General features: G+C 68.5%; 47 protein-coding genes (1 of these 47 running past the window's edge). 21 read left to right on the top strand and 26 right to left on the bottom strand.

The features are described 5' to 3' along the window. From AWC18_RS17180 to AWC18_RS17160, 5 genes are all read right to left on the bottom strand, one after another. Nucleotides 1–64, bottom strand: the 5' end (the start) of a protein-coding gene (locus AWC18_RS17180) for an Rrf2 family transcriptional regulator (RefSeq protein WP_085139515.1). 413 nt of this gene lie to the left of the window's left edge; the window shows 64 of its 477 coding nt (coding positions 1–64); the start codon lies at nt 62–64; its stop codon lies beyond the left edge, outside the window. Between the two features lie 25 nt (nt 65–89). Further along, nucleotides 90–818, bottom strand: a complete 729-nt coding sequence (locus AWC18_RS17175) for a 3'(2'),5'-bisphosphate nucleotidase CysQ (RefSeq protein WP_085139514.1) — start codon at nt 816–818, stop codon at nt 90–92. After that, nucleotides 815–2,668, bottom strand: a complete 1,854-nt coding sequence (gene cysN, locus AWC18_RS17170; RefSeq protein WP_085139513.1) for a sulfate adenylyltransferase subunit CysN — start codon at nt 2,666–2,668, stop codon at nt 815–817. The genes AWC18_RS17175 and cysN overlap by 4 nt, the downstream gene beginning before the upstream one ends. After that, nucleotides 2,668–3,606: a sulfate adenylyltransferase subunit CysD gene (cysD, locus tag AWC18_RS17165; RefSeq protein WP_085139512.1), complete on the bottom strand. Its 939-nt coding sequence runs from the start codon at nt 3,604–3,606 to the stop codon at nt 2,668–2,670. The genes cysN and cysD overlap by 1 nt, the downstream gene beginning before the upstream one ends. 205 nt (nt 3,607–3,811) lie before the next feature. Continuing rightward, entirely contained in the window at nt 3,812–4,303 is a 492-nt protein-coding gene (locus AWC18_RS17160; RefSeq protein ID WP_085139511.1) for a beta-class carbonic anhydrase, read from the bottom strand. A gap of 184 nt (nt 4,304–4,487) precedes the next feature. Between AWC18_RS17160 and oppB the strand changes: the two genes are divergently transcribed. The 4 genes from oppB to oppA are packed head-to-tail and all read left to right on the top strand — an operon-like array spanning nt 4,488 to nt 9,881. After that, nucleotides 4,488–5,465, top strand: coding sequence for an oligopeptide ABC transporter permease OppB (gene oppB / locus AWC18_RS17155; RefSeq protein ID WP_085139510.1), 978 nt, complete (start codon nt 4,488–4,490; stop codon nt 5,463–5,465). Next, nucleotides 5,462–6,340 carry an oligopeptide ABC transporter permease OppC gene (gene oppC / locus AWC18_RS17150; protein WP_085139509.1) on the top strand — a complete coding sequence of 293 codons (879 nt, stop codon included), beginning with the start codon at nt 5,462–5,464 and terminating at the stop codon, nt 6,338–6,340. Before oppB ends, oppC begins: the two co-directional genes overlap by 4 nt. Then, a complete protein-coding gene (gene oppD, locus AWC18_RS17145) occupies nt 6,337–8,169 on the top strand; it encodes an oligopeptide ABC transporter ATP-binding protein OppD (RefSeq protein WP_085139508.1) in 1,833 nt (610 codons plus the stop codon). The genes oppC and oppD overlap by 4 nt, the downstream gene beginning before the upstream one ends. Further along, nucleotides 8,166–9,881: an oligopeptide ABC transporter substrate-binding protein OppA gene (gene oppA / locus AWC18_RS17140; RefSeq protein WP_234806568.1), complete on the top strand. Its 1,716-nt coding sequence runs from the start codon at nt 8,166–8,168 to the stop codon at nt 9,879–9,881. Before oppD ends, oppA begins: the two co-directional genes overlap by 4 nt. Nucleotides 9,882–9,925: 44 nt before the next feature. Here the strand turns inward: oppA and AWC18_RS17135 are convergent, their stop codons facing one another. Together AWC18_RS17135 and AWC18_RS17130 are read right to left on the bottom strand one after the other, a co-directional pair. After that, nucleotides 9,926–12,541: an AAA family ATPase gene (locus tag AWC18_RS17135; protein ID WP_085139507.1), complete on the bottom strand. Its 2,616-nt coding sequence runs from the start codon at nt 12,539–12,541 to the stop codon at nt 9,926–9,928. Continuing rightward, nucleotides 12,538–13,683: a metallophosphoesterase family protein gene (locus AWC18_RS17130; RefSeq protein WP_085139506.1), complete on the bottom strand. Its 1,146-nt coding sequence runs from the start codon at nt 13,681–13,683 to the stop codon at nt 12,538–12,540. Before AWC18_RS17130 ends, AWC18_RS17135 begins: the two co-directional genes overlap by 4 nt. A gap of 174 nt (nt 13,684–13,857) precedes the next feature. Between AWC18_RS17130 and AWC18_RS17125 the strand changes: the two genes are divergently transcribed. Beyond that, nucleotides 13,858–14,358 (top strand): SixA phosphatase family protein, encoded by a 501-nt coding sequence (locus tag AWC18_RS17125; RefSeq protein ID WP_085139505.1) that lies wholly within the window; start codon nt 13,858–13,860, stop codon nt 14,356–14,358. A 19-nt stretch (nt 14,359–14,377) separates the two neighbouring features. Here the strand turns inward: AWC18_RS17125 and AWC18_RS17120 are convergent, their stop codons facing one another. After that, nucleotides 14,378–15,553 carry an acyl-CoA dehydrogenase family protein gene (locus tag AWC18_RS17120; RefSeq protein ID WP_085139525.1) on the bottom strand — a complete coding sequence of 392 codons (1,176 nt, stop codon included), beginning with the start codon at nt 15,551–15,553 and terminating at the stop codon, nt 14,378–14,380. A gap of 140 nt (nt 15,554–15,693) precedes the next feature. Here AWC18_RS17120 and AWC18_RS17115 point away from each other — a divergent pair, with 140 nt between their 5' ends. Further along, nucleotides 15,694–16,197: a TetR/AcrR family transcriptional regulator gene (locus AWC18_RS17115; protein WP_085139504.1), complete on the top strand. Its 504-nt coding sequence runs from the start codon at nt 15,694–15,696 to the stop codon at nt 16,195–16,197. Between the two features lie 15 nt (nt 16,198–16,212). On the opposite strand, the gene AWC18_RS17110 is transcribed toward AWC18_RS17115, so the two are convergent. Both AWC18_RS17110 and AWC18_RS17105 read right to left on the bottom strand, forming a co-directional pair. Beyond that, complete coding sequence (locus tag AWC18_RS17110) at nt 16,213–16,758, bottom strand: DUF3558 domain-containing protein (RefSeq protein ID WP_064997725.1); 546 nt, start codon at nt 16,756–16,758, stop codon at nt 16,213–16,215. After that, nucleotides 16,755–17,255, bottom strand: coding sequence for a DUF3558 domain-containing protein (locus tag AWC18_RS17105; protein ID WP_064997734.1), 501 nt, complete (start codon nt 17,253–17,255; stop codon nt 16,755–16,757). Before AWC18_RS17105 ends, AWC18_RS17110 begins: the two co-directional genes overlap by 4 nt. 171 nt (nt 17,256–17,426) lie before the next feature. Here AWC18_RS17105 and AWC18_RS17100 point away from each other — a divergent pair, with 171 nt between their 5' ends. Together AWC18_RS17100 and AWC18_RS17095 are read left to right on the top strand one after the other, a co-directional pair. Further along, the gene (locus AWC18_RS17100; RefSeq protein WP_085139503.1) at nt 17,427–19,175 is read left to right on the top strand and encodes an ABC transporter ATP-binding protein; all 1,749 of its coding nucleotides are present in this window, start codon (nt 17,427–17,429) and stop codon (nt 19,173–19,175) included. Then, nucleotides 19,172–21,067, top strand: coding sequence for an ABC transporter ATP-binding protein (locus AWC18_RS17095; protein WP_234806567.1), 1,896 nt, complete (start codon nt 19,172–19,174; stop codon nt 21,065–21,067). The genes AWC18_RS17100 and AWC18_RS17095 overlap by 4 nt, the downstream gene beginning before the upstream one ends. 314 nt (nt 21,068–21,381) lie before the next feature. Here the strand turns inward: AWC18_RS17095 and AWC18_RS17090 are convergent, their stop codons facing one another. Together AWC18_RS17090 and AWC18_RS17085 are read right to left on the bottom strand one after the other, a co-directional pair. Next, complete coding sequence (locus AWC18_RS17090) at nt 21,382–22,359, bottom strand: Acg family FMN-binding oxidoreductase (RefSeq protein WP_085139502.1); 978 nt, start codon at nt 22,357–22,359, stop codon at nt 21,382–21,384. 98 nt (nt 22,360–22,457) lie between these two features. Next, nucleotides 22,458–23,570: an adenylate/guanylate cyclase domain-containing protein gene (locus AWC18_RS17085; protein WP_085139501.1), complete on the bottom strand. Its 1,113-nt coding sequence runs from the start codon at nt 23,568–23,570 to the stop codon at nt 22,458–22,460. Between the two features lie 32 nt (nt 23,571–23,602). On the opposite strand from AWC18_RS17085, the gene AWC18_RS17080 reads away from it, so the two are divergent. The 4 genes from AWC18_RS17080 (at nt 23,603) to AWC18_RS21505 (ending at nt 29,339) form a co-directional block, all read left to right on the top strand. Continuing rightward, nucleotides 23,603–24,754: a MalY/PatB family protein gene (locus AWC18_RS17080; protein WP_085139500.1), complete on the top strand. Its 1,152-nt coding sequence runs from the start codon at nt 23,603–23,605 to the stop codon at nt 24,752–24,754. Nucleotides 24,755–24,772: 18 nt separating this feature from the next. Then, entirely contained in the window at nt 24,773–25,198 is a 426-nt protein-coding gene (locus AWC18_RS17075) for an HIT family protein (protein WP_085139499.1), read from the top strand. Nucleotides 25,199–25,215: 17 nt separating this feature from the next. Continuing rightward, complete coding sequence (locus tag AWC18_RS17070) at nt 25,216–25,671, top strand: nitroreductase family deazaflavin-dependent oxidoreductase (protein ID WP_085139498.1); 456 nt, start codon at nt 25,216–25,218, stop codon at nt 25,669–25,671. 71 nt (nt 25,672–25,742) lie between these two features. Next, nucleotides 25,743–29,339, top strand: a complete 3,597-nt coding sequence (locus AWC18_RS21505) for a PecA family PE domain-processing aspartic protease (RefSeq protein ID WP_133055006.1) — start codon at nt 25,743–25,745, stop codon at nt 29,337–29,339. A 1-nt stretch (nt 29,340) separates the two neighbouring features. On the opposite strand, the gene AWC18_RS17055 is transcribed toward AWC18_RS21505, so the two are convergent. Together AWC18_RS17055 and AWC18_RS17050 are read right to left on the bottom strand one after the other, a co-directional pair. Next, on the bottom strand, nt 29,341–30,372 hold the full coding sequence (locus AWC18_RS17055) for an LLM class flavin-dependent oxidoreductase (RefSeq protein ID WP_085139497.1): 1,032 nt from the start codon (nt 30,370–30,372) through the stop codon (nt 29,341–29,343). A gap of 177 nt (nt 30,373–30,549) precedes the next feature. Further along, a complete protein-coding gene (locus AWC18_RS17050) occupies nt 30,550–31,377 on the bottom strand; it encodes a uracil-DNA glycosylase (RefSeq protein WP_085139496.1) in 828 nt (275 codons plus the stop codon). Between the two features lie 88 nt (nt 31,378–31,465). Between AWC18_RS17050 and AWC18_RS17045 the strand changes: the two genes are divergently transcribed. The 4 genes from AWC18_RS17045 (at nt 31,466) to AWC18_RS17030 (ending at nt 36,117) form a co-directional block, all read left to right on the top strand. Further along, nucleotides 31,466–32,758, top strand: coding sequence for a PE-PPE domain-containing protein (locus AWC18_RS17045; protein WP_165758020.1), 1,293 nt, complete (start codon nt 31,466–31,468; stop codon nt 32,756–32,758). Between the two features lie 47 nt (nt 32,759–32,805). Further along, the gene (locus AWC18_RS17040; RefSeq protein WP_064998761.1) at nt 32,806–34,173 is read left to right on the top strand and encodes an FAD-binding oxidoreductase; all 1,368 of its coding nucleotides are present in this window, start codon (nt 32,806–32,808) and stop codon (nt 34,171–34,173) included. Nucleotides 34,174–34,303: 130 nt separating this feature from the next. Continuing rightward, the gene (locus AWC18_RS17035) at nt 34,304–35,524 is read left to right on the top strand and encodes a cytochrome P450 (RefSeq protein WP_165607245.1); all 1,221 of its coding nucleotides are present in this window, start codon (nt 34,304–34,306) and stop codon (nt 35,522–35,524) included. Next, nucleotides 35,524–36,117 (top strand): TetR/AcrR family transcriptional regulator, encoded by a 594-nt coding sequence (locus AWC18_RS17030; protein WP_064998762.1) that lies wholly within the window; start codon nt 35,524–35,526, stop codon nt 36,115–36,117. Before AWC18_RS17035 ends, AWC18_RS17030 begins: the two co-directional genes overlap by 1 nt. Here AWC18_RS17030 and AWC18_RS17025 read toward each other — a convergent pair. Further along, the gene (locus AWC18_RS17025; protein WP_064998763.1) at nt 36,098–37,237 is read right to left on the bottom strand and encodes an acyltransferase family protein; all 1,140 of its coding nucleotides are present in this window, start codon (nt 37,235–37,237) and stop codon (nt 36,098–36,100) included. The two genes, AWC18_RS17030 and AWC18_RS17025, sit on opposite strands and share 20 nt — an antisense overlap. Continuing rightward, the gene (locus AWC18_RS17020) at nt 37,234–38,985 is read right to left on the bottom strand and encodes a DEAD/DEAH box helicase (protein ID WP_085139494.1); all 1,752 of its coding nucleotides are present in this window, start codon (nt 38,983–38,985) and stop codon (nt 37,234–37,236) included. Before AWC18_RS17020 ends, AWC18_RS17025 begins: the two co-directional genes overlap by 4 nt. Before the next feature lie 106 nt (nt 38,986–39,091). On the opposite strand from AWC18_RS17020, the gene AWC18_RS17015 reads away from it, so the two are divergent. After that, nucleotides 39,092–39,658: an LppP/LprE family lipoprotein gene (locus AWC18_RS17015; protein WP_420093356.1), complete on the top strand. Its 567-nt coding sequence runs from the start codon at nt 39,092–39,094 to the stop codon at nt 39,656–39,658. Between the two features lie 6 nt (nt 39,659–39,664). Here AWC18_RS17015 and AWC18_RS17010 read toward each other — a convergent pair whose 3' ends face one another. Next, nucleotides 39,665–41,629, bottom strand: coding sequence for an MFS transporter (locus AWC18_RS17010; protein ID WP_208858388.1), 1,965 nt, complete (start codon nt 41,627–41,629; stop codon nt 39,665–39,667). Nucleotides 41,630–41,829: 200 nt separating this feature from the next. On the opposite strand from AWC18_RS17010, the gene AWC18_RS17005 reads away from it, so the two are divergent. The 3 genes from AWC18_RS17005 to AWC18_RS16995 all read left to right on the top strand — a co-directional run bounded on the left by AWC18_RS17005 (nt 41,830) and on the right by AWC18_RS16995 (nt 47,483). Then, nucleotides 41,830–42,606 (top strand): hypothetical protein, encoded by a 777-nt coding sequence (locus AWC18_RS17005; protein WP_085139492.1) that lies wholly within the window; start codon nt 41,830–41,832, stop codon nt 42,604–42,606. Nucleotides 42,607–42,744: 138 nt separating this feature from the next. After that, nucleotides 42,745–46,497: a multifunctional oxoglutarate decarboxylase/oxoglutarate dehydrogenase thiamine pyrophosphate-binding subunit/dihydrolipoyllysine-residue succinyltransferase subunit gene (locus tag AWC18_RS17000; RefSeq protein WP_085139491.1), complete on the top strand. Its 3,753-nt coding sequence runs from the start codon at nt 42,745–42,747 to the stop codon at nt 46,495–46,497. Between the two features lie 161 nt (nt 46,498–46,658). After that, complete coding sequence (locus AWC18_RS16995) at nt 46,659–47,483, top strand: SDR family NAD(P)-dependent oxidoreductase (protein ID WP_085139522.1); 825 nt, start codon at nt 46,659–46,661, stop codon at nt 47,481–47,483. A 6-nt stretch (nt 47,484–47,489) separates the two neighbouring features. Here the strand turns inward: AWC18_RS16995 and AWC18_RS16990 are convergent, their stop codons facing one another. From AWC18_RS16990 to AWC18_RS16980, 3 genes are all read right to left on the bottom strand, one after another. Further along, the gene (locus tag AWC18_RS16990; protein ID WP_085139490.1) at nt 47,490–48,347 is read right to left on the bottom strand and encodes a glycine betaine ABC transporter substrate-binding protein; all 858 of its coding nucleotides are present in this window, start codon (nt 48,345–48,347) and stop codon (nt 47,490–47,492) included. Between the two features lie 8 nt (nt 48,348–48,355). Then, entirely contained in the window at nt 48,356–49,540 is a 1,185-nt protein-coding gene (locus AWC18_RS16985) for an NAD(P)-dependent malic enzyme (protein ID WP_085139489.1), read from the bottom strand. A 70-nt stretch (nt 49,541–49,610) separates the two neighbouring features. Then, the gene (locus AWC18_RS16980; protein WP_064998768.1) at nt 49,611–50,600 is read right to left on the bottom strand and encodes a malate dehydrogenase; all 990 of its coding nucleotides are present in this window, start codon (nt 50,598–50,600) and stop codon (nt 49,611–49,613) included. 173 nt (nt 50,601–50,773) lie between these two features. On the opposite strand from AWC18_RS16980, the gene corA reads away from it, so the two are divergent. Further along, nucleotides 50,774–51,808 carry a magnesium/cobalt transporter CorA gene (gene corA / locus AWC18_RS16975; RefSeq protein ID WP_064998769.1) on the top strand — a complete coding sequence of 345 codons (1,035 nt, stop codon included), beginning with the start codon at nt 50,774–50,776 and terminating at the stop codon, nt 51,806–51,808. 120 nt (nt 51,809–51,928) lie between these two features. Here the strand turns inward: corA and AWC18_RS16970 are convergent, their stop codons facing one another. The 6 genes from AWC18_RS16970 to AWC18_RS16945 form a co-directional block, all read right to left on the bottom strand. Continuing rightward, on the bottom strand, nt 51,929–52,531 hold the full coding sequence (locus AWC18_RS16970; RefSeq protein ID WP_085139488.1) for a suppressor of fused domain protein: 603 nt from the start codon (nt 52,529–52,531) through the stop codon (nt 51,929–51,931). A gap of 7 nt (nt 52,532–52,538) precedes the next feature. Further along, nucleotides 52,539–53,684 (bottom strand): ABC transporter ATP-binding protein, encoded by a 1,146-nt coding sequence (locus tag AWC18_RS16965; protein WP_064998771.1) that lies wholly within the window; start codon nt 53,682–53,684, stop codon nt 52,539–52,541. 4 nt (nt 53,685–53,688) lie between these two features. Continuing rightward, nucleotides 53,689–54,516 carry a carbohydrate ABC transporter permease gene (locus tag AWC18_RS16960; protein WP_085139487.1) on the bottom strand — a complete coding sequence of 276 codons (828 nt, stop codon included), beginning with the start codon at nt 54,514–54,516 and terminating at the stop codon, nt 53,689–53,691. Continuing rightward, nucleotides 54,513–55,394 carry a carbohydrate ABC transporter permease gene (locus AWC18_RS16955; RefSeq protein ID WP_064998773.1) on the bottom strand — a complete coding sequence of 294 codons (882 nt, stop codon included), beginning with the start codon at nt 55,392–55,394 and terminating at the stop codon, nt 54,513–54,515. Before AWC18_RS16955 ends, AWC18_RS16960 begins: the two co-directional genes overlap by 4 nt. Next, entirely contained in the window at nt 55,391–56,812 is a 1,422-nt protein-coding gene (locus AWC18_RS16950) for an ABC transporter substrate-binding protein (RefSeq protein WP_085139486.1), read from the bottom strand. The genes AWC18_RS16955 and AWC18_RS16950 overlap by 4 nt, the downstream gene beginning before the upstream one ends. Nucleotides 56,813–56,885: 73 nt before the next feature. After that, entirely contained in the window at nt 56,886–57,413 is a 528-nt protein-coding gene (locus AWC18_RS16945) for a YflT domain-containing protein (protein ID WP_064998774.1), read from the bottom strand. Nucleotides 57,414–57,671 lie beyond the last annotated feature (258 nt).

The raw sequence follows: 57,671 nt of genomic DNA, 5'->3' as shown, positions 1-57,671 counted from the left end.
GTTCGGCGGTGGCCAGGTGGACCATCGCTCGCACCGCGTATTCCGCCTTGGCCGACATGCGCATTACGAGAATTCTTCCATCTGGCGGCTCAACCGATCGCTGCGAGGACGGCTTGCGCGTACTCGGGGCGACACACCACAAGATCGGGCAGCAGCGGGTCCGCCCGGTTGTAGACCAGTGGCGACCCGTCGATGCGCGAGGTGTGCAGGCCTGCGGCCCGGGCCACTGCCACCGGGGCGGCCGAGTCCCACTCGTACTGCCCGCCTGCGTGCACGTAGACATCGGTGGTGCCCGCCACCACCGAGGCCACCTTCACCCCGGCCGAGCCCATCGGTACCAGCACGCCGTCCAACCGCTCGCGAACCGTTTCGGCGATCGCCGGCGGGCGGCTGCGCGACACCGCGATGCGGGGCGCGCCGGCGTAGGCGGGCGGTGCGGAAACCGTCGGGGTCACCAGCGTGGTGTTCCTCGCGGGCAGGGCCACTGCCCCGGCGGACAATTCGCCGGATTCCCACAGCGCTACGTGCACGGCCCAATCGTCACGGCCGAGTTCGCTGAATTCCCGGGTGCCGTCGAGCGGATCGACGATCCACACGCGCTCGGCACTGAGCCGCACCGGGTTGTCGGCACCCTCCTCCGACAGCACCGCGTCGCCGGGCCGCTCACTTGCCAAGGCCGCCATCAGGAACTCGTGCGAACGCTGGTCGCCGGCGGCTTTGCGCTCCTTTGGGTCGGCATCGGCCAGTTCCTCGCGGACCCGCAACAGCAGCCGGCCCGCCTCGGCGGCGAGGTGGCCGGCCAGCTGGTGATCGTTCACGCGCGGGCGTCGATCGCCGCGATGACCTGGCGGGCCTGCTCGTCGATGCTGTGCTGCGAGGTCAACCGCACGTCGGGGTTCCGCGGCCGTTGATACGGGCTGTCGATACCGGTGAAGTGCGTGATCAGGCCGGCGCGCGCCTTCGCGTACAGCCCCTTGGGGTCACGCTGCTCGCATTCCTCGAGCGAGGTGTCGCAGAACACCTCGATGAAGTCGAACCCGGCATCGGAGTGCACCTGACGGGCCAGCTGGCGCTGCTCGATCAGCGGGCTGATCGCCGGCACCAGCACGATCTGACCGGAGTCGGCCAGCAGGGTGGCCACGTGCGCCAGGCGGCGCAGGTTCTCGGAACGGTCAGCCATCGAGAAGCCCAGGTCGGCGTTGAGGCCGTGCCGCAGATTGTCGCCGTCGAGAACGTATGCGGGCGTTCCCCTTTCGAGCAGCAACTGCTCGACGCGCATCGCCACCGACGACTTGCCCGCACCCGACAGGCCGGTCAACCACACGGTGCGGCCCTTCGACAACCGGTCTGTCGCGGTGACCAGCGACTGGTGCCGCACGATGTTGGGGTTCGCCGCCCGCGGCGACACCTCGCGCAGCACCATGCCCGCGGCCACCGTGCCGTTGGTGGCCTGGTCGATCAGGATGAACGAGCCGGTGGCGTCGTTGCGGGTGAACTCATCGAGCATCAACGGCACCTGCGAGCGCAGCGACACACGGCCGAGCTCGTTGAGCTTCAGGGTGTTCGCGTCTTTGTCGCGGTGCAGGGTGTTGACGTCGAGGCGGTAATCCAGTGCCATCACCTTCACCCGGGTGGTCCGGGTGGTGTGCTTGATGATGTAGTCGTTGCCCGGCTGCAGCGTGGCACCGTCGGCCATCCAACACACGGTGGCGTCGAAGTCCTGGACCACGCGCGGCTGATTGTTGGTGCGGGCGATCATGTCGCCGCGGGAGATGTCGATGTCGTCGGTGAGGCTGACCGAGACGGCCATCGGCGGAAACGCTTCGGCCACTGCCCCGTTGGGGCCCTCGATCGCCGCTATTCGGCTCGGCTTGCCCGAGGGCAGCACCACGATGTCGTCGCCGGGACGCAGCACACCGCTGGCCACCGTGCCGGCGTAGCTGCGGTGATCGGCATGCTCGTGGGTCTGCGGGCGGATCACGTACTGCACGGGGAACCGCACGTCGACCAGGTTGCGGTCACCGGCGATGTAGACCTCTTCGAGGTGCGACAGCAGTGCCGGACCGTCGTAGTAGGGCGTCTTGTCGGACTTGGTCACCACGTTGTCGCCGTGCAGCGCCGAGATCGGGATGGTCGTCACGTCGTGCACATCCAGGCGAGTGGCGAACGAATGGAAGTCGTCCCGGATCGCCTCGAATTTCTCGGCGTCCCAGTCGATCAGGTCCATCTTGTTGACGGCCAGCACGATGTGGTGGATCCCCAGCAGCGACGCCAGGAAGGTGTGCCGGCGCGACTGCTCCTGTAGCCCGTGACGGGCGTCCACCAGCACGATCGCCAGTTGGGCGGTCGAGGCGCCGGTCACCATGTTGCGGGTGTACTGGATGTGCCCCGGGGTGTCGGCGATGATGAATTTCCGTTTGGGCGTTGCGAAATAGCGGTAGGCGACATCGATGGTGATGCCCTGCTCGCGTTCGGCGCGCAGACCGTCGGTCACCAGGGCCAGGTCGGTGTAGTCGTTGCCGCGCTCCCGGGACGTGCGCTCGACCGAGGCCAGCTGGTCCTCCATGACGGCCTTGGAGTCGAACAGCAGGCGGCCGATCAGCGTGGACTTGCCGTCGTCGACCGACCCGGCCGTGGCGATTCGAAGCAGCGTGGTTGCCGCGCCCATCAGAAATACCCCTGCCTCTTGCGGTCTTCCATGCCTGCTTCGGAGATCCGGTCGTCGGCGCGAGTCGCCCCCCGCTCGGTCAGCCGGGACACCGCAGTTTCGTCGATCACCTCTTGGACGGTGGCCGCCGTGGACTCCACGCAACCGGTGCAGGTGACGTCTCCGACGGTGCGGAATCGGACCGAGGTCTCAAACACCTCTTCACCGTCGACGGGACGCAGGAACTCGTGGTCGGCCAGCAGCATCCCGTCGCGCCGGAACACCTTGCGCTGATGCGCAAAATAGATGGACGGCAAGGTGATTTCCTCGGCGCCGATGTAGGACCAGATGTCGAACTCGGTCCAATTGGACAGCGGGAACGCCCGGATGTGCTCGCCCGCCCGATGCCGGCCGTTGTAGAGGTTCCACAGCTCGGGCCGCTGGGCCTTGGGGTCCCACTGGCCGAACTCGTCACGGAAGCTGAACACCCGCTCCTTGGCGCGGGCCTTCTCCTCGTCACGACGAGCACCGCCGAACGCGGCGTCGAACTTGTTCTCGCGAATCGCCCGCAGCAGGGTGACGGTCTGCAGCGGGTTGCGCGACGGCCCGTCGTCGACCACCCGTCCGGCGTCGATGTCGTCTTGCACCGACGCGACCACCAGCCGGACCCCGGTCGCCGCGACCAGCTCGTCGCGCGCGGCGATGACCTCTTCGAAGTTGTGACCGGTGTCGACATGCATCACCGGGAACGGCAGCCGGCCCGGCGCGAACGCCTTGACGGCCAGATGCAGCATGACGATCGAGTCCTTACCGCCGGAGAACAGCAGTACCGGACGCTCGAACTCCGCCGCCACCTCCCGGATGATGTGGATGGCCTCGGCCTCCAGCGTGCGCAGATGCGTGAGCTGATACTGCCCGGCCGTGGCGGCCTCGGGGGCCGCGGTGACGTTACTGGTCATGACTTCCTTGCCAGGGATACCCGATAATCTTGGTGAGACTTACCATAATTTATTGGTATTGCTGGCCATGCAACCAGCCGCACGGTGTCGCTGTCAAAGTGGCTCCGGAGCGCCCCCCGGTACGCACACGGGCCCCTGCCGCGCAGCAGGGGCCCGTGTGGCCGGATGGCACGTCACCCACCCGAGGCGGGGCGGGTGGCGCCGGTTACAGCGTGACTTCGTTGAGCTTGCCGGTGGCCACGTCGAAGACGAACCCCCGCAGCGAGGTGGTCGCCGTGATGAACGGGCTGGCCTGGACCCGCCGCAGCGACTGCCGGACGTCCTCGACCTCGTCCGGGAACGCCTCAGCCGACCAGGTCGGGCGGATGCCGGTCTCTTCGAGGATGGAACGCTTGAAGTCGTCGTCGGTGAAGGTCAGCATTCCGCAGTCGGTGTGGTGGATCAGGATGATCTCGCGGGTGCCCAACAGCCGCTGGCTGATCGCCAGGGAGCGGATCGCGTCGTCTGAAACGACACCACCTGCGTTGCGGATGGTGTGTGCCTCGCCTTCGTTGAGGCCCAGCAGACGGTAGACGTCCAGGCGAGCGTCCATGCAGGCCACGATCGCGACGTGCTTGCTCGGCGGCATGGGCAACGGACCATTGAACGTCTTCGCGTATTCCGCGTTGTTCGCCAAGTAGTCGTCGGTGACGGTCACTAGTTCTCTCTTTCGTTGTGGAGTAGAGCTGTCGGAGTCGAGCGGAGCTTAATGAAGGACTCCGAAGTTTTCACGGGTAAAAATCAGCGGGGATTCTTTCGCCGGTGTGTCACCCACCGACACGCACGCTCACCGGCACGACGCATCCGGCGCGGGCAGGCGGTAGACCTCTACCCTGTGGGCCATGACGCGGTTTCTGGCCGGGCGGGCGCTGAACTACCTGGTGCTGCTGGGCCTGGCCTCGTTTCTGACGTTCTGCCTGACCTCGTTGGCCTTCGCGCCGCTGGACAGCCTCATGCAGCGCAACCCGAGGCCGCCGCAGGCCGTGATCGACGCCAAAGCCGCCGAACTGGGCTTGGATAAGCCCATTCCGCTGCGTTACGCGCACTGGGCCTCCCACGCGGTGCGCGGCGATTTCGGCGTCACGGTCACCGGCCAGCCGGTTTCGGGAGAACTGGGCCGCCGCGTCGGCGTCAGCCTGCGCCTGCTGGTGGTCGGCTCGCTGGCTGGCACCGTGATCGGCGTGGTGGCCGGCGCCTGGGGTGCGGTACGCCAATACCGGCTCTCGGACCGGGTGATCACCATGGCGGCGCTGCTGGTGCTGTCGGTGCCGACCTTCGTGCTGGCCAATCTGGTGATCCTCAGCGCCCTGCGGGTGAACTGGGCGCTGGGCGCCCAGCTGTTCGACTACACCGGCGAGACCTCCCCCGGGCTGGTCACCGGCTTCTGGCCCGGGTTGGCCGATCGGCTGCAACACCTGGTCTTGCCGTCACTGACGCTGGCACTGGGCGCGGCCGCCAGCTTCAGCCGCTACCAGCGCAACGCGATGCTCGACGTGCTCGGCCAGGACTTCATCCGCACCGCTCGGGCCAAGGGGCTGACGCGACGTCGTGCACTGTTCAAGCACGGTCTGCGCACCGCGCTGATTCCGATGGCGACACTGTTCGCCTACGGGGTGGCCGGCCTGGTCACCGGGGCGGTGTTCGTCGAGAAGATCTTCGGCTGGCACGGCATGGGCGAATGGGTGGTGCAGGGTGTGGCCACCCAGGACACCAATATCGTCGCGGCCATCACGGTGTTCTCCGGCGCGGTGGTACTGCTGGCCGGACTGCTCTCCGACGTCATCTACGCGTTGCTCGACCCGCGGGTGCGGGTGTCATGACCGAGATCGAGTTCGCCTCGCGGCGCACCCTGGTGCTGCGCCGGTTCCTGCGCAGCCGTAGCGCGGTCGCCGCATTGGGACTGCTGGCGGTGATGTTCATCGGCTGCTACACGCTGCCGGGCCTGCTGCCCTACTCCTACACCGATTTGGACTACGACGCGCTGCTGGTTCCGCCGGGCGCTCGACATTGGCTGGGCACTAACGGGTTGGGTCAAGATCTGCTGGCCCAGATCCTGCGCGGCATGCAGAAGTCGATGCTGATCGGGGTGTGCGTGGCGCTGATCTCCACCGTGATCGCCGCGACGGTGGGAGCCATCTCGGGGTATTTCGGCGGATGGCGCGACCGGGTGCTGATGTGGCTGGTCGACCTGCTGCTGGTGGTGCCGGCCTTCATCCTGATCGCGATCATCACTCCGCGCACCAAGAACAGCGGCAACATCGCGCTGCTGGTGCTGCTGCTGGCCGGGTTCAGCTGGATGATCAGCGCCCGCATGGTGCGCGGGCTGACTATGAGCCTGCGAGAGCGTGAATTCATCCGAGCCGCACGGTATATGGGCGTCTCCAGCCGACGCATCATCATCGACCACGTGGTGCCCAACGTGGCGTCCATTCTGATCATCGACACCGCACTCAACGTCGCAATGGCGATCCTCGCTGAAACCGGCTTGAGCTACCTGGGTTTCGGCATCCAACCGCCCGACGTCTCGCTGGGCACCCTGATCGCCGACGGGACCGCGTCAGCCATCACCTTCCCGTGGGTCTTCTTGTTCCCGGCCGGGGTGCTGATCACCATTCTGGTCTGCGCGAACCTCGCCGGGGACGGCCTGCGCGACGCCCTGGACCCCGATGCCGCAACGTTGAGGGGCCGCCGGTGAGCACGCTGCTTGAAGTGTCCGACCTGGCCGTGACATTCGGCTCCGGTCCCGACGCGGTGCGTGCGGTACGCGGCGTCAGCTATCAGGTGGCCGCCGGCGAAGTGGTCGCGATGGTGGGTGAATCGGGCTCGGGGAAATCCGCGGCGGCGATGGCCGTGATGGGACTGCTGCCCGAGCATGCGCAGGTGTCCGGCTCAGTCCGGCTACACGGCACGCAGCTGATCGGGCTGGGCGACACCGCGATGTCGAAGTTCCGCGGCGCCTCGATCGGAATGGTGTTCCAGGACCCGATGTCGGCACTGACGCCGGTGTACACCGTGGGCGATCAGATCGCCGAGGCCATCGAGGTGCATCAGCCCAAGGTGGGCCGCGCCGCGGCGCGCCGGCGCGCGGTCGAGCTGCTGGAGCTGGTCGGGATCAACCAGCCGCAGCAGCGGGCGCGGGCGTTTCCGCACGAGCTTTCCGGCGGCGAGCGGCAACGGGTGGTGATCGCCATCGCCATCGCCTGTGACCCGGACCTGCTCATCTGCGACGAGCCCACCACCGCGCTGGACGTCACGGTGCAGGCCCAGATCCTCGAGGTCCTCAAGACCGCGCGGGACGTGACCGGCGCCGGGGTGCTGATCATCACCCACGACCTCGGGGTGGTCGCCGAATTCGCTGACCGGGCACTGGTGATGTATGCCGGCCGGGTGGTCGAGGCCGCACCGGTCGAGGCCCTCTACGCCGACCGGCGAATGCCCTACACGGTGGGCCTGTTGGGTTCGGTGCCCCGCCTGGACGCCCCGCAGGGTACCCGGTTGGTGCCCATCCCGGGCGCACCGCCGGCATTGACGGCCGGGGTCGATGCCGGGTGTCCCTTCGCCCCGCGCTGCCCGTTGGCCGCGGATGACTGCCTGCTCGCCGAGCCGGACCTGCTTAGCGTCGGGGACAACCATGCGGCGGCATGTATTCACACCGACCAGGTCGTCGGGCGCAGTGCCGCCGACATCTATGGCGTGCGCACCGAAGTCAGCGCTGCGGCCACCGGGGAGGCACCCACCGTCCTGCGGGTGCGCGACCTGGTCAAGACCTATCCGCTGACCAAGGGCGTGCTGCGGCGGCGCGCCGGTGAGGTGCGCGCGGTCTCTCGCGTGAGTTTCGAGTTGCAGCAGGGCCGCACGCTGGGAATCGTCGGCGAATCCGGCTCGGGCAAATCCACCACCTTGCACCAGATCCTGGAACTGGCTGCGCCCCAGGCCGGGTCGATCGAAGTGCTCGGCACCGACGTCGCGACGTTGAAACGCGATGGGCGTCGCGCCCTGCGGCGTGACCTGCAGGTGGTGTTCCAGGATCCGGTCGCTTCACTGGATCCACGGCTGCCGGTCTTCGAGGTGCTGGCAGAACCACTGCGCGCCAATGGGTCCGACAAAGTCGCCATTCATGCTCGGGTCGCCGAACTCTTGGAGCTGGTGGGTCTGCGCCGCGGCGACGCCCTGCGCTACCCCTCGGAGTTCTCCGGCGGGCAGAAGCAGCGGATCGGCATCGCCCGGGCCCTGGCGTTACAGCCGAAGATCCTCGCACTGGACGAGCCGGTGTCCGCTCTCGATGTTTCGATTCAGGCCGGCATCATCAACCTGCTGCTGGATCTGCAACAGCAGTTCGGGCTGTCCTACCTGTTTGTCTCGCATGACCTTTCGGTGGTCAAACACCTGGCGCACCGGGTCGCGGTGATGTTCGCCGGGGAGATCGTCGAACAGGGCGAGGCGGATCAGGTATTCGGCGATCCGCAGCACGACTACACCCGACGCCTGCTGGCAGCGGTGCCACAACCGGTGGTGAACTCATGAGTCCGTTCTCCGCGAGATCGCGCTCACGCAGCAAAAGTGCGAGTGGCCGCCTGCGTCAGCGGAATCTCGCGGCGCTCCTGGCACTGGGCCTGGCGCTGAGCGGGTGCGCGGCAGTCGACATCACCGCGCCAGAGGGCGCCGCCGCGGTCGGGACCGCCAGCGACATCAACCCGCAGGACCCGGCGAAACTGCGTGACGGCGGCAACCTGCGGCTGTCGATGACGCAGTTCCCGCCGAACTTCAACCCGCTGCACATCGACGGCAACCTCGCCGAGAACGCCGCCATGCTCAAGGCCACCATGCCGCGGGCGTTCATCATCGGGCCGGACGGCTCGGCGACAGTGGACACCGACTACTTCACCAGTGTGGAGCTGACCAGCACCAACCCCCAGGTGGTCACCTACACCATCAACCCGAAAGCGGTCTGGAGCGACGGGACGCCGCTCACCTGGAAAGATATCGCCAGCCAGATCCATGCCACCAGCGGCGCCGACAGCAGCTACGCCATCGCGACCACCAACGGCGCCGAGCGCGTCGCCGCGGTGACCCGCGGCGTCGACGACCGGCAGGCCGTGATGCGCTTCGCCAAGCCCTACGCGGAGTGGCGGGGCATGTTCGCGGGCAACTCCATGCTGCTGCCGGCCAGCATGACCTCCGATCCGGAGACCTTCAACAAGGCTCAACTGAGCAGGCCGGGTCCCTCGGCCGGGCCGTTCGTCCTGTCGAGGCTGGACCGCACCAGCCAGCGAATCACCTTGACCCGCAACCCCGCCTGGTGGGGTAAGCGCCCGAAGCTGGACACCATCACCTACCTGGTGCTCGACGAGGCCGCCCGGATGCCGGCGCTGCAGAACCACACCATCGACGCCACCGGGGTGGCCACCCTGGATCAGTTGACGATCGCGCGGCGAACCGAGGGCATCGCCATCCGCCGGGCGCCGACCCCGGCCTGGAGCCACTTCACCTTCAACGGGGCGCCCGGCGCCATCCTGTCCGACAAGGCGCTGCGGCTGGCGGTCATGCGCGGCATCGACCGCTCCACGATCGCCAAGGTGACCCAGCGCGGCCTGACCGCCGACCCGGTGCCGCTGAACAACCACATCTACGTCGCGGGCCAGGAGGGCTACCAGGACAACAGTGCCGTGGTGGCCTACGACCCGGAGCGCGCCGCACGCGAACTCGACGAGCTGGGGTGGCGACTCAACGGGAAGTTCCGCGAGAAAGACGGCCGTCCGCTGGTGATCCGTCACCTGTTCTACGACGCCTCGAGCACCCGCCAGTTCGCCCAGGTCGCCCAGCACAACCTGGCCCAGATCGGGGTCAAGCTTCAGCTGGACGCCAAGGCCGGGGGCGGCTTCTTCACCGACTATGTCAATGTCGGCGACTTTGACATCGCCCAATTCAGTTGGGTCGGTGATGCTTTCCCGCTGGCCGGACTGACCCAGATCTCGGCCTCCTACGGTGAGGCCAACTTCGGCAAGATCGGCAGCCCCGCCATCGATGCCAAGATCGAAGAGACGCTGGAGGCGCTCGACCCCGCGGTGGCGCGAGCCCGGGCCAACGAAGTCGACAGCCTGTTGTGGGCTGAGGGCTTCAGCCTGCCGCTGATTCAGACCACCGGCAACGTCGCGGTGCGCAGTTCGCTGGCGAACTTCGGGGCGCCGGGGCTGGCGGATCTGGACTACACCGTGATCGGGTTCATGAAGGACTGAGGACGCCGCCGGACCCCCGGCACACCGAACGTGTAGGCCCGGCCTCAGGCACTCAGGTCGATGCGGTGGGCATCTGTGATGCTGCCGTAGCGATCCGGGCTGCAGGTCAACACGATCACCTGCCCGTGTGAGCCCACCGCGTCGAACACCGCACCCATCTTCTGCAGCCGATCCGGGTCGGTGAAGCCGAGCGCGTCGTCGATCACCACCGGGACACTGTCCTCCTTGGCCACCAGCGCCGCCCCGGCCAGTCGGGTCAGGATGCCCAGTTGTTCTTTGGCGCCGCCGGACAGCGACTCGTAGGGAACCGTGCGGCCACCTAAGGTGCGGGCGCAGATCTTCAGGTCGGTGTCGACCTCGACTTCGAAATCGTTGCCGAAGACGTGCGCACCCAGCCGCTGGATCTCTGCGCGGAACGGCTCGACGTAACGCCGGCGGGTGTCGTCGCGGTGGCGGAACATCGTGGATCGCAGCAGCGCCGCCGCTCGTGCCCGGCGGCCGACCCGATCATGTTCGGCCGCAGCGTGTGCCCGCGCGATCTGTGCCGCGTCGAGCTGCCCCCGCCGGCCCTGGGTGCCGAACACGGCGAGCTCGACCTCCACCTCGTGCAGTGCGCGGGCGGTCTCGGCGTGCTGAGCCCGCAGATCCTGGGCCGCGGTCTGCGCTGCGGCGAGTTCGGTGTCGATCGCCTCGGGGGCGGCGGCGCCCAGCTGCTGGGACAGCTCGGTCACGCGCTGCTCGGCGGTGCGCAATGCCTGCTCATTAGCGGCGGCGGTAGCAGCCAGCTCGTCATCGCTGACCGTGGCCCGCTGTGCTGCGAGACGCTGGCTGACCGCCTCCAGCTCAGTGCGTTGCGCGGCCACCTTTTCCCGCAACAGCGTCAGCCGCGTGGCGGCCTCCGTGCGCCGCGCGGCGGCTTCCTGGGCGGCTCGGCGCAGGACTTCACAGTCGGCGTCAGCCTGCGCCCGCAACGCCTCGGCCTCGTCGCGCTCGGCGCGGGCCTGCTCCGGGGTCATCCCGGCGGGGATCTCGCCGCACTCCCCGCGCAGTCGCGTCAGCCGGGTGCGCAACTCCTCGACGTCGTCGCCACCGCGCAAGGCGGCCAGGGTGGCGGTCAACTGGTCGCGGCTGCCCTGCAGGTCGCGGCGCCGCTGGTCGGCGTCGCGTGCCTGCGCCAGATCGCACACTCCTGCCGCCGCCAGAGCATCGGCAAGTTCAGTCTGTGCCGCAGCATGTTTGACGCCGGCCTCGCGCGCGGTGTCTCCGGGGCGGACACGTACCCGCAGCAGGCCGGGCACATCGACCTCCAGGCCGTCGGTGACGGTGGCCGACCAGCTCTGACCGCCGGGCAGGGCCGTGGGATCGCCGGCGATCACCAGGTCGACGTCGGCGATCGCGGTGAGCTCCAGGGTCGCCGAGATCGCGGCCAGTGACGCCTCACTGCGATCGCAGGCCGCCGACGCCTCTTCGATCCGGCGCAGCATCGGCTCGGTCACGACGATCTGCGCGAGCTCAGCCGCCACGACGGCGAGCTGGCCTTCGGTGTCATCAAGGCGGGCGAGTCGGTGGGGGAGCCGGTCTGCCTCGTCGCGAGCGGCGAGCTGATCGACGACTCGGCGCGCGCAGGCCGCCCGCTCGGTGGCGACCACCAACGCTTGTGCGGCTTCGGCCGCGGCGGCATCTGCCGCAGCCGTTTCGGTGTCGGCGGCGGCCGCCGCCTCGGCGGCGGCGTCGATCTCGGTGTCCAGCAGGGCGATCGCGGCCGCTCGTGCTTCGAGGTCTTCACGCTGGCGGCGCCGCTCGGCTTGAGCGCTTTCGGTCGCGGCGCTGGTGGCTTTGGCCGCGGTGGCCACCAACTGCGCATCGTGAAGCCTGCCGCGCAACTCTTCGATCGCGGTGCTGGCGGCCTGCGCTGCGTTGAGCCGGGCGTCCGCGGCGGCCTGCTCGTCGGTCAACCCCGCCAACCGCGCGGACAGCTCGGCGTGACGGTGCACCCGGTCGTCCACTTCGGCGAGCAGCTCAGTGCAGCGCGCTACCTCGGCGTCGGCTGCAGCCAGCGCGGCGATGGCCGCCGACCACTCCCCGGTGGGGCGCCCGGTCCCGGTGAAGTAGCGCGCGTACTCGGCCTCGATTCGCTCGATGAGAACGGGCTCGGTTCCGCTGAGAGAGGCGGTGTCGCCGGCCGCGATGTCCAGAGCCCGCGACAGCGCATCGCATCCGGACAAGTCGACCGCCGCGGTCGACGACGCCTGCAGCACCCGCTGGGCCTGCCAGAGACCGGTGTCCATGGTCTCGTCCAGCATGGCGCGGACCCGGTCGTGCGCCTCGTCTCCGGTGAGCTGCTCGCGGCGCGGCTCCAGGATGGTCAGTTGCGTCCGGGGCGCCTTGTGGAAGCGCTTGTGATACACGAAACGGTATGGGCCCGTGCTGATCTCCGCGGTGACCTCAGCTCCGACGTCGGCGTGGGTGGGCTTGACCTGCTTGACGTCCTTCTTGGCTGAACGGTCCTTGGACTCCAGCAACAGGTCCAGCGCCTCGATCATCGAGGATTTGCCGATCTCGTTGGCGCCGCACACCACCACCACGCCGTGGTCGGGGAAGTCGATCTCGCGATGCGCCACACCGCGGTAGTTGGTCAGCACCAACCGGTGCAGTCTCATGCCACTCCCCGATCGACCAAGCGCAGCAGCAGCGCCAGCGCTGCGTGAGCGTCATCGGCGGCACCAGTGTCGTCGCCGCGCGCGGTGGCGACCAGTTCCTCGACCGCATCGGCGGCGAAACCGCCGATTCCGAGGTCGGTGAATTCCCCGTCAGCGGGCACCACCACCAGGTGGGTGTGACGCTTCCAGGTGCCCACCCAGGCGAACAGCCGCGAATACCGGTCCAGGCAGACGTCGAGGGCGGCCCGGTCGGTGACGCTGAGCGAACCGGTCAGGGCCAGCTGAACCACCGTGCGTTCCTTGTCCGGCAGCTGGTCGAGGTTGATGTCCAGGTCGGTGACGTCGCGGCCGGTGTCGAGCTGGCGGTGCAGCGTCATGAACCGCCACCGGCCGACGTGGCGGGAGTCCACGCGAATGGCGCCGTCGGCCTCGTCGATGTCGACCACCAGCACGTGGCCGGGGTCGGATTCGATGTCGTCGAAGTTGGTGACCTCCGGCGATCCGGAATACCAGATACGGCCCGTCTCCCCGACCTGGGTGCGGGAGTGCTTGTCCCCCAGGGCGACGTAGTGGATCACCCCGCGGGACAGGGCGGCCTGCAGGCCGGCCAGCCGAATCAGTGCCGGGTTGCCGGGGTCGGGGTCCAGGGCGTCGACGCCGCCGTGGGCGACCAGGACCCGGATGGTGCCATCGGCAGGCAGGCCGTCAAGCGCAGCCGCGGTCAGGTCGGCGGTGGGACGTTTGGAGCGCCACGGCGCGGCGACGATCTCCAGGCCGGGGCGCACCTGGTGCACGCCGGCGGTGTCGAGCACCATCACGTTGTCGGGGCACTCGGCGGTGAACAACGCGCTGGTGTACACCGACCCCGCGTCGAGCGGATCGTGATTTCCCGGAAGCAGATAGACCGGGATCCCGATGGTGCGCATGGCTTCCAGGGACTGGCTGATGACCTCCGGCGCGAGCTGATTGTCCTCGAATACATCGCCGGCGACGACGACGAATTCCGCACCCGTCTCCTTCGCCAGCGCCCCCAGCCCGGCCACCGCGTCGCGCCGGGCCGCCGAGTACCGCGGCTGGGCGTCGCCGGCCAGAAAGTGCCGGGTCATGCCGAGCTGCCAGTCGGCGGTGTGCACGAATCGCATGTCCGTCCTGTCCCTTTCCGCCGGTCCGTCACTCAGGCATCGCGAGTGTATGGCCGGTCACCGACAAGCTCGCGGACCTCGCTCGGCAGGTCCGCAAGCCCGCGGCACGGTCAGGACTCATGCGTCACATCCGGCACTTCTGCACCGGCAGGGCGGCCCCCTACGCTGGAGCAGGTGACTACTCAGCGCACCCTGATTCTGTTGCGGCACGCCAAGTCGGACTATCCACCCGGGGCAGCCGACCGTGAGCGGCCATTGGCCCCGCGCGGGATCCGGGAGGCCGGGCTGGCCGGGGACTGGCTGCGAGCCCACGCACCGGCCGTGGATGCTGTGCTGTGTTCGACCGCCACCCGCACCCGACAGACCTACGCGCGGACCGCGCTGGCCGCGCCGGTGCGCTATGTCGATGATCTCTACGACGCGACGCCCGGAACCGTGATCGCGACGATCAACACCGTCGGCGACGACGTCGGCACCCTGCTGGTGATCGGTCACGAGCCGGCCATGTCGAGCGTCGCGCTGGGACTGGCCGGACCCGGCACCGACAGCGCCGTAGCGCAACAGGTCTCGGCGAAGTACCCAACCTCGGGTATCGCCGTCCTGCACGTCACCGGCAGCTGGGCGGACGTGGAGCTGGGGTCAGTCGCGCTGGTGGACTTTCACGTGCCGCGGTAGCTGGTCGGTCCGGCGAGACTCAGATCATCGCCCGCAACGCCGGCGGCGGCTCGACCCCCATGACCGTCAGGGCACTGGAGTGATAGATCGTGCCCGGGGTTTGGATGGCATGCCCCAGACCGACGTGGGCATCGCGCCAGAACCGCTGCAGCGGGTTGTTCCGGCGCGCGGCGTTACCCCCGGAGCGGGCGAAGATGGCGTCGGCGGCGGCAACGGCCCGCCAGGCACAGCGAATCTGGTTGCGCCGCACCAGCGAGCGATCTTCGAAGCTGATCTCCTTGCCCGCATCGGCGAGGTCGTACATTCTGCTGATGCCGTCCAGGAGTTGCAGGCGGGAGGCGGCGATCTCAGCGGCGGCCTCCGAGATCGCGTACAGCACATACGGGTCGTCTTTGATCTTGGTGCCGGTGGCGGCCACCCGGTCGCGCTGATAGTCCAGATGCGCGGCCAGTGCACCTTCGGTGATCCCGATGAGCGCGGCCGTGATCCCGAGCGGGAACATCGTCCAGAACGGCAGCTTGTAGAGCGTCTCGGTGCGCCCGGCCGCCTCGGCGGCGCCGGCGCCGGAGGCGACGTGGGCGAAGTCGATGGTGCGGTAGTCCGGGATGAAGGCGCCGTCGACGATGATGTCCTTGCTGCCGGTGCCCGACAGGCCGATGACGTCCCAAGAGTCGTCGACGATGGTGTAGTCGGCGCGCGGCAAGACGACATGCAGCACCTTCGGGGGCACCCCGTCAACGCCACCGACGCGGGCGCCCAGGAAGATCCAGCTGCAGTGATCGGTGCCCGAGGAGAAGTTCCACCGCCCGGTCAACCGATAGCCGCCCTCGACCGGAGTCGCTACGCCTTGCGCGGCATACGGCGACGCGATCCACGTATCGGGATCCTCGGCCCAGATCTCGGCTTGCAGCCGGCGGTCCATCAGCGCCATCTCCCAGGGATGCACTCCCCCGACGCCGCACACCCAGCCGGTGGACCCGCAGTGCTTCGCCACCGCCATGACCGCCTCGGCGAAATCGCGCGGATGGGCCGCGTACCCGCCGAAATCAGTCGGCTGCAGCATCCGCATCACGCCGGCCTGGCGGATCAGAGCCACTGACTCCTCGGAGAGCTTGCCGAGGCGTTCGCTGTCGTCCGCGGTCCCGGCCAACTGGGTGGCGATCTTCTCGACCCGCTCGACAACTTCATGCGCCATGTCGGGCACCTCCTGACTCAGCCGCGCCGACGGGGTGTCGTGCGCTTGGTCTCGGTACCGTACCTCCGATTTGACCATATGGTCAATCCAATTGGTCAAACCATTTGTGCAACCGCCTACAACCTGGCTAACCTGCATCTATGGGCAACCGTGAGGATCTGCTGGAAGGCGCCAAGCGCTGCCTCGTCGAGCGGGGCTGGGCGAATACGACGGTGCGCGACATCGCCGCGGCGGCCGGTGTCAGCCACGCCGCCATCGGCTATCACTTCGGCAGCCGCGAGCGGCTTCTGGTTCAGGCCCTCTTCGAAGAACTCGACGAACTCGACGCCCGCATGTCGCCGGATGGGCAGTCGGCCACGGCGGTGGAGCGGTGGCAGGCGGTACTCGAGTCCTTCACCACCGACAAGGCACTGTGGACCTCGCATCTGGAGGCGATTGTGCAGGCCCAGCGCAATGACGAACTGCGCGTACGCCTGGCCGAAGGCCAGCAACGCGCGCGTTCGGAGATGGGCGGGCCAGTCGCACTGGCGATGGTGCTGGGCCTGATGATCCAGTCACTGATCGACCCCGACAGCGCGCCGACGGCAACGCAGGCCGTTACCGAACTGCGGGAGCTGGCCGGCGGAGGGCATACGGCGCCCTAGCCCCGCGCCCCGGACTCAGGAGTTGGTGGCGAGCGTCAGTTCCATCAGCTTCAGCGCCTGCTCGCACGCGTCGATCCCGGGTGCCTGCGGGTTGACCCACCAGCCGACCACCCCGGCGGCGTCGCTGGCGACCCCGCAGGAGCCGTTCGGGTCGGACGGGCGCATCACGATCGAGGGCACGCCCACGATGGTCTTGTTCTCGATCTGATACTTCAGGAACTCCGCGACCTTGCGTTCGTTGTCCAGACTGCCCTGCTCGAACCAGAACCGGGTGATGTCGATCAGCCCGGCCGGGTTGGCGGCCTGCCAGCGGCAGATGGCGCCGACGAACGTGCTCTGGATGTCCAGCGGGTCCGCGCCCACCGTCTTGGCCAGAATGTCGGTGGTCAGCACCTCGCACTCCTTGAGCAGGTTCGGGTACTGCCGCTCGGAGTTGTTGTTGCGCTTCGTGTCGCCCGCGCCGGCCTTGACGGCGGTGCCGGCCACCTCACGGGAGCAACCCGTCAGGCTGACCAACACTGCCAACACCGCGGCCGCGGTGGCTACAATCCGGCGACTCATTTGGAGTTCGCAATCGACTGGCGCGTCAGCTCTTTGGCGACGTCGCAGGGATCCGGGAACGGCTTCTGAGCGAAGCTCACCGACCACTCGATGAAGTCATCTTTGAATTGGATGCCGACCTCACACAGGTTGTCGCCCATCGTCGGGGCGGTGCCGATCGCGATGAATCCGCTGTGGCCGTCGATGTTGATGTCCTCGACCGAGGTCCGCGACACCTCCTCGGTCTTGCGCTCGCGGCCGATGGGGCTGCCGCGGTACCAGGAGAAGGAGAAGTGCGGGCCCATGATGCCGCCGCGCAGCAGCCACTGGCAGCCCACCGAGTTCTGGGCGGTGCTGACCAGGCCGGACACCCGGGTCAGGTTGGCCATCGTCTCGTCACTGACACCGCCGCACTGCGGGAACGACGGGCCGTGGTTGCTCTGCTCGGCCGTCGGCGACGCGGACTGGCTGCCGCCTTGAGCTTCAGGTGAGTCGGAGTCAGAACAGCCGCCGACCATCGGAATCAGGGCAGCGGCCGCAAGGGCCGGGACCGTCAGTTTGAGCCGCACACGATGCACTGTAGCGGCACCGCTGCCCGTCAACCACGACGGCGCGGTGACCAGTCGGTTTGTGTCGCCCTGTCTCGCCACAGCAACGCCGCGACCGCACGGGTGTGCGACAGTAACCCCATGCTTCTGGCGCTGCTGCGCTGCTACCTCAGGCCTTACCGCCGGCCGATCGCGGCGGTGATGGCACTACAGCTGATCAGCACGCTGGCGTCGCTGTACCTGCCGACCGTCAACGCCACGATCATCGACGAAGGCGTGGTCCGCGGCGACACCGCCATCATCGTCCGGCTGGGCGCGGTGATGCTCGGCGTCACCGGCCTGCAGATGCTGTGCGCCGTCGCCGCGGTCTACTTCGGCGCCCGCACCGGGACCGGGTTCGGACGTGACCTGCGCCGGGCGGTGTTCGCCCAGGTGATCCGGTTCTCCGAGCGTGAGACCACCCGCTTCGGGGCGCCTACCCTGTTGACCCGCACCACCAACGACGTCCGCCAGATCCAGCTGATCGTGCAGCTGGGCGCCACCACGCTGGTCACCGCGCCGATCATGAGCGTCGGCGGGGTGCTGATGGCGGTACACCAGGACGCCGGCCTGGCCTGGCTGCTGGCTGTCAGCGTGCCGGTGCTGGCGCTGGCCAACTACCTGATCGTGTCGCGGATGCTGCCGCTGTTCCGGCGCATGCAGATGCTGATCGACAACATCAACCGGGTGCTGCGCGACCAGCTCACCGGCATCCGGGTGATCCGCGCGTTCGCCCGCGAGCCCTTCGAGCGAGACCGGTTCGCGCAGGCCAACACGGCGCTGTCGGACGCCTCGCTGACTGTCGGGAACCTGCAGGTACTGATGCTGCCCACCACCACGCTGATCATCAACGCCTCCAGCGTCGCGCTGATCTGGTTCGGCGCGCTGCGCATCGACGCCGGACAGATGCAGGTCGGGTCGCTGATCGCGTTCCTGTCCTACTTCATGCAGATCCTGATGGCGGTGCTGATGGCCACCATGGTGCTGGCGATCGTGCCCCGCGCCGCGGTCTGCGCCGAACGGATCACCGCGGTGCTGTCCACCGAACCGACCATCAAACCCCCGACCCAGCCGGTGGTCCCGGCCTCCCGTACCGGCGAGGTCCGGCTGCACGGCGTCGGCTTCCGTTACCCCGGCGCCGACCGCTCGGTGCTGTCCGAGGTGTCCCTGACCGCACGGCCGGGCACCACCACCGCGGTGGTCGGCTCCACCGGATCGGGCAAATCCACCCTGGTCACGCTGCTCTGCAGGCTGCGCGACGTGACCGAGGGCGCCGTGCTCATCGACGGCGTGGACGTGCGCGACCGCGACCCCGAGGAGCTGTGGTCGGGCATCGGTCTGGTGCCGCAACGCGGCTACCTGTTCTCCGGCACGGTCGCCGACAACCTGCGCTACGGCACCGCGTCGGGGGCAACCCTGAGCGACGAGCAGATGTGGGAGGCACTGCGGGTGGCCGCCGCCGACGATTTCGTGGCGGCGCACCCCGATGGGCTGGCGATGCCGGTGGCCCAGGGCGGGATCAACCTGTCCGGCGGACAGCGTCAACGCCTCGCGATCGCCCGGGCGGTGATCCGGCGGCCCTCGATCTATCTGTTCGACGACGCGTTCTCTGCCCTGGACACCCGCACCGACGCCCGGGTGCGCGAGGCCCTGCGTGAGGTGGCCGTCGATGCCACGGTGATCATCGTGGCGCAGCGGATCTCGACCGTCACCCAGGCCGATCAGGTGGTCGTCCTCGACGACGGCCGGGTGGTCGGCACCGGAACCCACCGGGAACTGCTGGCCGACTGCCCCACCTATGCCGAGTTCGCCGAATCTCAGTCGGTGACCGCTGGGGCCGGTGGCCTGTGAGCGCACCCGTGGGCGCCCCGACGACACGGGCCGCGAACTTCTGGCCGACCGCATTGCGTCTGGCCCGCCGGATGGGCCCGCAGCGCCGGCTGGTCGCGGCGGTCATCAGCCTGTCGCTGGGGGGTATCGCGCTCGGTGTGGCCGGGCCGCGGATTCTCGGTCACGCCACCGATCTGGTGTTCAACGGCATCATCGGCCGCAGCCTGCCGGCCGGCATCACCAAGGCGCAGGCCGTCGAACAGGCCCGCGCCGCCGGCCGCGGCACCTACGCCGAGATGCTCTCGCGGATGGACCTGGTTCCCGGCGCCGGGGTCGACTTCGCCGCGGTGGCGCGCACTCTGGCGCTGGCGATGGGCCTGTATCTGATTGCGGCGCTGATGGTCTGGACACAGGCACGGCTGCTCAACGTCATCCTGCAGCGCACTATGCGGGCGCTGCGCCGCGACGTCGAAGACAAACTGCACCGGCTTCCCCTGCGCTATTTCGACACCCAGCGGCGCGGCGAGCTCTTGAGCAGGGTCACCAACGACGTGGACAACACCGCGACATCGGTGTCGATGACGGTCAGTCAACTGTTCTCCTCGGTGCTGACCGTGCTGGTGGTGCTGGCCATGATGCTGTCCATCTCGCCGCTGCTGGCGTTGATCACCGTGGCCGGAGTGCCGGTGACGCTGTTGGCGGTCCGGTCGATCACCCGGCGCTCACAACGACTGTTCGCCGCGCAGTGGGCGGCCACCGGGCGACTCAATGCCCACCTGGAGGAGACCTACAGCGGCTTCACCCTGGTGCGGACGTTCGGCCACCGCGACTGGGCGCAACAGCGGTTCGACGACTGCAACGACGAGTTGTACCGGGCCGGGTTCGGGGCCCAGTTCTTCTCGGGTTTGATCGCCCCGGCGACGGGGCTGATCGCCAACCTCGGCTATGTCGCGGTCGCGGTGATCGGCGGCTTTCAGGTGGCCACCGGGCAGATCACGCTCGGCAGCATTCAGGCGTTCATCGCCTACGTCCGACAGTTCAATCAACCGGTGGGGAATCTGGCCTCGATGTTCAACGCCCTGCAGTCCGGCGCCGCCAGCGCCGAGCGGGTGTTCGCATTCCTCGACGAGCCCGAAGAACCCCCGGCGCCGTCTACCCCGTTGTGGGGCCCGGGTGCGCGCGACGCGGATCCGCGCGGACGGGTGGAGTTTCGTGACGTCAGCTTCGGCTACCGGCCCGGGGTGCCGGTGATCGAGGACCTGTCGCTGAGCGTGGCCGCGGGCAGCACGGTGGCCATCGTCGGCCCGACCGGAGCCGGCAAGACCACCCTGGTCAACCTATTGATGCGGTTCTACGACGTGGACCGCGGGCAGATCCTGATCGACGGTGTCGACATCACCGGTGTGGACCGCTGCGCACTGCGCTCGTCGATCGGCATGGTGCTGCAGGACACCTGGCTGTTCACCGGGACGATCGCCGAGAACATCGGCTACGGCAGGCCCGGCGCCACCGAGGACGAGATCATCGAGGCGGCCCGCGCCGCACACGTCGACGCCTTCGTGCGTGCCCTGCCGGACGGCTATGCGACCCGGGTGAACGATGACGGCGGGGCGATCAGTGCCGGGGAGAAGCAGCTGATCACCATCGCGCGAGCATTCCTGGCCCAGCCGCAGCTGCTTGTCCTCGACGAGGCCACCAGTTCGGTGGACACCCGCACCGAACTGCTGATCCAGCGGGCGATGCGGGAGCTGCGCCGGGGACGCACCAGTTTCGTTATCGCCCACCGGCTTTCGACGATCCGCGACGCGGACGTGATCCTGGTGATGCAGGCCGGCCGAATCGTCGAACAGGGCACCCACACCGACCTGCTGGCCCGCCGCGGGGCCTACTGGGCGATGGCCGAAGGCAGCTGAAGCGGGCGTGAATCAGCCATTGCCCACCAGCCGTGGCGAGCGTAGATTCGAGTGCGAAGCAGGCTCGGACATGACCGTGATCCGAAGAGCTGGACAGAGGGTGAAAGCCAGCCGCGCTGGAAGTGTAGACGCTCCCCTGTCAGTCCGAGCCTGCCCCAATTCCGGTGGCGGACAAGTCCGGAACCACATGAATAGTTGCCCGGCTTCGAGCGACAAGTCGCTACGAGGCGCGTACTGCGCAGCCCCGTGATTCGCTCAAAGCCGGGCAACTTCCTTATCCCCCGGTGGCCGCCCAACCCCCGTGGGATCGCCGATCAGAGCTTCACATGCAGCACATCGGCCAGCGGCCGCCGCGGCGTCGGCGCCGGCGGCTTCTCCAGCGCCGGCGCGCCGCCGACGCGTATCAACACCTGAGGCAGGTCATCGGCGCCGACCACGCCGGCGAGCATCGCCCGACCGGCGGGCACCTCGGTCAGATGCGTTACCGGACACGTCGCCAAGCCCGCCATCGTGCATTCCAGCAACACCGTCGAGAGCGCCTCACCGCAGGCCAGAGCATCGCCCGGCTCATCGCTGGCGGTGGACAGCAGCACGATCCTCGAACGATCGTCGCCCACCTCAAGACGTCGTTCCCGGTTGTGGGTGACCGGGAACGACCGCCCGATATCCACCCGGTCACTTTCGGCAGCCGAGACCAGCGCACTCTCCGGAATCCCGTCGGAAACCTCGAACGGCGCTGTCCACCAGCCGAGTTCAGCATGATACGACGAGTCATACAGGCGCAGCGCCTCGGTGAGCTCGGAAGCCTCGACCAGCTTGGAACGCAACTCGTCGGCCAGCACGCATAACCGCACCGGGCCGGTCACCGCGTCGTACAGCACCGTCTCGATCCGGTCCCAATTGCTCGGCGCCATGAACGGCAGTCGATCGGTGTGGCGCCGCAAGATCGCCCCGGCACGGTAGCGATCCAGATCCGTAACCCGTTCTGCGGCGGTGAATTCGATCGAGGCCAGATGGTCCGGCTGCGCATCCTCCGGGAACCGCTCGATCTCGGCCGTCCAACCGGCGGCAGCCATCGCGACCCGCAGGTGATCCAGCACGGCACCACAGCTGATCAACGCCTCACGTGCCGAGCGGTCGCCGTGCACGGCGCGGGTCGGATCCAGGTACAGGTCCAGCCGGCTGCCGTCGGCCACCCATCGCCACGGCTGGCTGTTGTGCAATGACGGCGCGCGGCACGCCAGCCGCACCGCTTCGGTGAGAACCTCGTGATCCACGGTCGTGTCCACCATCAACCACCTCCAAGGGGGTCTGTCGCCTTCAGGTTCCCAGCCCGCTCCCAGGCGCAACAGGGGCCTTAGTCACTGGTCGGTCTGCGTTGGCCCCCACGTCAGGCGTCGGCGCGGCGCCGGACCCGGAACAGATTCACCTCGCTCTTGATGCCCTTGAGGTGCCGGCCGCCGGCGAACGACCACTGGAAGGCATCGGATTCGGTCAGTGCCACCCGCACCGGCTCAGCGACCAGCACGGTGCCCGGCCGGGCGACCCCGGTGATCCGGCTCGCGGTGTTCACCGGGCTGCCGAACCAGTCCCCGACTCTGCTCACGGCCTCTCCGGAAGCGACACCGGCGCGCAACCGCGGCAGGGTCTGGTCGGCCTGGGCCACCTCGACCAGCCGCAGCACCGCATCTACCAACGGCGCCGGCTCTGGGCAGACGAACATCACCGCGTCGCCGATGGTCTTGATGAACCGCACCGGCGGAACGGCTATCTCACGCCCCAGCACCGTCAGGCGCTCGGCGAGCTGGACCAGCTCGTCGGGCGGCACCATCTCCCCGAGCCGGGTGAAGCCGACCAGGTCGGCGAACGCGACGGCGACCTGACGTGCTCCCGGCAGGGGTGCGCCCGCCAGGCGCTCGCTGGCGGTGACGGCGTCGATGTCGAGCTGATGACGCAGCTGCATCATGAGCATGTCCTGGACGAACGGGCCCAGCATCGGCGCCAGCCCGGCCACCAGATCCCGTGACCGCTGGGCGATCTGCAGTTCGGTGACGCCGGGTTCGCCGATGGCAGACAGCACCGTGAAGCGCATGAATTCCGCGGTGTGCGCCAGCCCGTCCGCCAGCAGCCGGGCGGTCTGCAGGGCCTGCTCGGCGTCGATGCCGGCTTCGATGAAGCGGCGGGCATGTACGGCGATGCTGGCGTCGGCGCGCATCTGGACGGGGGCATCCGGGTCGTCCATCCAGGGCAGTCCGACCGCGCGTTGCAGACGCTGCAGATTCTCCAGGTCGACTCCGGTGGATTCACTGATCTCACGAGCCGAGACGTAGGTGCCGTCGTCGCCGACCAGCCGTCGCGACGCCAGCAGCATCGGCGAGGGGTTCCCGCGGATCTCCTCGGCGGTGATGCCCTGTTCCAGCAACCATTCGATCAGTTCGGCACGCTCGGCACGCGCGGTGCCCTCCAGCCCGGCCAGCAAGTCCTCGATCTCGGGGTCCCCCACACCGCAAACGTATCTCGCGGCAGACTGACGGGGTGGCCGAAGCCTTCGATGCACTGACGCCCGAGCAACTCCGCGCCCGCAACACCATCAAGTGGAATCACTACGGTCCCGATGTGCTGGCGCTGTGGATCGCCGAGATGGACTTCCCCACCGCCCCGGCAATCCTCGACGGGCTGCGGGACTGGGTGGCCAACGAAGAGTTCGGCTATCCGGCACTGGGCTCGGATGCCTTGCCCACCGCACTCGCGCAGTGGTGCCTGCGCCGCTACAACTGGCCCGTTCAGCCGCAATGGGTGCGGGTGGTGCCCGACGTCCTCAAGGGCATGGAGGTGGTGATCGAGTTCCTCACCCGCCCGCAGAGCGCGGTGGTGCTCCCGGTACCGGCCTACATGCCGTTCTTCGACCTGCTGACCGTGACCGGCCGCCAGCGGGTGGAGATCCCGATGACACAGCAGGATTCGGGCCGCTACCTGATAGATCTGGATGCCCTGGAGGCCGCGTTCGCCGCCGGGGCGGGGTCGCTGATCCTGTGCAATCCGAACAACCCGCTGGGCACCGCGTTCACCGCTGAGGAGCTCAGCGCGATCGTGGACATCGCCGCACGCCACGGTGCCCGGGTGATCGCCGACGAGATCCACGCCCCGCTGGTCTACGACCGGCCCCACGTCGCGGCCGCATCGGTGTCGCCGGCAGCAGCCGACACCGTCATCACCCTGATGTCGGCCTCCAAAGGCTGGAACCTGCCCGGCCTGATGTGCGCGCAGGTGATCCTGTCCAACCCGCGTGACGCTGCCGACTGGGATCGCATCAACCTGCTGAACACCATGGGCGCCGCCACCGCCGGTATCAGCGCCAACCTCGCCGCCTACACCCACGGCGGATCGTGGCTGGACGACCTGCTGACCTACCTGCGCGCCAACCGCGATCACCTCAGCCGAACGCTGCCCGCGACGGTGCCGGGCCTGCGGGTCAGCCACCCGGAGGCCACCTACCTGGCCTGGCTCGACTTCCGGGAACTGGGCCTGCCCGCCGAACCGGCCGAGATCCTGCTGGCCAACGCGCGGGTGGCACTGAGTCCGGGCATCCCCTTCGGCGGAGGCCGGGGCTTCGCGAGACTGAACTTCGCGACCACCCGGGCCATCTTGGACCGGGCGATCGAGGCGATGGCCAGGGCGCTGCACTGACGCATTACCGTGGCGGGCATGTCCTGCGTGTTCTGCGCCGTGGTCGCCGGTGACGCGCCGGCGGTGCGGGTTTTCGAAGACGATGAGTACCTGGCGTTTCTCGACATCCGGCCATTCACCCGCGGCCACACCCTGGTGATACCCAAACAGCACTCGGTGGACCTGACCGACACCCCGGCGGCCACCCTGGCCGGCATGGTCACCATCGGTCAGCGGATCGCCCAGGCCGCGCGCGCCTCGGGGCTGCACGCCAACGGCAACAACCTAGTGATCAACGACGGCCGGGCAGCATTTCAGAGCGTGTTCCACATCCACCTGCACGTGGTTCCGCGTCGCGACGGCGACCGGCTTTCTTTCGCCAAAGGGCTGCTGTTACGTCGCGATCCGGACCGCGAGGCCACCGGGACCATCCTGCGGACGGCGCTGGCCGGCAGCGGCAGTTAGCGGGCAGACTCGAGGGCATGGACCGTCTATCCCCAATCGAAAAGCTGGGCGTCCGAGCGCTCGGCCTGCACAACCTGATCTACCAGCAGACCAATGGTTGGATCGGCCACAAATTTCCGGGCCTGCCGCCCAGCCTGCTGTTGCACACCGTGGGTGCCAAGACCGGCCAGGCACGCACCTCGTCGCTGACCTACGCCCGCGACGACGGCACCTACCTGATCGTTGCGTCGATGGGCGGCGCGCCGCGCTCCCCCGCCTGGTACCACAACCTCAAGGCCCACCCGGACGTGGAGATCAACATCGGTCCGAAGCGTCTGCGCGCCACTGCGCAGCCGGTGTTGCCCGACGACCCCGATTACGCCCGATTGTGGCGAATCGTCAACGCCAACAACGCCGATCGTTACGCGAACTACCAGCGCCGAACAACCCGGCCGATCCCGGTCATCAGGCTCACGCCGGCGCCTTCGACTTAGCGAGAATTATTTCTGCGAGTGGTCCGCTGTTCCGCTTTGCTCAGGTATCACTCAGCTAGTACTTTGGGGCGATGAGTCGCCAGCGTGGGCCGCGCAAGTCGAAATCTGCGCGCCGGCGCCTGGCGGGGGCCGGCGCAGCGGTCGGCACGTTCCTTGCGGTGGGACTCACCCCAGCGACGGGACCGGCACGCGCCGACGAGCTGGACTTCGACTGGCTGATCGACCTGTTCACCCCGGTCGCCGGGGTGTCCGCGGAGACCGACCCGTTCGACTCCGCGGCATGGTTTGACCAGCTCTTCTACGAGCCGCTGCACACGTCGATCCAGGCCTGGATCACCAGCCCGCTGGGCGAGCAGATCAACGACGGCATCAACCAGCTGGTCGGGGCCTATGTGATCGGCAACGGCCAGGACGGAACGTTCGAGAACCCCAACGGCGGCGCCGGCGGCCTGTGGTTCGGCGACGGCGGAGACGGCTTCGACCAGCTCGACGCCGGCTTAGCGGGCGGCAACGGCGGGGCGGCCGGAATGTTCGGCGACGGCGGGGCCGGCGGTGACGGCGGCCCCGGCGCTGACGGCGGCATCGGCGGCGCCGGCGGCTGGTTCATGGGCAACGGCGGAGTCGGCGGCGCCGGCGGTATCGGCTTCGACGACGTGGCCGCGGGCATCGGCGGCGCAGGCGGCGACGCCATCGCCTGGCTGTTCGGCAACGGCGGCGAGGGTGGCATCGGCGGAACCGGCGCCACCGGTGCGACCGGGGCGGAAGGCTTCACCGGGGGCGACGGCGGGCTGGGCGGAAACGGCGGCGCCGGCGGAGCCAGCTTCGCCCAGTACGGCGACGGCGGCCGTGGTGGCGCCGGCGGCAGCGGCGGGGCGGGCGGCGCCGGCGGAGCCGGCCTTGACGGAATCGACGCGATCCTCGCGGGCGCAGCCGGCGGTGACGGCGGCGACGGCATGCAGGGCGGTAACGGCGGGGCCGGCGGTCGCGGGGGCAACGGCGGCGCCGGCGGCGCTTCCCTCGGCGACGGCCACGGAGGGGCGGGCGGCGACGGCGGCAACGCCGGCAACGGCGGGACCGGCGGCAACGGCGCGGCCGGGAGCAACGCCGTCACCGCGGGTGCCTCCGGCGGCAACGGCGGCAACGGCATGCAGGGCGGCAAGGGCGGGATCGGCGGCAACGGCGGTGACGGCGGCGCCTCAGCGCACGGCATCGCAGGCCAGCAGGGCGTGGGCGGCAACGGCGGCAACGGCGGCGACGGCGGTGCCCCCGGCGACGGTGGCAGGGGCGGCGACGGCAACGCCGCCAACCCGAACGGGGGCCGGGGAGGCAACGGTGGCCAAGTCGGCATCGGGGGCCTCGGCGGGGCCGGCGGTATCGGCTCCGTCCAGGGCATCGACGGAGTAGCCGGCTCAGTATCGACCGCGCGCGCCGGCAACGGCGGCGCAGGCGGCAACGGCTTCAACGCCGTCACCCCGGGCGCCAACGGCGGCAACGGCGGTGCCGGCGGAACCGGCAGTCTGCACGGCAACGGCGGCGACGGCGGCAAGGGCGGCAACGGCGCGAACGGCGCCAACGGAAACCCCGTCGTCAACAACGGCAACGCCGGTAACGGCGGGAACGGCGGCAAGGGCGGAGCCGGCGGCAACTCGCTCGGTGACGGCAACGGCGGCAAGGGCGGAGCCGGCGGCAACGCCGGCAACGGTGGACGCGGCTCCGACCAGAGCCAACTGCCCCCCAGCGCCACCCTGCCCGGCAGTGGCGGCAACGGCGGCAAGGGCGGGGCCGGCGGCGCAGGCGGCAGCAGCACGACCGCACACGGACCTGGCACCGGCAATGGCGGGGCCGGCGGAGCGGGCGGTGCCGGTGGCAACGGCGGCGGCAACGGCATCGCCACCCTCGACGTGGCGAACAACGTGCAATACGGCAGCGGCGGCGACGGCGGCGCAGGCGGCGTCGGCGGCAACGGCGGGCTCGGCGACACCGGTGCACTCGGCGGCGGCACCGGCTTTGACGGCGGCAACGGTGGCGCCGGCGGCTCCGGCGGTGCGGGCGGTTCGGCGTACGCCGGCAACCCCGCCATCGGCGAACACGGCAGGTTCGGCACCAACGGCAACGGCGGCGCCGGAGCCAACGGCGGTACCGGTGGTGGCGGCGGCACCGGCGGGGCCGGCGTTGACAGCGCCGGCGGAACCGGTGGCAATGGCGGCAATGGTGGTGCGGCCGGCGACGGCGGATCGCCCGGCTCCGGGTTTTACGCGCAGCCGGGGATCAACAGGGCGCCGGTCGGTATCGGCGGGGTCGGTGGAAAGGGCGGCGCCGCTGGAGCGGGCGGGGCCGGCGGCGTCGGGGACACCGGGTTCAACGGCGGCACCGGCGGAAACGGCGGTGTCGGCGGCGCGGGCGGCGACGGCGGCAGTGCGACCGGCACCTACTACGCGCAGGGCTCCAGCGGTGGCAACGGCGGAAACGGCGGCGCCGGTGGCAACGCCGGCGCGGGCGGCGCCGGAGGCGTGGACGCCTTGGCGGGCACCGGCGGCAATGCCGGCGCGGGCGGCCGAGGCGGCGACGGCGGTGACGGCGGCGACAGCACGCTCACCGGGACCAACGTCCACGGCGGGGCGGCCGGCGACGGCGGTAACGGCGGGCGTGCGGGATCGGTGGCGGTCGGCGGCGGCGGTGCCCGCGGCGGTGACGGCGGCGACGGCGGTGACGGCGGCCTCGGCGGAGCGGTAGGCAGCAACGGCGCCAACGGTGCCGGGGGTGACGGCGGTGCCGGTTCCGGCGGTCTGCCCGCCGGCGAGCGGGGCGGCCCCGACGGCCCGGTCAACGTGACCATCCCGCTGTACCTGCAAAGCGGCGGCATCAGCCCGATCGTCTACATCTCGATCAACGGCGGTCCACCGGTGCCGGTGCAGATCGACACCGGCTCCACCGGCCTGACGATTCTGAACAGTGCCGTCGGCAACCCCGGCGGCCTCGGCGACGTGCTGCTGTCGGGCAACGCCAGCTACGCCGGACTGGGCAGCAACAGTTACGCCTACCAGACCTACAGCACCACGGTGGGATTCTGCGACAAGGTGGCCTGCTCGGGAGACCTTGTCACCGACCCCACCGGAGTCAACGTCATCGCCCCCGGGTCGAACGCACTGATGACGCAGTACTTCAACCAATACGGCATCGTCGGCGTCCTGGGCATCGGTCCCAACAACGGCTACGCCGGCACGTCGACCATCATCTCGGCGCTGCCCGGCGCGCTCAACCAGGGTGTGCTCATCGACGAGCAGACCGGCCAGGTGATTTTCGGGCCGAACCCGCTCGACCCCGAGACCTCGGTCTCCGGATCGCCTTACGTGGACACGATGATCTCCATCAACGGCGCTCCCCCGGTGGCCGTCACGACCTCGATCGACTCCGGCGGCATGTACGGCAGCATTCCGCAGTCGCTGATGCCGCAGCTCGGGGTCGGTTCGCAGGTGCCGGCCGGCACGGTGATCTCGGTGTACAACTCCGACGGCAGCGTCCTGCTGTACTCCTACACGACCACCAACAACGGTCCGTACGTCACCTCCGGCGGGGCGGCCAACAGTGGCTACTACCCGTTCTCGGTGAACCCGGTCTACATCGACTACCGGCCCAGCGGCTACGGGGCGACCATCATCAGCCGCTGACTCACAGCAGCTCTTTGGCGAGCAGCTCGCAGGTGCGTTCGCGGCCGGGAGCGGCGGCCGGGTCGGTGCCACGATGCGCCGAGGCGACCGGGTTGATCATCACCTCGTCGACACCGAACTGCTCCGCCAATGCCGTCAGCTGCTCAGCGGCCTCAGCCGGTGTGCCGACGACCGCGCGCCGCAACCCGCTGTCGATGATGCGTTGTTCGGAGTCGGAGACCACTGCCGTCTGGGCGTCCTCGACCAGATCCACCGCGCCCAGCGGTCGCCCGGTCCGCAGCCGGGCCATCATCTGCAGGTTGGGCAGCATCAATGCCGTTGCCTCGTCGCGGGTTTCGGCGACCGACGCGTTGACGGTCAGAAACGTGGTCGGCTCAGCACACGCATCGCTCGGGGTGAAGTTCGCCCGGTAGTAGGCCAGCGCCTCCTCGGTGCCCTGGCCGGAGAAGTGGTGGGCGAACACGTAGGGCAGGCCCTTGGCGGCGGCCAGCCGGGCCGAGTACATGCTCGATCCCAGCAGCCACAGCCGCGGCTCACTGGTTGCGGCCGGGGTGGCTTTGAGCAGGTAGTCGCCGTCACGCAGCTGAACCTGCACCCCGCGGCTGCTCATCATCGCCCGTACGTGGTCGAGATAGTCGGGGAAGTTCGCGATGTCCTCCTCGCCACGTCCGGAACGCAGCATCACCGAGGTCACCGGGTCGGATCCGGGCGCCCGCCCGATGCCCAGGTCGATGCGGCCGGGCGCGGCGGCCTCCAGCAGCGCGAACTGTTCGGCGACGGCCAGCGGGGCGTGGTTGGGCAGCATCACCCCGCCCGACCCGAGCCGCACCCGTGACGTCTGCGCGGCGAGGTAGGCGAGCAGAACCGGCGGGCTGGTGGCCCCCACCGAGGGCATGTTGTGGTGCTCGGCCACCCAATACCGGGTGAAGCCGAGGCGGTCGGCAGTCTGGGCCAGTCGCACCGTCGCCGCCAACGCGTCGGCGGTGGTCTGGTCGGTGCGGACCGGGACGAGGTCGAGAACGGAAAGACGCACGTTAGTGTGCAACGCGCACAGGCGGCCGAACCTTCCCGGGCGCCCGGCCGGCCGGCGCGCCCGGCCGGCCCAGAGCGCCCAGCCGGAATCTGACGACGTGATGCGGGCGTGTCGCGTCGTCAGATTCCGGCTCGCGGCCGGCACACGCCCCGCGCCGACACACGGCCCGACGCGGTGTCAGATCCGCGCGAGCCCCACCGCCTGCGCGAAGATGTCGTCCAGCATGGCCGGGGTCAGCCGGCCGGTGAACATGTTCTGCTGGCTGGGGTGATAGCAGCCCAGCAGCCGTAGCGTCGGTCCGAGTTCGGCGACCGCGCCGTGGCCGAACTTCGGTTTGGGTTTGGGCACCAGGTCGGCGGCAATCCGCAACGCGATCTGCCAGGCAAAGCCGCCCAGCGCAATCATCACCCGTACGTGGGGAGCGATCAGCTGCCATTCGGTGTCGATCCAGGGTGCGCAGGTGTTGCGCTCGATCGTGGTCGGCGCGTTGTCCGGTGGCGCACAGCGCACCGGCGCGATGATCCGAACATCGTTGGCATGCAACCCATCCGCGGCGTCGACGCTGGTGGGCTGGTTGACCAGGCCCGCTCGGTGCAGCGCGGCGTACAACTGGTCGCCCGAGCGGTCGCCGGTGAACATCCGCCCGGTGCGGTTGGCGCCGTTGGCAGCCGGCGCCAACCCGACGATCACGATCTTCGGTGTCGGCGATCCCCACCCCGGCACCGGCCGCCCCCAATAGGGCTGGTCGGCGAAGGACTTCCGCTTGGTGAGCGCCACCTGTTCGCGCCAGGCCACCAGTCGTGGGCAGGCCCGGCAGACGCTGATCAGCGCGTCGAGTTCGTCTATCGCCGCGACTTGGTCGGCCAGTTGCAGCACCTGTGCGGCGTCGGCGGCCCGCGGCGTGTCCGGGGTCGCCGGATCGCCGGGCCAGCCTGCCCCGGGCGGCACCGGGGAGTCGAACAGCTCACCGGTGCGGGGATGTCTGAGCATGATCTCACTCTGCATGCCCGCAGCGGCCGGCGAGCAAAGGGCCTTGCTTTCTGAGAAATTCTCAGACATAGTTGACCGACTTTGGGCCGGAGAGGGGCTGACAGTGGGTCTACGCCGACTTTCCGAAAGATTTCTGCCCGCAACGCTGTGCGCCACAACGCTCCTGCTCGCCGCACCGGTGGCACCCGCCCAGGCCGACAGCGCGCAGGATGCGCTGCCGGCGTTGATCATGGGCGGCACCTTCATGCCGACCCCCAATCAACGCTGGCAGGACGCGATCGTCACCGACTACATCGACCCCGCCACCGGCGGCGTCTATCAACCGGTGATGGTCCCCTATCCCGCATCGGGTGCCAGCACCTCGATTCCCACCGGTCTGGCGAACCTTCAGGCTGCGATGGCTCAACAGCCCCTGGGCCAGCCCTACCTGGTGTCGGGGTATTCGCAGAGCGCCCAGATCGCGGTCCTGGAAAAGATCAACCTGATGCAGTCCGACCGGGTTCCCCCGGACGTCACTTTTTTCCTGCTCGGCTCGGGCAACCGCCCCAACGGTGGCTTTCTGGAGCGCTTCGAGGGACTGGTGATCCCGGGCATGCCCGGTTTTGACTTCAACGGAGCCGAGCCGACCAACGGCGGTATCGACACCTTCGATGTCAGCGCGCAGTACGACGCGAATTCGGACTTTCCGCAGTTTCCGATCAACCTGGTGGCCGATCTCAACGCGCTGCTGGGATTCATCTACACCCACGGGGGCTACGGCGGTGGGCCGTTGCCCGACCCGGTTGGCCTGGTGTGGCCGCCGTCGGAGCCGATGTCCGGCCCGTATGTCGACGAGTACGTGCTGGGCGCCACGGACATCGTCAGGCAGGTCACCGGCGACACCACCTTCTATTTCATCCCGACCGCCCAGCTGCCGCTGCTGAGCCCGCTGCGGACCCTGGGAATCCCCGAGTCGTGGCTCGACGTCGTGCAACCGGCCCTGCGGGTGATGGTTGAAGCCGGATATGACAGGACCGTGCCGTTCGGCGAGCCGACGCCTGCTCAGCTGATCCCGACGCTGGACCCGGTGACCTTCGCGCTCCAGTTCGCGCAGTCAAGCGTGCAGGGGGCCGACAATGCCCTGAATCTCTTCGGCTTGGACCTGCCCGGATACGCCGAGCTGATGGGCCTCTTCGATGACGCCCGCGCCTGGTCGGCCGAGGAGATCGGCGTTCCCTACGCGCAGGCGGCCTCCTGGCTCAATGACTACCTCAACCCCTTCACCGCGTTCACCGCGATCGCCGGCCCGATCGGCGAAGCCGTCCAACTGCTGTTCGCCGTGACCGGCGTCCAGGAGTACCTGCTCGATCCGGTGCTGGGGCTGATCGGCACGCTGGGCGGTCTGGTCACCAGCTGACCTCCTTGAGCGGCTTCCACACCACACGCCGCAGCTAGGATCACCTGGTGAACGCCGACGCGCTGACCGAGCTGACAGCCCAGCTTCCCGACGGGATGGTGGTCACCGACCCGACGATCACCGCGGGCTACCGGCAGGACAAGGCGCTGGACCCGTCGGCGGGTCAACCCCTGGCGGTGGTGCGCCCGCTGCGCACCGAAGAAGTGCAGACGGTAATGCGATGGGCCACCGCGCACCGGGTGCCGGTGGTGACTCGCGGCGCGGGCAGCGGCCTGTCCGGCGGTGCCACCGCGATCGACGGCGGCATCGTGCTGTGTACCGAGAAGATGCGCGACATCACCGTCGACCCCGTCACCCGCACCGCGGTGTGTCAGCCGGGCCTGCTCAACGCCGAGGTGAAGAAGGCCGTCGCCGCCTACGGCCTCTGGTATCCGCCGGACCCGTCCTCGTTCGAGATCTGCAGCATCGGTGGCAACATCGCCACCAACGCCGGCGGCCTGTGCTGCGTCAAGTACGGCGTCACCACTGATTACGTGCTGGGCCTGCAGGTGGTGTTGGCGGACGGCACCGCGGTGCGTCTGGGCGGCCCCCGGCTCAAGGATGTCGCCGGCCTCTCGCTGACCAAGTTGTTCGTCGGCAGCGAGGGCACACTCGGGGTGGTCACCGAGGTGACCCTGCGACTGCTGCCTGCTCAACCGAAATCGGCTGTGGTGGTAGCCACTTTCGACTCGGTGACCGCGGCGGCCGAGGCGGTGCTCGACGTATCCGGGCAGCTGCGCCCGTCGATGTTGGAGTTCATGGACGCCGCCGCGATCAACGCCGTCGAAGACCAGCTGCGCATGGGCCTGGATCGCGAGGCCGCGGCCATGCTGGTGGCGGCCTCCGACGAGCGCGGCCACGCGGGCGCCGAGGATGTGGAGCTGATGGCCCGGGTGTTCGCCGAGCACCACGCCAAGGAGGTGTTCTCCACCGACGACCCGGTCGAGGCCGAAGGCTTCGTCGCGGCCCGGCGGTTCTGTATCCCCGCTGTCGAGGCCAAGGGTCTGCTGCTCCTGGAGGACGTCGGGGTGCCGGTGCCGCGGCTGGCAGAGCTGATCACCGGTATCGAGAAGATCGCCGCCGAGCGCCAGGTGCTGATCTCGGTGATCGCGCACGCCGGCGACGGCAATACGCACCCGCTGATCGTGCACGACCCGACTGACGCCGACCAGGTGCGGCGCGCCGAGCTCGCCTACGGCGAGATCATGGATCTGGCCCTGGAGCTGGGCGGCACCATCACCGGTGAGCACGGCGTGGGGCGATTGAAGCGGCCCTGGTTGGGCGCCCAGCTGGGGCCCGACGTGATGGCACTGAATCAGCGGGTCAAAGCCGCGCTCGACCCCTTGAACATCCTCAACCCGGGTTCGGGAATCTAGCCACCCCTTCTTCCTCGAGCCGGAATCTGCCGACGCTCCCCTGGCGTGTCGCGTCGTGGACTTCCGGCTCGGCGGTGTGCAGACCGAACGACCATTGACACTGGCGTAGTGACTGTCGTATCAATGAGACATGACGACCACGATGTCTCATCCGAAGTTCGAGCTCGGCAACGCCGACACCTGGCCCAACCCCTGGCCGATGTACACCGCGCTGCGCGACCACGACCCGGTCCACCACGTGGTCCCTGAGCACGCACCTAACCAGGACTACTACGTTCTGTCCCGGCACGCCGACATCTGGGCAGCCGCCGCCGACCACGAGACCTTCTCCTCCGCGCGCGGGCTGACCGTCAACTACAACGAGCTGGAGATGATCGGCCTGGCCGACAACCCGCCGATGGTGATGCAGGATCCGCCGGTGCACACCGAGTTCCGCAAGCTGGTGGCCCGTGGCTTCATGCCGCGGCAGGTGGAGTTGCTGGAGCCGAAGGTGCGCGCATTCGTGGTCGAGCGCCTGGAGCAACTGCAGGCCAACGGCGGCGGCGATATCGTCGCCGAGCTGTTCAAACCGCTGCCGTCGATGGTGGTCGCGCACTACCTCGGCGTGCCCGAGGAGGACCGCAATCAGTTCGATCGCTGGACCGACGCGGTGGTCGCGGCCACCGTCAGCGAAGACGGCGTCGCCTCAGCCGGGGACGCGGTCGGGGAAATGATGGCCTACTTCGGTGGGCTCATCGAGCGCCGCCGCACCGAGCCCGAAGACGACACGGTGTCGCATCTGGTGGCCGCCGGACTCGGCGCCGACGGCGACATCAAGGGACTGCTGTCGGTGTTGGCCTTCACCTTCACCATGGTCACCGGCGGCAACGACACGACCACTGGGATGCTCGGCGGCTCAGTGCAACTGCTGCAGCAGTACCCGGATCAGCGTCAGCTGCTGGTCGACAACCCGGAGCTGGTTCGCGACGCGGTCGAGGAGTTGCTGCGACTGACCTCGCCCGTGCAGGGGCTGGCCCGCACCACCACCCGCGACGTCACCGTCGGCGACACCACCATCCCGGCGGACCGCAAGGTGTTGCTGCTCTACGGCTCGGGCAACCGCGACGAACGGCAGTTCGGGCCGGACGCCGGGGAACTCGACGTTCGGCGCAAGCCCCACCAGATCCTCACGTTCAGCTACGGCGCGCACCACTGCATCGGCAACCAGGCGGCCCGAATGCAGGCGCGGGTGGCGCTGGAGGAACTGCTGGCCCGCTGCCCGAACTTCACGATCGACGAAGCCGGGATCGTGTGGTCCGGCGGCAGTTATGTGCGGCGTCCGCTGTCGGTTCCCTTCACCGTCGGGCCGTGATGGCCGGTCGGTCCTGGCTGTCCGATCAGCGCGGTGAGCTGGCCGCCGAGAAGATTCTCGATGCGGCCGAAAGGCTTTTCGCCGAACAGGATCCCGCCTCAGTGGGCATGAATGAGATTGCCCGCGCCGCAGGTTGCTCCCGCGCCACGCTGTATCGGTACTTCGAGAGCCGCGACGCGCTGCACACCGCCTACGTGCACCGGTGGGCCAATGCGCTCTATCACGAGTTGACCCGGAGGCTGGCCGGCATCGACGACCCGGCGGAGCGGCTGATCGCCGGGATCACCGAATCGCTGGCGCTGGTCCGCGGCAATCCGGCGCTGGCGTCGTGGTTCGCCGAGACCGGACCACCGATCGGCGCCGCGATGGCGGCGCAGTCCGATGTCATCACCGTGATGGTCGCGTCGTTCCTGTCCGACTTGGACGCCGAAGACGACGACGCGGTTGCGCAGCGGGCCCGCTGGGTGGTGCGGGTGGTGACGTCGATGTTGAGCTTCCCGGGGCGCGACGCCGACGAGGAGCGGGAGATGTTGGCGCAGTTCGTGGTTCCGGTCGTGGTGTCGCCGGGACGGCTCAACTCCGCACCCGGGTGAGCCGGTGCAGCAGCCAGGACACCGGCACGGTGACCAGCATGGTGACCACGAACAGCGCCGGCATCGAGCCGGTGTAGACCGGGGTGCGCAGCACCTCCACCATCACCACCTCCATCAGCACGAGGTGAACCAGGAAGATCTCGTAGGAGATCTCCCCCAGCCACACCATCGGCCGACTGGCCAGCAGCCGTGCGTACCAGCCGCGGTTGCCCAGCGCCAGCGGCGCCACCACCAACGCCGCGATCGCCGCGTAGAACCCGGCCTTCACCAGCGCCTCGGACAGCTTCGCCGGTGACGTGGTGGGCTCCCCGGCGATCGGCGTGGAGGCAATGAGATAACAGATGAGCGCCAACGGAATCGCCACAAAACCGTAGCAACGCACACCCATCGCCTGCAGCACCGTGAGCATCATGCCGGCGACGAACCAGGCCAGATAACCCGGAAGCCACAACCGCGCGCCGTCGGGCAGGAAGTCGGTGGTGTGCACCAGCGTCAACCACGCGGGTGTGATCGCCGCCGCCGCGGCAAGCCCGGCCAGCAACAGTCCGGGCCGCCACTGCCGGCGGCACAGCCAGACCAATGTCGCATAGGCCAGCAGGGGCAGCACCGCGTAGAAGGCGACTTCGACTGCGAGGCTCCACATCTGGGTAAGTCCCTGGTGCAGATAGCCGAACATGTAGTTGTCGGTGTAGATCTGAGTCAGGGTCAGATTCCGCAGCAACCCGATCGGATTGTGGCCGGGGTTGGGACCGGCGGTGCGGTAGTGGTAGATCACGTAGGCCAGCAGCACGGTCACGACGTAGGCGGGCATGATGCGCCGCACCCTGTTCCGGGCGTAGCGGCGCACCGACGGATCCGGACGCCCGAAAGCGGCGGCCCGCACCCACGGCTGGAACAAGAGATAACCGGAGAGCACGAAGAAGATCGGAACCCCGATCTCCATCCGGGAACCCAGCAGCCCCGCGTAGCCGTGGGTGTACTTGCCGGTGGTGTAGGCCGCGTGCGTTCCGACCACCAGGATCGCCGCCACCGCACGCACACCGGTCAGCGATGCGACCCGATCGACGCCGGCGACCTGCTCGAGCCCGCCCTGGGCGTCGTCGTCGCGCGGCAGGGTCATTCGGTCCGTTTCCGGTACCCGCCCTCGCCACGGCGATCGGACTTACCGGACGGCCGTTCACGACGCAGGTTGATCAGCTGGCCCTGAATCCGGGTCTGCTCCAAGGCCTTAACGGTGCTGCCGGACAGCTTGGCGGGCAGTTCGACCAGCGAATGGTCCACCTTGATGCTGATGTTGCCGAAGTCGCTGCGGTGCAGGCCGCCTTCGTTGGCCAGTGCCCCCACGATCGCACCCGGGTTGACCTTGTGGCGCTTGCCGACCGAGATCCGGTAGGTGGCGAACCCGTCCTTGGGCGGGCCTTTGCGGTCGCGTTTGCGGTCGTCCCGGCCGCCGTCGCGATCCGGCTTGGCGCGCTCGCGGCGCTTGTCCGGCGGCGGTTCCACCATCAGGAACGCCTCGCCGTCACGCGACTGCAGCGCCAGTGCGGCGGCGATGTCGGCCATCGGCACGTTGTGCTCGCGGCTGTAGTCCTCGACCAGGCGGCGGAACAGTTCGATGCCCGTCGCGCCGAGGTGGTGGGTGATCGCGTCGGCGAACTTGGCGACCCGCTGGGCGTTGACGTCGTCAACACTGGGCAGTTCGGCCTCGATCAGCTTCTGCCGGGTCACCTTCTCGATCAGCCGGAGCAGGTGGCGTTCCCGCGGGTTGACGAACAGCAGTGCCGTTCCCGAGCGGCCGGCTCGCCCGGTGCGCCCGATCCGGTGCACATAGGCCTCGGGGTCGTTGGGAATGTCGTAGTTGACGACGTGGGAGATGCGCTCCACATCCAGTCCGCGGGCCGCGACATCGGTGGCGACCAGGATGTCGATGTTGCCGTTCTTCAGCGCGGTGATGGTGCGCTCGCGCTGCGCCTGCGCGATGTCACCGTTGATCGCCGCCGCGGAAAACCCTCGGGCACGCAGCTTTTCGGCGACCTCTTCGGTGGCCTGTTTGGTGCGGACGAAGACGATCATCGCTTCGAAGGGCTCGACTTCGAGCACCCGGGTCAGGGCGTCCATCTTGCGCGGCCCGGCGACCTCGATGTAGCGCTGGACGATGTTCTCCGCGGTGGTGGTTTTCGCCTTGACGGTGACTTCGACCGGGTCGTGCAGGTAGCGACTGGTGATGCGGCGAATGGCCGAGGGCATGGTCGCCGAGAACAGGGCGACCTGCTTGTACTCGGGGGTGTCGGCCAGGATGCGCTCGACGTCCTCGGCGAACCCCATCTGCAGCATCTCGTCGGCCTCGTCGAGCACCAGGTAGTCCAGGTGCGACAGGTCCAGGCTGCCGCGTTCCAGGTGGTCGATGACCCGGCCCGGCGTGCCGACCACGACCTGCGCACCGCGCTTGAGACCCGAAAGCTGCACGGTGTAGGACGCGCCGCCGTAGATCGGCAGCACGTTGATCCGTGGCAGATGTGCGCCGTAGCGTCCGAACGCCTCGGCGACCTGCAGCGCCAACTCGCGGGTGGGCGCGAGCACCAGCGCCTGGGTGGCCTTGCTGGTGGTGTCGATGCGCGACAGGATCGGAATGGCGAACGCGGCGGTCTTGCCGGTGCCGGTCTGGGCCAGCCCGACGACGTCGGAGCCCTCCAGCAGGGCCGGGATGGTGGCGGCCTGAATAGCCGAGGGCGTCTCGTAGCCGACGTCGGCGACGGCCTTCAGGACCGAGGGGTGGATCTGCAGGTCAGCGAAAGTCGGGGTCGATGGGTCCGACGGGGACCCATCGGCGTCCGGGGAGGGCTCAGCGGCGGCATCTAGCGAGGTCATAGCGCTTAGCAGTCTACGGCTAAGAAGACCCACCCACCGCCACGTCGATCGGCGACCGGCAATGGCGGTTGCGCGCCTCCCCCGACGGCCGAGCGGGCACGGTACGGTGCCCGGTGTGCTGAGTGCCGCCAAATCGTCAGTCGTGATCGCCGCGCTGGCCGCAACTCTGCTCGCCGGTTGCGGCTCCGGCGACTCCACCGTCGCCAAGACCCCGGAGAACACCAGTCCGGCCGCCGCGCCGCCTGCGCCGCCCCCCAGCACCTCCGAGAAGTCGAGCAGTCCGGCGCCCGCCGACCCGTGCGCGATCAACCTGGCCGCGCCGGCGATCGCCAAGGCCGTCTCCGAGTTGCCCAACGACCCGCGCAGCAAGCAGCCCTGGAGCCCGGAACCGCTGGCCGGCAACTACAACACCTGTAGCGACATCTCGGCGGTGATCGTGAAGGCCAACACCAACGCCGACAACCCGAGTACGCGTGCGGTGCTGTTTCACCGCGGCGAATTCCTCTCCCAAGCCGTCCCGGACACCTACGGATTCAGCGGGATCGACCTGGCCCAGTCGACCGGCGACACGGTGGCCCTGCGAAACGCCAGCGGCATACCGGGGTTGGCCGGAGTTGTGAAGTTCCACTGGAACGGCACCGGGGTGGAGGTCGTCGGCAACACCACCCGGTAACCGGGTCTAGAACCAACTGTCGCGGCGCGCGTGCCGCCCGTAGGCATCGGCGTCGTCGGGATCCTCGCGGTAGTGCCGATTTCGGCGGGACCCGGTGTGGCCGGTGATCCCGAATTTGGCCAGCACATCGGGTACCGCGGCCCCGTTGGCGATCAGCCGCAGATGGCGCCCACCGCCGACATCGACGCCGTTGTGCCGGGGTGGGATCGGTTCGGGTTCGGCGACCACCACCGGCGCAATCGCGATGGCGAGCGGTTCGGTGACGGGATCCTGCGGACGACGGACCTCCGCGGCCCTCGTCGTGGCCACGGGGATGGGTTCCGTCGGCTCGTCGACTTCAGCTCCGATGTGGGGGGCCCGGAAGTGTCGCGGCAGGCTGCCCCGGTCGGGCTCGCCGGCGAGGTCTTCAAGGCCATCGATGTCGTCGAAATCACTGAAATCGTCGAAGTCGAGAGCCGGGCCCTGGCCGATTCGCGCGGGCATCCGGCGGGCCGGGTCGATGACATAGCCGACCATGAACAGCGCGGCGACCACACCGAACAGCGCCACGAAGGCCGGCAGCAGCGTTGCCTCCGACATCGCCGCCGCGAACGGCTCGTGCAGGAACTCCGGCAACTGCAGCACCGCAGACGCGTTCTCGGGAGTCGGATCGCCCGGGACGTCGGCGGCAATCCTCGACGTCATGAAGGCCGCCATGCCCGCGCTGCCCAGAACCGCCCCGACCTGGCGCGTTGCGTTGTAAACCCCGGAACCGGCGCCGGCCAGATGCGGCGGAAGGTTGCGGGTGGCAGTGGCCGCCAGCGGCGACCAGATGAAGGCCATTCCGATCCCGACCACCGCGAACGGCAGCACCAGCCGCCAGATAGGGGTCACCGGTGTCATCTCGATGGACATCCAGGTGAGCCCGATCGCCAGTACCGAGAAGCCGAATCCGACCACCGCTCGGGGATGGGCGCGGTCGATGATCCTTCCCACAATCGGGGCCAGCACCCCGCTGGTTATTGCCATCGGGGCGGTCAGCAGTGCGGAGCGGGTGGGTGACATCCCGCACACCACCTGGGCGTAGAACATCACCGGCAACATCAGCCCGGTGACCGCGAAGCCGACGACGGCCACCCCGATGTTGGCCAGCCCGAAGTCGACGTCGCGGAAGATGCGCAGGGGCACCAACGGCTCACCGTCGGTGACGGCCTGCCAGTAGACGAAGACCGCCATGAAGCAGACGGCGCCGAATATCTGCGCCCAGATCCACGGCGACCACCCCTGCGATTCGCCTTCCTGCAGGGCAAAGACCAGCAGGAACATCCCGACCCCCGACAGCGCCACGCCGAAGATGTCGAAGCGGTGCCGGTGGACCGGCAGGTCGGGGATCAACACGATGGCCAGCACCAGACCGATGACGCCGATGGGGACGTTGATGAAGAAGATCCATTCCCAGCCCAGACGGTCCACCAGCACACCGCCGGCCAGCGGCCCGATCAGCGTCGCAACCCCGGCAGTGGCGCCCCACACGCTCATGGCCGCACCGCGCCGGTGGGGCGGGAACGAGCGGGTGATCACCGACAGGGTCTGGGGAGTCAACAGCGCGGCCCCGACGCCCTGGACCGCCCGGGCGGTGATCAACATCTCGACGTCCCCGGCCAGGCCGCACCACAGCGACGCCGCCGTGAACACCGCCAGCCCGATCAGGTACAGGTTCTTGGGACCGAACTGGTCGCCGAGACGACCGGCGACCAGCAGCGGTACTGCGTAACCCAGCAGATAGGCGCTGGTAACCCAGATCACCGTGTGGTAGCCGATGCCGAGCGCCGACATGATGCTCGGATTGGCGACGGCCACGATCGTGGAATCGACCAGGATCACGAAGAAGCCGAGCATCATCGCCCACAGCGCGTGCCACGGATTGACCGGATCAGCTGAGCGCGGCGGAGCGGAACGTGTGATGTCGGCGCGTTCCGGGCCGTCGCTCATGCTGCTCAAGCGCCGCCCCTCTCATCGCTGCGCTGTGGTGTTCGGGGCGTCAGCCCACCTCCCTGCGACGCTACGGACAGATGGTGCCGCGAACAACTCGGATCGCCGCGATGCGATTCGCTGCGGGGAGCGATCAAGAAACGGGTAAACAACCACCATCGCGTTAGCCTGAACACGACCGACTCGAAACGGGAGGCAACATGGGCATCTTTCGACGGCGAAGGCCGGCGCAGGCTCCGGCGCCGACCCTCGAGGAGACGCCCAGCAGGGCGGCCCGGGTGTTGGCGCGCGTGATCGAGCGCAGTGAGCGGGTGCAGGGTCCGGCGGTGCGCGCCTACGTGGAGCGCCTTCGGCGCAACGATCCCGATGCGAGCCCGGCCCAGGTCATCGCAAAGCTGGAGAAGCGGTTCCTGGCAGCGGCAACCGCCAGCGGTGCCGCGGTGGGCGCCACCGCGGCGGTGCCGGCGATCGGCACCCTGATGGCGCTGTCGGCGGTCGCCGGGGAGACCGCGGTCTTCCTGGAGGCCACCGCGTTCTTCGTGCTGTCGGTTGCGGAGGTCCACGGCATCCCCGTGGACAACCGGGATCGGCGCCGCGCGCTGGTGCTGGCGGTGCTGGTGGGTGATCAGGGCAAGGGCGCGCTGGCCGACCTGATCGGGCCCGGCCGCACCAGCGGCGCGTGGCTGGCCGAAGGTACCGCCGGCGTCGCCGCGATGCCGCTGCCCGCGGTCAAGGAATTGAACTCCCGGCTACTGCGGTACTTCGTCAAACGCTTCACGCTGCGCCGTGGGGCGCTGGCCTTCGGCAAGCTGTTGCCGGTCGGCCTGGGAGCTGTGATCGGCGCCATCGGAAACCGGCTGATGGGCAAGAAGATCGTCAGCAACGCCCGCAAGGCGTTCGGCGCCCCCGCCCGCCGCTGGCCGGTGAACCTGCATCTTGTGCCGGCTCTGCCCGACGACGACGCCCAACCTGCATGATCGTCGTAGGGATTGGGGCCGGCGAACACTAGGCCGCGGGCCTGCCGGAATATCCGGGAGGGGCTAGCCTTTATGAGGCAGGCGGGCGCGGGCGCAAGTGCCACGCCGAACGACCAGGAATCGAGGCGAGAAGCTGTCGTGAGCGGTATCAGTTCACCCTTCGGTCAGAACGAGTGGCTAGTCGAGGAGATGTACCGCAAATTCCGCGAGGATCCCTCCTCTGTGGATCCCAGCTGGCACGAGTTCCTGACTGACTACAAGCCCGACGGGCAACGTGGCGACGGTGCTGCCGCACCGGCCCCCGCTGCCCCGGCTCCGGCCGCCAAGCCGGCACCGGCTGCCAAGCCCGCACCGGCTGCCAAGCCCGCACCGGCGGCCCCCGCGCCTGCCGCATCGGCCCCTGCTGCCCCGGCTCCGGCCGCCAAGCCGGCCCCCGCCGCCAAGCCTGCACCGGCTGCCAAGCCGGCTGCCTCGCAGGCTCCCGCACCGCTCGCCGATGACGAACTTCAGGTGCTGCGCGGGGCGGCGGCGGCCGTAGTCAAGAACATGTCCACCTCCCTGGAGGTGCCGACGGCCACCAGCGTGCGCGCAGTGCCGGCCAAGCTGATGATCGACAACCGCGTCGTCATCAACAACCAGCTCAAGCGGACCCGGGGCGGCAAGATCTCGTTCACCCACCTGCTGGGTTACGCGATCGTGCAGGCGGTCAAGCAGTTCCCCAACATGAATCGGCATTTCGCCGTGGTCGACGGCAAGCCCAACGCCGTCACACCGGCCCACACCAATCTGGGTCTGGCGATCGATCTGCAGGGCGCCGGCGGCAAGCGCTCCCTGGTGGTGGCCGCCATCAAGGGCGCGGAATCGCTGCGCTTCGCTCAGTTCGTCGACGCCTACGAAGACATCGTGCGCCGGGCCCGCGACGGCAAGCTCACCGCCGAGGACTTCTCCGGCGTGACGATCTCGCTGACCAACCCCGGAACCATCGGCACCGTGCACTCGGTGCCCCGATTGATGGCCGGCCAGGGCGCGATCATCGGCGTCGGTGCGATGGAATACCCCGCCGAGTTCCAGGGCGCCAGCGAGCAGCGCATCGCCGAACTCGGGGTGGGCAAGGTGATCACCTTGACCTCGACGTATGACCACCGCATCATCCAGGGCGCGGAATCGGGCGACTTCTTGCGCACTGTGCACGAGATGCTGCTGTCGGACGCGTTCTGGGACGAGATCTTCTTCGAGCTGTCCATCCCCTATGAGCCCATCCGTTGGCGCACCGACAACCCGGACTCGATCGTCGACAAGAACGCCCGCGTCGTCGAGCTGATCGCCGCCTACCGCAACCGCGGCCACCTGATGGCCGACGTCGACCCGCTGCGGCTGGACAACACCCGCTTCCGCAGCCACCCCGACCTGGACGTGCTGACCCACGGCCTGACGCTGTGGGACCTGGACCGCGAATTCAAAGTCGACGGCCTGCCCGGCGGCGACGTCCGCAAGCTGCGCGACATCCTGTCGGTGTTGCGCGACGCCTACTGCCGCCACGTCGGCGTGGAGTACACCCACATCCTCGAGCCCGAACAGCAGCAGTGGCTGCAGGAGCGCATCGAGGTCAAGCACGTCAAACCGACTGTGGCCCAACAGAAGTACATCCTGAGCAAGCTCAACGCAGCCGAGGCGTTCGAGAACTTCCTGCAGACCAAGTACGTCGGGCAGAAGCGGTTCTCCCTGGAGGGCGCCGAGACCGTCATCCCGATGATGGACGCCGCCATCGACCAGTGCGCTGAGCACGGCCTCGACGAGGTTGTGATCGGGATGCCGCACCGCGGCCGACTCAATGTGTTGGCGAACATCGTCGGAAAGCCCTACTCGCAGATCTTCGCCGAGTTCGAGGGCAACCTGAACCCGGCCGAGGCGCATGGCTCCGGCGACGTCAAGTATCACCTGGGCGCCACCGGGGTGTACCTGCAGATGTTCGGCGACAACGACATTCAGGTGTCGCTGACCGCCAACCCGTCACACCTGGAGGCCGTCGACCCGGTGCTCGAGGGACTGGTCCGGGCCCGCCAGGACCTGCTGGGCCGCGGCGCGTTGGGCACCGAGGAAGACCCGCCCTTCTCCGTGGTGCCGATGATGCTGCACGGCGACGCCGCCTTCGCCGGCCAGGGCGTGGTGGCCGAGACGCTGAACATGGCGCAGCTGCCCGGCTACCGGGTCGGCGGCACCATCCACATCGTGGTCAACAACCAGATCGGTTTCACCACAGCGCCGGATTACTCGCGCTCCAGCGAGTACTGCACCGACGTGGCCAAGATGATCGGCGCGCCGATCTTCCACGTCAACGGCGACGACCCGGAGGCGTGCGACTGGGTGGCCCGCCTGGCGGTGGACTTCCGGCAGAAGTTCCACAAGGACGTCATCATCGACATGCTGTGCTACCGCCGCCGCGGGCACAACGAGGGCGACGACCCGTCGATGACCAACCCGTACATGTACGACGTGATCGGCACCAAGAAGAGCGTCCGCAAGAGCTACACCGAAGACCTGATCGGCCGCGGCGACATCTCGCTGAAGGAGGCCGAGGACGCGCTGCGCGACTACCACGGCCAACTGGAGCGGGTGTTCAACGAGATCCGCGAACTGGAGAAACACGCCGCGCTGCCCAGCGAGTCGGTGGAGTCCGAACAGGTGATGCCGCGCGGCCTGAACACCGCCGTCGACAAGGCGATGCTGGCCCGCATCGGCGACGCGTTCATGGCGGTCCCCGAGGGCTTCACAGTCCATCCGCGCGTACTTCCGGTGCTGGAGCGACGCCGCGAGATGGCGTACGAGGGCAAGGTGGACTGGGCGTTCGCCGAGCTGCTTGCCTTGGGTTCGCTGGTCGCCGAAGGCAAGCTGATCCGGCTGTCCGGACAGGACACCCGCCGCGGCACCTTCTCGCAGCGCCACTCGGTGATCATCGACCAGGTCAACGGCGCGGAGTTCAGCCCGCTGCAGCTGCTGGCCACCAACGCCGACGGCACCCCGACCGGCGGCAAGTTCCTGGTCTATGACTCGCCGCTGTCGGAATTCGCCGCCGTCGGCTTCGAGTACGGCTACACCGTCGGCAACCCCGAGGCACTGGTGCTGTGGGAAGCGCAGTTCGGCGACTTCGTCAACGGCGCCCAGTCGATCATCGACGAGTTCATCAGCTCCGGTGAGGCCAAGTGGGGCCAGCTGTCCAACGTGGTGCTGCTGCTGCCGCACGGACACGAGGGCCAGGGTCCCGACCACACCTCCGGGCGCATCGAGCGATTCCTGCAGCTGTGGGCCGAGGGCTCGATGACGATCGCGGTGCCCTCGACCCCGTCGAACTATTTCCACCTGCTGCGCCGGCATGCGCTCGATGGGATCCAGCGGCCGCTGATCGTCTTCACCCCGAAGTCGATGCTGCGCAACAAAGCAGCGATCAGCGACGTCAAGGACTTCACCGACGTCAAGTTCCGCTCGGTGCTCGAAGAGCCCACCTACGAGGACGGCGAGGGCGACCGCAGCAAGGTCACTCGGGTGTTGCTGACCAGCGGCAAGCTCTACTACGAGCTGGCCGCGCGTAAGGCCAAGGACGGCCGTGACGACATTGCGATCGTGCGGATCGAACAGCTGGCCCCGCTGCCCAAGCGCCGCCTCGGCGCGACGCTGGACCGCTACCCCAACGTGCGGGAGTACTTCTGGGTGCAGGAGGAGCCGGCCAACCAGGGCGCGTGGCCGCGGTTCGGTCTGGAGCTGCCCGAGCTGCTGCCGGAGAAGCTGACCGGGCTCAAGCGGATCTCGCGGCGGGCGATGTCGGCGCCGTCGTCGGGTTCGTCGAAGGTGCACGCCGTCGAGCAGCAGGAGATCATCGACTCGGCATTCGGCTAAGCCCGGCCAGCCGGGCGGCGTTCCATCTCCGGCGAGCGTGCGTGTCTGTGCGCAACACGCCGAGTCCTGCTGAGCAACTGTGCACACTCACCGAGGGCAGCTAATCCAGTACCAGCGGTACCGGATAAACTCGGATGGTCTACAACCGATGGGGAGAGCTCATGCAGGGATTCGCCGGGAAAGTCGCCGTCGTCACCGGTGCCGGTTCGGGTATCGGTCAGGCACTGGCTGTCGAGCTGGCCCGCGCTGGAGCGCAGCTGGCGATCAGCGACGTCGACACCGAGGGCCTCGCCCAGACCGAACGCCGGCTGGCCGCGCTGGGGGTACGGGTCAAGGTCGACCGCCTCGACGTCACCGAGCGCGAAGCGTTCCTCGCCTACGCCGAAGAGGTCAAGGAGCACTTCGGCAAGGTCAACCAGATCTACAACAACGCCGGCATCGCGTACAGCGGCGACGTCGAGATCAGCGAGTTCAAGGACATTGAGCGGGTGATGGACGTCGACTTCTGGGGCGTGGTCAACGGCACCAAAGCCTTCCTGCCGTATCTGATCGAATCCGGTGATGGCCACGTCATCAACGTCTCCAGCCTGTTCGGGCTCCTGTCCGTGCCCGGTCAGGCCGCCTACAACGCGGCGAAGTTCGCCGTGCGCGGATTCACCGAGGCGTTGAACCAGGAGATGGCCGTCGCCAAGCACCCGGTCAAGGTCACCACGGTGCACCCCGGCGGCATCAAGACCGCGATCGCCCGCAACGCCACCGTCGCTGAGGGGCTGGACGCCGCGGCCATGGCCGACAACTTCGACCGCCGGATGGCCTCCACCACCGCCGAAGAGGCTGCCCGCGTGATACTCGAAGGCGTCAGCAAGGGCCGGGCCCGCGTGCTCATCGGAAACGACGCGCGGGTGCTGGACCTGCTCGTGCGCATCCTGGGCTCCCGCTACCAGCGACTGTTCTCGGTCGTCATCCCCAAGATCAGGCCACGCTAGTCGCGGCTACCTGCCGAGCGGATGCTCGTCTAGGAACGCATCTACGACCGCCTGCGGGTCCGCGCCGTCGGCCACCTGTCGGCGCATGTCGATCAGGGCGTCAGTGTCCAGCACGCCGGCCACCTGATTGACCGCCAGCAGTTGCGCTTCGGTCAGCTCATTGCGGCGATACAGCGGGACCACATTCTCGGCGCGCACCAGCGCGGGCCGACCGTCGGTGAGCAGCACGGTCCCCTCCGGCACGTCGGGCGAAGCGGTACTGGACCACGCCGCGGTGATCTGCCGTGCCTTCAGCGCAGCGAATAATGCTGCAACATCGGGGAATTCGCGTAACTTAGGCAGCGTGCACTGGCCCACTGCCTTCGGCACCGGCACACCCGCGACACCGCCGACGGTCAACCCCGCGCAATGCCGGACCAGCACCGGCAACGCGTCACCACCCCACGCGGTCGCGGTCGCCTTCGTCACCGCCAGCGCGGGTTTGTCCTCGGCGGTCATGGCGTAGTCACCGACCGCGAGCCCCTCCGGCAGCGCGCCGGCCAACGCCCGGTAGACGGCCCGATCGGAACGCGCAGCGGAATCCCGCACGAACATCGCCAAGAACCGGCCGGTGAAACCGGGAACCACCGTCAGCTCCCCCGCATCCAGCCCGGCCACCGGATCGTCGACGGCCTCAACGCGCACCGCTGCACCGGTACTGCGCAGGGCACTCGCGTAAAGGTGGCCCAGCACCTGCGACTGTGGATCCGGCGAGGCCCCCACGCTCAGCGGGGCCGTCCCCGAATGGGCACCACAACCGGCGATCAGCACAAGCACCCAGCCGAGCGCCAGGCGGCGCAGGTGGCGTCCTCGCGGCCTGGGCACCGTGCGCTCTATGACACGGGGTCGGCGGCCGCAGCGACGGCGGCCGCAACGGCCGGCTCGACCCGGGGGTCCAGCGGGCTGGGCACGATACGGTCTGGGGCCAGCTCATCGGCGACGACGGAGAAAATCGCCTCTGCCGCAGCCAATTTCATCGCCTCGGTGATGCGGCGTGCACCGGCGTCCAGCGCACCACGGAACACGCCCGGGAAGGCCAGCACGTTGTTGATCTGGTTGGGGAAGTCGCTGCGGCCGGTCGCCACCACCGCCGCGTACTTGGCCGCCAGGTCAGGGTGAATCTCGGGGTCGGGGTTCGACAGCGCGAACACCACGCCACCCGGGGCCATCGACGCGATCAGTTCCTCGGGCACCACTCCGCCGGAGGCCCCCAGGAAGACGTCCGCGCCGGCCAGCGCCTCCGCCAGGCCGCCGGTGATGCCACGAGGATTGGTCCGCTTCGCCAGCTCGAGTTTTACGTCGTTCATGCCGGAGCGCTCCGGGTGCAGCACACCCTGCGAATCCAGCACGATCATCTCCGAAATGCCCCGCGAGAGCAGGATGTTCGCGCAGGCCACGCCCGCGGCGCCGGCACCGGAGACCACCACCCGAAGCGACGCGATGTCGCGGTCGAGCACCTTGGCCGCGCCCAGCAGGGCCGCCAAGGCAACGATCGCGGTGCCGTGCTGGTCGTCGTGCATCACCGGGCAGTCCAGCGCCTCGATCACGCGCCGCTCGATCTCGAAGCACCGCGGAGCGGAGATGTCCTCCAGGTTGACCGCCCCGAACGACGGGCGCAGCCGCACCAGCGTCTCGACGATCTCGTCCGGGTCCTTGGTGTCCAGCACGATCGGAATGGAGTCCAGGCCGGCGAACGTCTTGAACAGCGCGGCCTTGCCCTCCATCACCGGCAGGGACGCCGTCGGGCCGAGGTCACCCAGCCCGAGTACCGACGTACCATCGCTGACCACGGCCACCAGCCGGTGCGCCCAGGTATAGCGGGCGGCCAGCGTGTGGTCTGCGGCAATGGCCCGGCTGACCTGTGCCACGCCCGGGGTGTAGGCGATCGACAACGCACGCTGGCTGTCCAACGGCGTTTTGAGGTCGACGGAGATTTTGCCGCCCGTGTGGGCTTCGAAGATCTCTTCGTCGCCGATGACGATCGGGGAGCTGGTCACGTTCGCAAGGTTCTCGGGCATCGATTGTCCAGGGTACTTCGCTGGTATACCTCGACCAGCAACGGCAAGCGCCCGCGGGCGCCGGCCGTGCTCAGATCAGGCCCAGACCAGTAACCGCCTCGCGCTCCTCGGCCAGCTCGGCGGTCGACGCGTCGATCCGGCTGCGGGAGAAGTCGTCGATCTCCAGGCCCTGCACGATGCTCCAGTCGCCACCGGAGGTGGTGACCGGGAACGACGAGATCAGGCCCTCGGGCACACCGTAGGAGCCGTCGGAGACCACGGCCATCGACACCCAGTCACCGTCCGGGCTGCCCAGCAGCCAGTCGCGGGCGGCATCGACGGTCGCCGACGCCGCGGAGGCCGCCGACGAGGCGCCACGAGCGTCGATGATCGCCGCGCCACGCTTGGCGACGGTGGGGATGAAGTCGTTCTCGATCCAAGCCTGGTCGTTGACCACCTCGGCGGCGTTACGCCCGGCGACCTCGGCGTGGAAGATGTCCGGGTACTGGGTGGCCGAGTGGTTGCCCCAGATGGTCACCTTCTTGATGTCGGTGACGGCGGCGCCGGTCTTCTTGGCCAGCTGGCTGATCGCCCGGTTGTGGTCCAGGCGGGTCAGCGCGGAGAACCGCTCCTTGGGGATGTCGGGCGCGTTGCTCAGCGCGATCAGCGCGTTGGTGTTGGCCGGGTTGCCGGTCACGCCGATGCGCACGTCGTCGGCGGCGACGGCGTTCAGCGCCTTGCCCTGCGCGGTGAAGATCGCACCGTTGGCCTCGAGCAGGTCGCTGCGCTCCATGCCCGGGCCACGGGGGCGGGCGCCGACGAGCAGCGCCAGGTTGACACCGTCGAAGATCTTGTTCGCGTCCGAGCCGATCTGCACACCCGACAGCAGCGGGAACGCGCAGTCGTCGAGCTCCATGACGACACCCTCGAGCGCCTTGAGGGCGGGCTCGATCTCCAGCAGGCGCAGTTCGATCGGCCGGTCCGGGCCGAGCAACGAGCCGCTGGCCAAGCGGAACAACAGGCTGTAGCCGATCTGGCCGGCGGCGCCGGTGACGGCCACCTTGAGTGGGGTATTGCTCACGTCAAGTGCTCCTCGAACGAGTTCGGCTGGTCTGCTTTTGGTCCGGGTCGAAACTAGCGCACCGGCGTCGTCGCCGAAACTTCGGGACCTCCAGCCCCCGATCGCGCTCACCGTGCACGTCGACGCCACCCGCGTAGCATTTGACCGGCACCTGCGCCGGAGGGAGAGCGGCCATGACGGCGTTGCAAGACCCGACACCCCGCGTGCTGGTCGACTGCGGTGTCTATGCGGACGGCGAGCGGATCCCCGGCGACTTCACCCCCGCGGGAGCGCGGGCCAAGGTGCGCGAGATCGAGGCGGATGGCCGGGAGGCATTCGTCTGGGTGGGACTTCACCAGCCCGGCCAGGCCCAGATGCAAGGCGTGGCCGCCACCTTCCAGCTGCACCCGCTGTCCGTCGAAGACGCTGTTCAGGCGCATCAGCGGCCCAAGCTGGAACGCTACGACGACACCCTGTTCTTGGCGCTCAAGACTGTGAACTACGTGCCGCACGAATCGACGGTGCTGCCGCGCGAGATCGTCGAGACGGGCGAGATCATGATCTTCGTCGGCAAGAACTTCGTGGTCACCGTCCGCCACGGCGAGCACAGCGGCCTGGCCGACGTCCGCAAGAGGCTGGACTCCAATCCCGCACAGATGCGGCTGGGCCCTTTTGCGGTGATGCATGCCATCGCCGACTACGTGGTGGACCGCTACGTCGAGGTCACCAACCTCATGGAAAGCGATATCGACGTCATCGAGGAGGCGGCGTTCGCGCCCGGCACCCGCACCGACGTCGAACCGATCTACCAGCTCAAACGCGAGGTCGTCGAGCTGCGGCGTGCGGTCGCCCCGCTTTCGGTGCCGTTTGACCGCATGCAGACCGATCACCGGGACCTCATCTCCAAGGAGCTCCGGCGTTACCTGCGCGACGTCGCCGACCACCAGACCCGCGCGGCTGAGCAGATCGCCGGGTATGACGAACTGCTCAGCTCGCTGGTGCAGGCCGCGCTGGCGCGGGTGGGTATGCAGCAGAACACCGACATGCGCAAGATGTCGGCCTGGGCGGGCATCGTCGCCGTCCCGACCATGATCGCCGGCATCTACGGCATGAACTTCGACTACATGCCGGCCCTGCACTGGGTGTTCAGCTACCCGTTGGTGATCGCGGGCATGGGCGTGATCTCCGCGCTGCTCTACCGCGCGTTTCGCCGCAACGGCTGGCTCTGAGCGCACCGTCGCCGGCTGCGAGCGTGCACGGTTGCACGGCCGAAACGGCGTGTCGGCGGGCAAACACGCACACTCGCGCCAAGGGGGACCCCGCGGCAAAGGGGACCCCGCGCCAAAGGCCTACTGCGGTTGGGAGGCGGGACGATTCGGGTCGAAGACGTCCACACCGTCAGAGCGCCAGGCTTCGCGCAGCGCCTCGGCGCCCTTGAGCCGCACCCACGCCGCCTCGGTCGCGGTGATCGGGGTGGCCGACAAGAACCGCACCGGCTCGCGCGGCGGGGTCAGCGGCAGCTCTGCGATATCACTGTCGCCCAGCAGGACCGCGGTGAAAGGCACCGGTCCCGACGGCCCGGTCCACAGCGGTCCACCGAGGTCGATCAGGCCATCAGGCGCCAGCACCACTCCCTCGACCACCGGCGCCGCGGCTATGGCGGCGAGGCTGCGGGCCAGCCCGGTGTCAGCACCCGAGGAACGCAGGCTCACCACGATCTCGGCCCGGGGGCCGTGCACCGGGTCAGAGAGCAGCTGGCCGGGGTCACCCATGGGATGGCGCGAGCAACCCGCCGACACGTAATGCACCATCCGGTCGGGTCCGGGTCCAAAGCGCAGCACCTCGATGGGCTCGACACCCAGAAAGGTCACCCGCGCCGTGTCGGGCTCGGCGGCGACGTCCGCGAAGTGCCCACGGACATGCGCGCGCACCCGGTCCAGCTCCGCACTCACCGGCAGCTCACCGTCCAGCCGGGGCGACGCTGAGGTTCACCCCGGTCTTGGCGTCGAACACGACCACCCTGTCGGGGTCCAGCGCCAGCTCGATCGGCTGCCCGCCGGCTGCCTTCGACGCGGCGGGAACCCTGGCCACCAGATCGTTCTCCGCCGGCGCGTCACCGGATTCGTTCGGAGTGAAATACAGGTACTTGTCGGCGCCCAGCGATTCGACGAGGTCGACGCGAGCGGCGAATCTCACCACGCGATCCCGCCGTGCGTCGTCGAGCAGCGCGGCATCGCCGAGATGCTCCGGACGTACCCCGATGACCACGTCGCCGCCGGCCGGTGCGGGATGCCTGCTGATCGACTCACGCGTCGCGGCGTCGAGTGGTACCTCACCGATGGGCAGGCGGGCTCCGGTGGCGGTCAGCGTCCCCGGGAAGAAGTTCATCGCCGGGGAGCCGACGAAACCGGCGACGAAAAGGTTGGCGGGCCGTTCGTAGAGCTCATCGGGTGTGCCCACCTGCTGGGCGATGCCGCCGTGCATCACCACCACCCGGTCCCCAAGCGTCATCGCCTCGGTCTGATCGTGGGTGACGTAGACGGTGGTGGTGCCCAGCCTGCGCTGTAGCCGGGCGATCTCCGTGCGCATCTGCACCCGCAGCTTGGCGTCGAGGTTCGACAGCGGCTCGTCCATCAGAAATGCCTTGGGGTGCCGGACAATCGCCCGGCCCATCGCGACCCGCTGCCGCTGGCCGCCGGAGAGCTGCGACGGCTTGCGATCCAGCAGCTCGGTCAGATCGAGAATCTTGGCGACCTCGGCCACCTTCTCGGCGATCTGCTGCTTGTTCATCTTGGCCAGGGTCAGCGGGAACGCGATGTTGCCCCGCACCGTCATGTGGGGGTAGAGCGCGTAGGACTGGAACACCATCGCGATGTCGCGGTCCTTGGGTGCGCGTTCGTTGACGCGTTCACCGCCGATGCGCAACTCCCCCGACGTGATCTCCTCCAGGCCCGCGATCATGTTCAGCGTGGTGGACTTTCCGCAGCCCGAGGGCCCCACCAGAATGATGAATTCGCCGTCGGCGATGCTCAGCGACAGATCGTTGACCGCCACCGCGCCATCGGGGTAGCTCTTGGTGATGTGGAGGAGTTCGATCTCTGCCATCGGCCTATCCCTTCACCGCGCCGGAGGTCAATCCCGCCACGATCCGTCGTTGGAAGATTAGAACAAAGACGATGATCGGCACGGTGATCACCATTGCGCCCGCCGCGATGGATCCGGTCGGCTCCTCGAATTGCGAACTGCCGGTGAAGTTGGCGATCGCCACCGGCGCGGTGACCGAGGCCTTGGTCGCCGTCAGCGACAAGGCCAACAACAGGTCGTTCCAGGCGAAGATGAACACCAGAATCGCCGCGGTGACGATGCCCGGCGCCGCCAGCGGCGCAATCACCTTGCGGAACGCCTGGCCTGGGGTGGCGCCGTCCATCTTGGCGGCCTTCTCCAAATCCCACGGGATCTCCTGGAAGAACGCCGAGAGGGTGTAGATCGCCAACGGCAGCGCGAAGGTGATGTAGGGGATGATCAGCCCCAGCCAGGTGTCGAACAGCCCGGTTGCCCGCTCGATGTTGAAAATCGGCGTCACCAACGATATCTGGGGAAACATCGCGATCAGCAGGGCCGCCCCGACCAGTAGTCGCTTACCGGGGAAGTCCAGGCGAGCCACCGCATAGGCGGCCATTGCGCCGATCACCACCGCGATCACCGTGGTGATCAGGCCGATGCCCACCGAGTTGATCAGCGCCGAGCCGAAGACGTCACCGGCGAAGATGCCGCGATAGTTGTCCAGGGTCACCGTGGACGGAATCAACTTGCCGTCCTTGACCGTTGAGGTGGGCTTGAGTGATAGCGAGAAGATCCACAGCACCGGGACCAGCGCGTAGAGCACGACGGCCAAGTCGATGATCAGCCACGCGGTGCGGCGGCGAAGCTCGGTCATTTCTGACTCGATCCCGGTGCCGCGGCACCGAACACCTTGACGAACACCCACGCGATCAGCGCCACGCAGATGAAGATCAACACCGAGATCGCCGAGCCCAGCCCCACGTTGAACCCCTTGAACAGGTTGTCGTAGCCCAGGATCGACACCGAACCGGTGTTGTTGGATCCGTTGGTGAGCACGTAGATGTTGTCGAAGATCCGAAACGCGTCGAGCGTGCGAAACAGCAATGCCACCAGGATCGCCGGCTTCATCATGGGCAGAATCACCGTGACCAGCCGGCGCCAGGCACCGGCACCGTCCATCTGGGCGGCCTTGAGCAGTTCGTCGGGCACCAGCGCCAACCCGGCCAGCAGCAGCAACGCCATGAACGGCGTCGTCTTCCACACCTCGGCCAGCACCACGATGCCCAGCGACGGGAGCTGCTGGGTCAGCGGCGCACTGCCGGTCGGCAGCAGATTGGCCAGGTAGCCGGTTCCCGGAGTCCAGGCGTAATACCAGCTGTAGGCGGCCGCGACGGTGACGATCCCGTAGGGCACCAGCACCGCCGTGCGCACCATGCCCTTGGCGAACAGGCTGCGGTGCATCACCAGTGCCAAGGCCAGGCCGAAGACGAACTCGAAGACCACCGAGACCACGGTGATACCCAGTGTCACCGCGAACGCGGTCCACCAATAGGAGTCGGTCAGGGTGGTCTGATAATTGGCCAGCCCGACGAACGCGGTGTCCTCCGGGGTGGCCAGGTTGTAGCGCAACAGGCTCAGCCAGATCGCGTAGCCGATCGGATAAGCCGTCACGGCCAGCATCAGGATCACCGCCGGCGCGACGAGAGCCACCGCGAGCCGGCGCTGTGAACGGACGTCGTCGGCGCGGCTCACGGGATCAGTCCCTTGCCGTCGATGGCCTTTTGCACCTGCGCTGTGAGCTCATCGGCGGTGCGTTCCGGGTCGATGGCGCTGATCGGCGCCAATGTCGCCGATATCCGGGTCGACACCGCCTGATAGACCGGGGTCACCGGCCGTACCGCGGCGTCGATGAGTTGCTGACGGATCACGTTGTGCTGCGGGTATTTCTCCTGGAATTGCGGGTCGGCGTACACCGAGGCACGCACCGCGGGCAGACCACCCTCGATCGCCAGAAACTTCTGATTCGCCGCGCTTCGCAGACAACGCACCGCCTCGAACGCCTCGGCACGATGCCGGGTTGTCCTGGCCACCGCCAGGTTCAGTCCACCGAGGGTCACCTTGGCCGCATGCCCCGGCACCACCGCCGGATACGGCGCGTACCCGAGCACGCTGCGGCTGGCCTCATAGGCGATGCGGTACTGCTCATCGCTGGGCGCAAAGGAGCCGATGCCGTCGATGCTGCCGGCCAGATCCGAACGCCCTTGCAGGGGAAGGAAGCCGACCCCGCCCTTGACCGCGTTCTCCAACATGGACGGCAGCACGAAGGGCCAGTTGACCTCCAGTGCCGCCTTGCCCTGCTCGAACGCGAGTCGGGCGGTGCCCTCGTCGGTCTGGGTGATCGACGGGTCGGCCCCCGGAGCGGTCGCCACCGCCTTCATGATCCGCAGCGCGGCGACGGTGGCGGCTCGATGTTCGGCGGTGTCGGTGAGGGTGACGGTCTTGCCGTCATCGCCGAGCACCCGCCCACCTGCGCTTTCCAGCAGTGTGTTGAACCACACCACCAAGCCCTCGTACTGCTTGGCCTGCACCGCAATCCAGCTGGGCTGACCGGCGCTGTGCAGGCGTGCCGCCTCGGCGATCATCTGATCCCACGTGGACGGCGCGGACTTCATCAGATCCGGCCGGTACCAGAGCAATTGGGTGTTGGTGACAATCGGTGCGGCATAGAGCCGATCGTGCCAGCGGCCGGTCGCGAGCGGGCCCGGCAGCGTGTCGTCGACGGCGTCGGCCTCGGCCCGCCCGGCCGGGTCGTCAGACAGGGGCAACGCCCAGCCGGCCTCCGCGAACTCCGCGGTCCACACCACATCCAGACCCATGATGTCCAGGGTGCGGTCGTTCCCGGTGAGTCGACGGGCCAGTTGCAGGCGCTGATCGTCGGCGGCACGCGGCAGGCTGAACTGCTGCACCCGGTAACGGCCACCGGCCTGTTGCGTGCAGCGTTCTGCGATCACCCGGAACGTCGCAGTGTCGTTAGCCGGGGTATAGACGCTGATCACGGGGATACCGTCAGTCGGTCCGGATGACCCGCAGGCCGATCCCAGCGACCCGACGGTCAGTGCTGTCAGCGCAGCCGCGCCCAGCCGCCGTACGCGACCGCGCCGACTCGCCACGCCACCCGCCTCCCCTTGCCGTTTCGTGCCACGACGGTAAGGCCGCCAGACCGCGCTGCGCAACAACGCCGAGTCAGAGCGTCAGCTTGGCCAACAGATCCCGGCCCTGCTCGGCGCTCTGCGGGTCGCACAGTACGTCGTAGCGGCCCGCCACCAGCTGCATGGTCGAACTGAAATCCCTTGTACCGCGGGCCATCGCATAGGGGACCGACGAGGTGATCAGGCCGAAGAACACCCCGGCGACCAGGCCGGTCACCAGCGCCTGCATCGGGTTCTCGCTGAAGAGTCCCAGCACCAAGCCGATGAACAGGCCCAGCCAGGCGCCGCTCAGCACGCCGCCGCCCAGCACTTTGGGCCAGGTGAGCCGGCCGGTGACCCGCTCGACCTGCATCAGGTCGACACCGACGATCGTCACCTGATGCACCGGGAACTGCTGGTCTGACAGGTAGTCCACCGCGCGCTGCGCTTCGGCGTAGGTGGGGTATGACCCGATCGGCCAGCCCTTCGGCGGGGTCGGCAGCCGTCCCACGTCACGACGCCCCGGCGCACCTGCCGCGCCGAGGGGATCCGGAGTCTGTCCTGGCTGGAAGGGGCTGGTCATGGGATTTCTCTCTCCTCGCTCCCGGAAGCGGCTGTCGGACGACAAAGCCGGCCGCGGCGCATCGGCTAGGTTGAACAGCATGACAGCTCACGGCGGGGATTCTGGCGAGAATCCACGAGGCAATGCCGACCAGCCCTGGGCCGACCCGGGTGCACGTGCGCCTGAGCAGGGCGGCTGGCCCTACCCGCCGGGCTCCGAGGGCTACCCGCCGGCACCTGGGTACCCGCCCCCGGGCTTCCCGCCGCCTCCGCCCGCGGG

Source organism: Mycolicibacter nonchromogenicus (assembly GCF_002101775.1).
Lineage (GTDB): Bacteria > Actinomycetota > Actinomycetes > Mycobacteriales > Mycobacteriaceae > Mycobacterium > Mycobacterium nonchromogenicum.
This window is presented reverse-complemented; position numbering and strand designations above follow the sequence as displayed.

Coding starts and splice junctions, on each gene's coding strand:
- cysN (WP_085139513.1), bottom strand. CDS start 2,668: ATGGGCGCGGCAACCACGCTGCTTCGAATCGCCACGGCCGGGTCGGTC.
- cysD (WP_085139512.1), bottom strand. CDS start 3,606: ATGACCAGTAACGTCACCGCGGCCCCCGAGGCCGCCACGGCCGGGCAG.
- oppB (WP_085139510.1), top strand. CDS start 4,488: ATGACGCGGTTTCTGGCCGGGCGGGCGCTGAACTACCTGGTGCTGCTG.
- oppC (WP_085139509.1), top strand. CDS start 5,462: ATGACCGAGATCGAGTTCGCCTCGCGGCGCACCCTGGTGCTGCGCCGG.
- oppA (WP_234806568.1), top strand. CDS start 8,166: ATGAGTCCGTTCTCCGCGAGATCGCGCTCACGCAGCAAAAGTGCGAGT.
- AWC18_RS17135 (WP_085139507.1), bottom strand. CDS start 12,541: ATGAGACTGCACCGGTTGGTGCTGACCAACTACCGCGGTGTGGCGCAT.
- AWC18_RS17130 (WP_085139506.1), bottom strand. CDS start 13,683: ATGCGATTCGTGCACACCGCCGACTGGCAGCTCGGCATGACCCGGCAC.
- AWC18_RS17120 (WP_085139525.1), bottom strand. CDS start 15,553: ATGGCGCATGAAGTTGTCGAGCGGGTCGAGAAGATCGCCACCCAGTTG.
- AWC18_RS17115 (WP_085139504.1), top strand. CDS start 15,694: ATGGGCAACCGTGAGGATCTGCTGGAAGGCGCCAAGCGCTGCCTCGTC.
- AWC18_RS17110 (WP_064997725.1), bottom strand. CDS start 16,758: ATGAGTCGCCGGATTGTAGCCACCGCGGCCGCGGTGTTGGCAGTGTTG.
- AWC18_RS17105 (WP_064997734.1), bottom strand. CDS start 17,255: ATGGTCGGCGGCTGTTCTGACTCCGACTCACCTGAAGCTCAAGGCGGC.
- AWC18_RS17100 (WP_085139503.1), top strand. CDS start 17,427: ATGCTTCTGGCGCTGCTGCGCTGCTACCTCAGGCCTTACCGCCGGCCG.
- AWC18_RS17090 (WP_085139502.1), bottom strand. CDS start 22,359: ATGGTGGACACGACCGTGGATCACGAGGTTCTCACCGAAGCGGTGCGG.
- AWC18_RS17075 (WP_085139499.1), top strand. CDS start 24,773: ATGTCCTGCGTGTTCTGCGCCGTGGTCGCCGGTGACGCGCCGGCGGTG.
- AWC18_RS17070 (WP_085139498.1), top strand. CDS start 25,216: ATGGACCGTCTATCCCCAATCGAAAAGCTGGGCGTCCGAGCGCTCGGC.
- AWC18_RS21505 (WP_133055006.1), top strand. CDS start 25,743: ATGAGTCGCCAGCGTGGGCCGCGCAAGTCGAAATCTGCGCGCCGGCGC.
- AWC18_RS17050 (WP_085139496.1), bottom strand. CDS start 31,377: ATGCAGAGTGAGATCATGCTCAGACATCCCCGCACCGGTGAGCTGTTC.
- AWC18_RS17035 (WP_165607245.1), top strand. CDS start 34,304: ATGACGACCACGATGTCTCATCCGAAGTTCGAGCTCGGCAACGCCGAC.
- AWC18_RS17030 (WP_064998762.1), top strand. CDS start 35,524: ATGGCCGGTCGGTCCTGGCTGTCCGATCAGCGCGGTGAGCTGGCCGCC.
- AWC18_RS17025 (WP_064998763.1), bottom strand. CDS start 37,237: ATGACCCTGCCGCGCGACGACGACGCCCAGGGCGGGCTCGAGCAGGTC.
- AWC18_RS17020 (WP_085139494.1), bottom strand. CDS start 38,985: ATGACCTCGCTAGATGCCGCCGCTGAGCCCTCCCCGGACGCCGATGGG.
- AWC18_RS17010 (WP_208858388.1), bottom strand. CDS start 41,629: ATGAGCGACGGCCCGGAACGCGCCGACATCACACGTTCCGCTCCGCCG.
- AWC18_RS17005 (WP_085139492.1), top strand. CDS start 41,830: ATGGGCATCTTTCGACGGCGAAGGCCGGCGCAGGCTCCGGCGCCGACC.
- AWC18_RS16995 (WP_085139522.1), top strand. CDS start 46,659: ATGCAGGGATTCGCCGGGAAAGTCGCCGTCGTCACCGGTGCCGGTTCG.
- AWC18_RS16985 (WP_085139489.1), bottom strand. CDS start 49,540: ATGCCCGAGAACCTTGCGAACGTGACCAGCTCCCCGATCGTCATCGGC.
- corA (WP_064998769.1), top strand. CDS start 50,774: ATGACGGCGTTGCAAGACCCGACACCCCGCGTGCTGGTCGACTGCGGT.
- AWC18_RS16965 (WP_064998771.1), bottom strand. CDS start 53,684: ATGGCAGAGATCGAACTCCTCCACATCACCAAGAGCTACCCCGATGGC.
- AWC18_RS16960 (WP_085139487.1), bottom strand. CDS start 54,516: ATGACCGAGCTTCGCCGCCGCACCGCGTGGCTGATCATCGACTTGGCC.
- AWC18_RS16945 (WP_064998774.1), bottom strand. CDS start 57,413: ATGACCAGCCCCTTCCAGCCAGGACAGACTCCGGATCCCCTCGGCGCG.